The organism is Desulfosporosinus sp. FKB (assembly GCF_002196705.1).
Lineage (GTDB): Bacteria > Bacillota > Desulfitobacteriia > Desulfitobacteriales > Desulfitobacteriaceae > Desulfosporosinus.
Genome location: NZ_NADJ01000029.1, coordinates 1 through 57,671, shown reverse-complemented (window position 1 = coordinate 57,671; position 57,671 = coordinate 1). Strand labels below are relative to the sequence as shown.

The window sequence follows — 57,671 nt, the reverse complement described above, 5'->3', positions numbered from 1 at the left end:
TTCCAGAAAAGCGCTAAGAGATAAGGAATTCTCCTTCTCTGTTGGAGACGCCTTCTCAAATCATTCCTACTTGTTTCATGACTCGATTCAAGCTTTGAGTTGCGCTTTTCTTAAGTTCAGGGACGTCAATTGTCAACAACTGGCGGTCTTTCATGACGATTTGTCCATCCACCATCGTGAGACGAACATCCGAGGGATAAGCCTGATAAACTAACTGAGAGTATACGTCCACATGTTGGTTGGGCCAGGTATGCAGTCCCTGAAGGCTGACAACTGCCAAATCAGCTTTTTTTCCGACCTCCAGACTCCCAAGATCTCCTTCGCGTCCCAGAGCACGTGCTCCCGCAATAGTTGCCAGTTCAAATACTTTTTGAGCCGGCATTGCAGTTGGACCATGTAAGGGCTTTTGCATTAAGGCTGCGTGGCGCATTTCTCGAAATCCATCCAGATTATTGCTGCAGGGGGCTCCATCGGAACTGAGAGAGACTTCAGCACCTCGCTCCAGGAGTTCTGGAATGGCAGCTATCCCCGAGGCCAATTTCAGATTTGATGACGGGCAATGTGAAATTCGCGTTTTGCTGCGAATCAGGATATCTTTTTCAGCCTCATCCAGCCAAATGCAATGGGCAAGAATAAGTTTCGGGCCTGTCAAGCCGACCTTATCCAAATACACAACATTGCGCATTCCCCGAGTACTTTCCACAACTTGAATTTCGCCCCGGTTTTCAGAAGCATGGGTATGCACGAAAGCATTCTTTTCCCGCGCCAACCGTGAAACTTCTTTTAATAAGGTATCGGTACAAGAAACAACAAAGCGAGGCGTAAAGGCAACTTCCAGACGTCCGTTTCCTTGTCCGTTAAATTTCTCAAATAAATCTACACTTTCTTGTAGAGAAGCCTCTGTTGTTTCCTGCAAGGAAAGAGGTACATCCCCGCTAGGGTCATCCATCATGACTTTCCCGGCCAGAGCCCTTAACCCGCTTGAAAGAATGGCTTCAAAAGCATGTTCTGTATGATGCACTGTTTCCATATCGACTATGGTTGTCGTTCCGCCTAAAAAGAGTTCGCCAATTCCCAGCAATGCGGAATCGTAGATCGATTCCGGATCATGTCCGCCTTCCAAGGGCCAAATTCTAAGTTTAAGCCAGTCCAAAAGTTCCAAATCATCAGCCTGCCCCCGAAACAAGGTCTGGCAGAGATGGATATGAGTTTGAATTAAACCGGGAATGAGCAAGTCACCATCCAAATCAATCACTTGATCTGCAGAAGGTTCCTTAACCTCCCCAACCGCTGCAATCCTTGAGCCATCCACTAACAGATCGCCCTTGATAACCTCACGCCGAGCATTCATGGTCACAATGGTCGCGTTTTTAAAAAGTATACGCATACTAAATTCCACCTTTTCCTCTTCCGAAAGAGTATTATTCACGTAAAAACCTAGGAATCAGGAGAGATGTTCTTAACGTTTCATACACATCTCTCCTTAATACCCGTGACTTATTAACCCCCACCAAGGATAAAGTGAATGATAAATAAGATAGTTAAGATATAGGTTACAGCATTGTTTTCTTTGTGTCTTCCGGTAATTAATTTAATAATGGTATAAGACATGAACCCAAATGCCAAGCCTTGGGCAATAGAATAAGTTAAAGGCATCATGACGATGGTGATAAAGGCCGGGAAAGCATCTGTAAAATCTTCAAAATTGATATGAACTACTTCGCCCATCATCAAGACACCTACCAAAATAAGAACAGGTGCTGTTGCTTGACTTGGGATTAAACCAACAAGGGGAGCAAAGATAATGGCGAAAACGAAAAGAACTGCAACGGTTACTGCAGTTAAACCACTTTTGCCGCCCTCAGCTACGCCTGCCGTACTTTCAATATAGGACGTTACCGTTGGAGTTCCCATAATAGAACCAAACATTGTACCTATCGAATCGGACATCAAAGCTCTGCCGACTCTTGGCAGATTGCCGTTTTCATCCAAAAGACCAGCTTTGCGGGAAATCCCCAGTAAGGTCCCTATATTATCAAATAAATCGACAAACGTAAAGGCAAAGAGAATTGAGATTAAACCATAATTAAATACACCTTTAAGATCAAGTTTACCCATAATCGGTGCTACAGCATGGAAAGGATTGGAGAAGGCAACAAAACTCGATATGCCCGTTGGAAACTGCTTAACGCCCATAAACATACTGAAAATTGTAGTCAGGAAAATTCCGTACAATAAACCGCCTTTAATCCGTTTAGCCATAAAAAATCCGGTCACAATTAAGCCGAATACAGTCACAAGGACACTGGGAGACTTCATATTGCCTAATTGAACCAGAGTATCCTTATTGGCTGTGACAAGACCGCCATCTTGCAGCCCAATAAACGCGATAAACAGCCCAATACCGACGCCGATAGAAAGGCGTAAAACCGTAGGAACTCCTTCCATAATCCATTCCCGGACTTTTGTAACGGTTAAGAGAAAGAAAATTAATCCGGAAATAAAGACCGCCCCGAGAGCAGTTTGCCAGGGAAGATGCATGTTGATGACGACTGAATAGGTGAAAAATGCATTAAGCCCCATCCCGGGAGCCATAGCGATTGGATAGTTAGCATACACACCCATGATTAAGGTTGCGACAGCAGCAGCAATCGCCGTAGCAGCAAAGGTTGCATTCATGGGCATTCCCGCGTCTTTTAAAATATTCGGATTAACGAAAAGGATATAGGCCATAGTGACAAAGGTTGTCACTCCGGCTAGAATTTCGGTCCGCACATTGGTTCCCAATTCGGATAGGTGAAAATAGCTATCGAGAAAACCATGATTGGCTGGAGGCGTAGAATTCTTTGACACGCTTGACATGAGCAGCCCTCCCTAAAATCGACATTTAATGCCTCATTCTGACTGACCTTGATGCCAAAACATAAAGCACAGTATTTTTATAGTTTACCCCAATTCCTCCTTTTTTTCTGCTAGTGCCTGCAGGATCTTTTCCGGTGTCGCTGGTAACGCAGTGATCCTTACCCCCACAGCATCATCGATTGCATTGATAACAGCAGCAACCGTCGGAAGCATCGCAGGTTCACCGAGGCCCTTGGCGCCATAAGGGCCGCTCTCTTCAGCTTCTTCGACAAAGTATGCTTCTATTTTAGGCACATCCAGTGCCGTGGGAATCAGATAACTGGAAAATGCCGGATTTTTAATCATTCCCTTTTGTAACTCAAGTTCTTCCAGAAGAGCATAACCGATACCCTGCGTCACTCCGCCTGCAATTTGCCCTTCGACTTGGGTAGGATTTAAGGCCTTTCCCACATCATGAACGGCGATAACTTTAAGAACTTTCACCTTGCCTGTTTCCGTATCTACTTCCACTTCCGCCGCCTGACAGCCAAAGGAATAGGGCCAGTAAGGCGCCCCCTGTCCGCTCGTCAGATCCACGGGAGTCGAACGGGCTGTCGAACTTTCCGCGCTGATAAAGCGCTCCCCATTTAAACGGGCTTTAAAAACCATATACCCCAGAATCATCCGTCGGGACGGATCACCCTTGACTCCGATATATCCTGCCTTAAGCTCTATACCCTCCGGTGTGGGACAGGAAAATTCACGGGCGGCAAAGGTCAGTAAGCGAGACTTCGCCTGACGAACCGCTTTGAGGACCGCATTGCCGGTATTATACGTTTGACGGGTTGCAGCAGTAGTCCCTGAATCGGGAGTTACATCTGTATCTGCCGTATTAACACAAATATCTTCTGCTCTCAGGCCTAGTTCTTCAGCGGCAATTTGCGCAAAAATCGAACTGCTGCCCTGCCCCACATCCACGGCCCCAGTCAGGACCGTAGCCGAACCATCGTCATGAATTTCCACAAAAGCACTTGAAACATCCGGAAAGCCATTGCCGTACCCGGTCCCATACCAGGCGCAGCCCAAACCTATTCCCCGCTTTTTCATAGAGTTTCCACCTCACTTCGAAAATATGGGGCGATCTTGGCTAAACATTGATCCAGAGGAACACTGCTTGTCAGCTCTTGTCCCGTTGCCGTGATGCTTCCCACTTGGAAACAATTGCGCAATCGAATTTCTAAAGGTGATATTCCCAACTTCTTAGCTAAAAGATCCATCTGGCTCTCATAGGCCAGTACCGTTTGAGCCGCACCGAAGCCCCGCATCGCACCGGTAAAGGGATTATTCGTAAATACTGCAAAACTGTCTATCTCAACATTGGGTATTGCATAGGGCCCTGTAGCATGAACAGCAGATTTGCGCAAAACATTGACGCTCCAGGAAGCATACGCCCCTGCATCACCAATAATCTTAGCCTGCAGGGCTACAAGCTTGCCATCCCTGGCAGCTCCTGTCTTGTAATACATGGTCATCGGATGACGTTTGCTGTGGGAATAAAAAGATTCTTCCCGAGTATTCTCCATTTTGACGGCTCTCTGAGTCTTCAAAGCCAGTAAGGCCGCAATAATTTGCAGAGAGATATCTTCCCGTCCGCCGAAAGCACCACCGACAGCCAAAGTCTTTACTTGCACCTGGCTGTAACGAAACCCTAGGGCATGAGCAATTTCTCCGCGATCATAGTGGGCATATTGCGTAGCAGTCTGAACCACCATATGCCCCCGTTCGTCCAAGTAAGCGAGAACCGCCTCCGGTTGGAGAAAAGCATGATCCACATGCGGTGTTTTATAGACTTGTTCGACGACAACATCTGACTTGACCCAGCCTTCCTCCAGCGATCCCCGGCGAATAGGCAGGTGATATAGAACATTAGTAGGCTGAAGCTCCGGGTGGAGAGACGGAACCTCCGGCTTCATGGCCTCCTCAGGGTCAAAGATAGGCGGTAAAATTTCATAGTCAACCCTGATTCGCTCCGCTGCCTCACGGGCGATCTCCATGGTTTCTGCTCCCACAACGGCAACCGGGTCCCCTACCATACGGACATAGTCGGCGATAACCGGCTGATCCCTGAACAATACACCATGAGAATTATGGGGCACATCTTTAGCCGTCAGAACAGCTGCAACACCTGCGAGCTTCATGGCTTCTTCGCTGTTAATACTCAGAATCCGAGCATGAGGATGAGGACTGCGTACAACAACTCCGTATAGTTGGTTGGGAAGGTTGACATCTGCCGGAAACTTCGTCTGACCAAAAACCTTTCCCCAAGAATCTTCGCGCAGGACTCGAGAACCTACTACATCAGTTTTCATTGTTTTCCCTCCTCAGCAGCCAGCTTGACAGCGCGCAGAATCTTATCATAGCCCGTACAGCGGCAGAGGTTTCCAGATAAAGCAACTCCGATTTCCTCGTCGCTGGGATGAGGATTCTTGTCCAGTAAATTTTTCGCAGAAAGAACCATCCCCGGAGTACAAAAACCACATTGTACGGCGCCAACTTCCACAAAAGCCTTTTGAACAGGATGGGGGCTCTGACGATTCCCGACACCCTCAATCGTCGTAATCACGGAGTTATGGACTTGGCCTGCCAGAATGAGACAGGAGTTGACGGTTTTTCCGTCTAAAATCACGGTGCAGGCTCCGCATTCTCCTTCTCCGCATCCTTCCTTTGTCCCCATCAAGCCCAAGCGATTGCGCAGCACATCCAGCAATCGTTCTCTCGGATCGACCTCTAAAACATAGGTTTTATCGTTAACGCTAAATTCAATCGTTATCATTTATCCAAACCTCCTTGCTGCCTCAAAGAAGCAATCGCTTCACGAAAAACACCGGCCACGGCAACCCGTTTATAAGGAGCTGATGCTCTGTCTCCCAAAGCAGCGCGGACAACACCTTGAACTTGACTAATCCCCAGTTCCAGCCATGATTCATTAAACTCCCGCTGGCTTAAAGCTTGAGCCAGCGAGTCACTAAGAAAAGCGCGTCTGCCGACGGCACCTAACGCGACCCGGACCTTTCCTGCCTTTGAACCATCAAGTTCCAGAGCCACAGCAACACTTAAGCGAGCAATGGCTAAGGCTTCACGTCGGCCTAGTTTGGCAAATCCACTCAACTGATAAATTTTAGGTATTTTAAATCCGACAATCAGAGTACCTGGAGAAAGTAACGGCGTCTGCTCTAATAAGTCAGCAAGAGGCATCTGCTTCTCTCCTTCGCCGGAAATTAAAACGGCTTCAGCCCCTAAGGCTAAGAGAGGAGGCAAGCCATCGGCCGCTGGAGAACAGTTTCCGAGATTTCCGCCAATGGTCGCCTGATTGCGAATCTGCGGCGAACCCATCGTCTGGCAAGCTAACCAGAGAGAAGCTGCCTTCTCTGCAATTAATTGATTCTGTCCCATATCAGAGAAGGTTGCCATGCTGCCGATTTCTATATACTCTTTCGTTTCCTTGATATCTCGAAGTTCCGGAATTCTGCCAAGGTCAATCAACGCCTTGGGTTGGATCTTACGTTTCTGCATTTGAAGTACCAGATCCGTTCCTCCGGCCAAAAACATTCCTTGAGATGAATGTGCTATTTCTATGGCTTCATTGACACTTTGCGGTTGATAATACTTCATGGAATGTCCTCCCTTGCTTAGAGCCCGATAAAAATAGTCCACAAAAAAGCAACCGTAATTGTTTCTCCATAAACCATCATGGCTCATAGAGAAGCAATTACGGTTGCCTCGTAGACACCCTTGATCCGATTATCAAGGATATATGAGTTTGAGCAGAACTATTCATTTTTTTCTTACTATACTATCTATTCGTCAGGCTCGGTAAAATTCCTACTTGTAATTTATTAAAAGCCCAAATTATTATTGCTATTCCGCTTTCAGACTAAGAGGATTCAACCGATTACTCTCTATAATTCCAAGCAGGACTGCTGCACCAATAGCACGGGCCTTTTCAGAAATCGTATAACAATACTCGTTCTTCCCTCGAGGATCAATATCGCCTACTTTGACCGCAGCATCTACCGGTGTTCCGTCCAGCAGTAGTCCTCGTAAAACTCCGTCAATAGAGGATGCTATCTCCTGGGAACTAAGTCCGTCATCAATAATCCCCAAACATTCTCCCGCCTGAACCTTCTCGCCGATATTTCGTTTGACCCGAAAGACTCCTGCCTGTTGGGAATAAACGACGCGTTCTTTGGTATATCCGGCAATATTGCCCGGAATTCCCGTATTCGGCTGGGCCGGACCTGTGTAGATTAACCTGCCCAAGTCATGTCCTCGGTTCGTTTCTATGACCAGGTCCACATCATCACCAGCCGTAAAGCCAGGACCTAAGCCTATAGTCAATAGTGCCATATCCCGACGTGTCCCTATGTTCCGTTTCGCCAGAATGGCATCAACTAAGAAAGTCGGCTTCAATCTTGCTAAACACTGAAGCTCGGGATCGATCAAAATTGGAATAGCACCATCTTCCCAAACACTAGCGCACGTCTCTGCTTCAGAAACGAGATTCGCCGCAATTCCTTCAACTTGCCAATTGCCCTTCACAACAGCCGTGCCAAAACATACCGGCCAGCGAACCATTAAGGGCTTGGGGACTTCCGTCATGACGACTCGGAATCCCGCTTTGGCCAAAGACCATCCGACCCCTGTAGCTTGCTCTCCGGCTCCGCGAACTAAGACGACGGGTCCATTCAGCTTAAGTTTCTTATCCATAACGCGATTCTCCTTACCATAGTCTTTAATTAAATGGAGTTTTAATCTTTCTTTTGAATATAGTCCATCCAGGCCTGATACTCTTCAGGTGTATCCACATCCTGCAGGAAGGTTTCTTTTACTCGCTGCCGAGCCCAACGTTCAGGATAACGGTATAAAACCTTCCTTCCCCCTTCTTCCCCTTGCAGCTCACGGAGTTCCGAAACATAGCGGCGGTGGAAAAAGACCGGAGAACCGACTCCTGTCTGAGAGACCGGCACTAAAAAGTCCGGAGCCTCTCTCAGGGCCTGTTCAAAACATCCTGCCAGTCCTTGAGAGGTAATGCCAACCTGATCCCCGGGTAAAAAGCCCACCATCAGAGTAGTTTTCTGTAAATCCCTTAGCCCAATCCGAAGAGTTTCCGAAAGAGGAATTGCTTGGGGGACTTGAAACCACTTCCCCCCCATTTCTTGAAAAGAAAGAAGCGTATCCTTAGTCAGATAGTCTTCCGGAGGCCGTCGCGTAACCACATGAATTTCTATTAATCCTTTAGGCAAATCTTGAGATAATTCGCGGGATAAATCCCGAGATAAGTTCTGTGATAACTTTTGCTGCAGTATAATCCCTTCTAAAATGGTATGGATGACATGCCCGAGGACAGTAGTATTTATGTAAGGTAACGCCAGTTTATCCCGTCCCATGCGAGTTGCTTGCCCAGCCGCCATTACCACAAGTCGAACCATTGCAGCTTCCCCCCTTTAGCATCACCTGCAGCCAGTCTAAAGCTTCTTGGCTTTACCTTCAATCCTTTAGAGTGCACCTCTTCCGTCCCCTTGCGGTAAAGAGCATCGAGCAGAACTTCAGGTTCGGGGGCCCTTAAATCAGAGAAATACGCTCTCTCAGAAGACTCCGCTTGTATAGGATGTCCGTGAACAGGCCGCTGAGGGATATTAAGGAAGATAACCCACGCTAGATGTTGATACTGAGGGTAAAATACCGGGGACTTCTTAAAATATCGCCAGGCGTTTTCCTCAGTGAACTGCTGATGGACCAAATAAGGACAATATTCTGGTCGATGGATATCCTCGTCTTTCAACTCCTGCCCCCACAGTCTGCCATCCAAAACCAAAACTCCGCAATCTGAACCCAGGGGAATTTGAGGTTCATGGGACGCCCAACACTTTAGACGGCGCTCCCGTGCCCCATCACCTTCAACAATCCAGTAACGCCGGCATTCCCCCAAGACCGCTTTATCGACTGTGGACGGAGAATTTCCCAGCCATTTTCCGCTGCCTTGTTCTTCGCCAGCATACCAAAAATAAACACCATGAGACTCAAAGGGCGGAGGATTGGCATGACGCCATGGCCGTACTTGGTTATCCGGATACACTTTCGTCGTGGTTGTGGCAATCACCGGATATCCTGCAGCTTGTATTTCTTGGGTCAGGGCCTGGAGGCAAGTAGTTTTGCCGCCTGCCCCGATCAAGGTAATGACTTGTGCGTACTTCGTCATTTCCCAGAGACTTCCTCTTGTCCATTTTGTTCGAGAATTATTGTTAAATTCCACCATATTCATTACCTGCACCTGTTTGAGATTAACCTTTTTATGAGGCAATATCAAGACCATTTTAATTGTTTCTATCAAAAATTATAAACTTTATCCTTTTTCTAACCAAAGGGCAAACGTAATCTGTCGTTAAACATGGACGCCGGGCGTCTTTGAAGTCAGGAACGGCTTGAATAGACACTCGGCGCCGGCCTCTTTATCTTATTTCTTATAGGGCGTCTCACGCAGTGGAAGCGTGCAGCGCACCTTGCTGTCAAACTTATGATAGGCTGAGGCAACAGCAGGGGCCGTCGGAATAGAAGAAATTTCTCCGATACCTTTAGCTCCATAGGCCAAGGGAGAAGTATTCTTTTCAATAATGATGGTCTCAATTTCCGGGACATCTGTCGATCTCAATAACCCTAAAGTACCGAATTTTGCGGTTGGAACGCCATTTTGCAAGGGGAAATCTTCTTTTAACGCGTAACCCAGCCCCATGACGACACCGCCTTCAATTTGCCCTTCTACAGCCTTAGGATTGATGGCCCGCCCCACATCATGAGCCGCAATAACCTTTTTCACGAGGCCCTGCTCATTGAGAATCACCACTTGAGTAGCATAGCTGTAGGCAACATGGCTGACCGGATTTTGTTTATCGGAATTGATGGGGTCCGTCTTTCCAAAATATTCTCCGTAGAACTCCATGCCCTCCAGCTCTTCCAGAGACGATTTGTATAACTCATGCTGAAGTTTCAAGGATGCCTGGCGAATAGCCTCTCCAGTGAACAAAGTTTGACGCGAGGCTGTGGTAGTTCCCGAATCAGGAGTCAGAAAGGTATCGGGGGCGCCGAAAGTGATCCGTTCCAGAGGCAGGCCGGTAGCCTCGTTCACGATCTGGGTCGCCACAGTGACCAATCCCTGCCCGATACAGGCGGCGCTGGTGAGCACCACTACTTTTCCGTCTCGGACTTGCAGTTTTACCCGACCCGTATCCGGCAAGCCGACACCAATACCCGTATTTTTCATGACAGTAGCAATCCCTGCATAAGGATTGGACTCGTACACCTCACGAACCGCCAGGAGTGTTTCTTTAACAGCCGTTCCCTCATCGGTAATCTGACCTGTCGGATTAATCATTCCGGGCTCCAAGGCATTGCGGTAACGAATTTCCCAAGGAGAAACACCAACTTTTTCAGCCAAAAGATCAAGATTTGTTTCCGAGGCAAACGCCGCCTGCGGAACTCCAAAGCCTCTGAAGGCTCCGGCAGGAGGATTATTGGTATAGACACAAAGTCCGGTAATGTCGACATTGGCAATTTGATATGGGCCGGCCACATGAGTACAGGCTCTCTGCAAAACGGCGGTCCCCAAGGAAGCATAAGCTCCTGTATCAGCTACGATCTTTGCTGTCAAAGCTGTCAGTCTTCCCTCTGCATCACACCCGGTTGTAACCTCTAATTCCATAGCATGTCGTTTTGGATGAACTAAAATGCTCTCCTTACGCGAAAGAGTAAGTTTTACGGGTTTTTGAGTGATGTAAGCCAAAAGAGCCGCATGATGCTGAACGCTTAAATCCTCTTTACCCCCAAAGCCCCCGCCCACAAGCTTACTGATGACCCGAACTTTTTCCGCAGGAAGCCCCAAAATCCCCATTATTCCATGTTGATCGTCATAAACGCTTTGGTCTCCGACATAGACTAAAATTCCTCCATCGTCCTGCGGGATCGCCAAAGCACTTTCCGGTTCCATATAAGCATGTTCCGTAGGCGGCGTCGAATAACGCTGAGTTACCACATAAGCAGATTTTGCCAGCGCTTCCTCAACATTACCCCGCTTAATTTTAGTGGTGCTTAACAGATTTCCTTGAGTATGAATTTTCGGAGCTTCCTCTGCTAAAGCCTCCGTCGGGCTGAGAACGGGTTTAAGCTCTTCATAATCAACCTTGATTAAAGCCAATGCCTCGCGGGCTTGCTTCTTTGTCTGCGCTGCAACCAAAGCAATAGCGTCCCCAACGTAACGGGTTTCTTGCCCGACAGGAATCAGAGTCGGCCAATCATGAAATATATGCCCGTGTTCATTAACCCCAGGAATATCTTCTGCTGTCAAAACTGCCTCGACACCGGGATAAACACGTGCTGCGGAGGTATCGATCCCTTTAACCAAGGCACGGGGATAAGTTGTGCGCAAAACTGCAGCATGAAGCATATCATTAATAAATAAATCATCCACATATTCGCCGGTTCCCAGAACCTTTTCCCGAGCATCCAAACGCTGAATGCTCGTCCCCACTCCAGCTCCGGTGATATTTACCGCATTAGGCTGAAGTTCACCGCGCAGTACCTTAGCTGCTAACATAATTCCTTGTTCAATTTTGACATATCCGGTACAGCGGCAAATATTGCCTCGGATTGCCTCTTTGATCTCTTTGGAGGTCGGATTGGGAGACTTGTCAATTAAAGCTTTGGCACTTATGACCATTCCGGGAATACAGAATCCGCACTGGACAGCACCTGCTTCGGCGAAGGCCCAGGTATAGGCTTCCTTTTCCCGTTCGGACAACCCATCTACTGTTAAGACTTTTTTCCCTGCTGCTTTAGCCAATGTTTGCGTACAAGCGCGCACTTTCTTGTCATCAACAAGTACAGTACAGGCACCGCATGTTCCTTCACCGCAGCCGTTTTTCAAGGATGTGATGTGTAATACGTCCCTTAAATATTCCATAAGGTTCATATCATCCTGGCAAGAATACTCTGTTCCATTGACATTAATCTTAAACATTCTACCCATCCTTTCTCCTCAGAAATGGATTCCGGAACAAATACTTTCCTGCAGGTAATTCTTGGGTTAATTGGCCGTCTTGACTCACCTGCCTGCCTCGCAAAAATATACGAATCGCTTTTCCCTGCTGTTTAAAGCCCTCAAAGGGGGTGTAGTCAACATCCTGGTGCAGTCTTTCGACTGAGATTCCAGAGGAAATACTCGGGTCCCATACCACCAGATCTGCATCACTACCAGGTGCGATTGTCCCTTTGCGGGGGAATAACCCGAATAATTTTGCGGCATTTGTAGAAGTTAAAGCGACAAATTCATTAAGGTTTAATTTGCCCGACTTTACGCCATAAGTGTAAAGTAACCCCATCCTGGTTTCTACACCGGGTGCTCCGTTAGGAATCTTACTAAAATCCTCAAGGCCCAGTTCTTTTTGACCTTTATAATTAAACGCACAATGGTCGGTGGCAACCGTCTCTAAAATTCCCGTTTGCAGAGCCGACCATAAGGCGGCTTGGTTCTGAATAGGACGCAAGGGCGGAGATATCACGTATTTCGCACCATTAAAGCCTTCGGAACAGTAACAACTATCATCGAGCAACAAATACTGAGGGCAAGTTTCCGCATAGACTTCCTCACCCTGTAATTTGGCCTTTGTTACAGCCTCAAGGGCACCACTGCAGGTAAGATGAACAATATAAAGAGGCGCATCGGCCAATTGAGCGAGAGTAATTACCCGCGACGTTGCTTCAGCTTCTACCTCGGGAGGTCGGGTTAATGGATGATAGCGAGGTGCAGTTTTCCCTTCTAGACAAGCCTTTTGCACAAGATCATAAACCACATCTCCGTTTTCGCAATGCACACAAACGAGTGCTCCGCATTTTCCGGCCTGACGCAGGGCCTGCAAGAGTGAACCGTCGTCGACTTGCAAAACATTCTTATAAGCCATATACAATTTAAAAGAAGGTACACCTTCCTGGCGGACCATTGTTGTCATTTCTTGAGCGATGGCATCGTTCCAATCAGTAATAGCCATATGAAAACCATAATCAACAAAACATTTGCCGTCGGCTTTTTTATGCCAATTTTCCAAACCTGTTTTGAGACTTTCCCCTTTAAATTGAGTGGCATAATCCAAGATTGTCGTAGTGCCTCCCAATAAAGCAGCTTTAGTCCCTGAATAAAAATCATCGGAAGTCGTAATATCTCCCGCCGGGAGGTCAAAGTGGGTATGGGGGTCAATACCACCCGGAAATATCAAGCAACCGCCCACATTTATCACCTGATCACCAGGTTGCTTGATCTCGCAGCCAAGGGCTGCAATTCTCTCGCCTTCAATCCGGACGTCTGCTTGATACACGTCGGCAGCCGTTACAACTGTCCCGCCATTTAAAACAATACCCATTCTAAAATCTCCTTAAGGCTTATTTTAGATGTTCGTGGGATTGGCTCCCATCCTTGCGAGTTTACTAATCTTGAACTAACATTTATCGAAAACCTTCAGAGGATTCCAAAAGTTTGAGACAGAGTGCTTTCCAAGGAAAGCACTCTGTTTGACGAACTATTGTTACTCAATCTGATTCAATGTAAAAACTGAATTCTTAAGGAAAGACATGAGTTCCTGTTTTTCCGGCTACGGCATCTTCAAGGGATTCCGGATTAGTAATGATTGCTTCTTTGCCGCCATTCTCCAAGAATTTGATTACCGCCTGAACTTTTGGCAGCATGCTCCCAGGGGCGAAGTGATTTTCAGCCATATATTGTTTGAGTTCAGCCAGAGACACGTTCGTTAAGGCTTTTTCGTCAGATTTCCCATAGTTGAGGTAAACCGTCGGAACTCCGGTTGAAATTATTAGGAGATCGGCTTTAATGTCGGAGGCTAAAAGACTGGAAGCAAAATCTTTGTCAATCACAGCGTCAACGCCCTGGAACGAATTATCTTCTCGTTTCATAACAGGAATTCCGCCGCCTCCAACACTCACAACGCAATAGCCGTCGCGGGCCAGGCGGCTAATGACGTCTTTTTCAACAATTTCTTGGGGCAGTGGTGACGGTACAACTCTGCGGTATCCCCGTCCTGCATCTTCAACCATCACCCAGGAAGGATTAGATCTTTTGATAAGTTCTGCCTGTTCCTGTGAATAAAAGGAGCCAATGGGTTTTGCCGGCTTTTGAAAGGCCGGATCATCCGGGGAAACCACGACCTGAGTCACTATGGTGACGGCAGACTTTTTCACGCCTCGTTTTTTAAACTCATTATCCATGGCCTGCTGAATTTGATAGCCAATAGCACCCTGAGTATCGGCTCCACAGCTCACTAAAGGCACCTGGTGCATTCTGGCAACATCCGTAGCAATTTCAGACCTTCTGAGAATAAACCCAACTTGGGGACCATTACCATGAGTAATGATCACTTCATACCCTTGCTCAATCATTCCCACAATATGCTTAGCTGTTTCACAGACCGCCTGATATTGATCCTCAACGGTTTCATGTCCTTTATCCCGAATCAGAGAATTCCCACCGATAGCAACAACAGCTAACGTACTCACGTTTATTTTCCACCTACCAATAGAGTCATCACTGCTTTTGCAGTATGCAAGCGGTTTTCAGCTGCATCATAAACAATTGAATGAGGTCCGTCAATAACCGAATCTTCAACTTCGTTATTGCGGTCAGCCGGCAGAGCATGCATATACATAACATCTTTGCTGGCTGTAGCCATTTTAGCTTCTGTACATTTCCAGCTCTTATTAGCAATTAGAGCATCATCAATCACTTTGCTGGCACCGGTTTCGGTAGCTCCTGTTTGGTCTGTAACCCAGTTCCCCCAACTCTTCGGAATAACGATATCGGCATCTTTGTAGGCAGCTGCCTCATCATGGGTAATCGTCAGAGTGCCGCCGTGCTTCTCAGCGTTGGCTCTGGCTTGATCAATAACCCAGTCAGGAAGTTCCCAGCCCTTGGGATAAGCCAACCAAACATCCATACCGTATCGAGGGAAGAGCAACACTTGGGTAACCGGTACAGAGATAGGTTTTTTATGGCTTTCAGCATAAGCCCAAATGATGGAGATTTTTTTGCGGCGTAAATCAGGAAGTTTCTCTTTGATGGTCATTAGGTCAGCTAATCCTTGGAAAGGATGGTAGAGGTCGCACTGCAGATTCATAATAGGCACTGAAGACCAGCGAGCCATCTCGTTTAAGTAGGCATTTCCTCTGCCCCAGTTGCAGTAACGGCAGGCAATCATATGCCCAAAGCGTGAAAGGATGATGGCGGTGTCTTTGGCTGTTTCGCCGTGAGCAACCTGCATGGTGCTGGAATCGAGGAAACCTGCATGACCACCTAATTGAGCCATTCCTGCTTCCATAGAGTTTCTGGTTCTGGTCGATTGTTCAAAGAACATTAAAAAACCGGTTTTGTTCGTAAGATAGGGTGTATCTTCACCCATGGCAAACTTCCGCTTAAGTTCCATAGAAACTTCCAGCATTGTGTCAAGTTCTTCTTTGGTAAAATCCTCTAAATTGATGAAATGACGTCCTCTGAATACTGTTTGCATTGTATTGGTTCCTCCTACTAGTTAATTCTTTAAGATCAGTAAATGTGTTAGAATTCCTTGTCCATTTTGTAGTCGTTCTAAGGCAACTTACAGCTTTACTAAATTTTCTGTAGCGCTTGGCATGAGATCGACATACTTTTGGACATATAAACTTGGAATGACTGCATACATAGCGGCACAATCCACGAGTTCCTTTTTCCAGGTACGCTCATTGGGCGCATGAGCCTGATCCTCATGACCAGGTCCAAAACCAATGCAAGGAATTCCATAACGACCCATAATGGAAACACCGTTTGTGGAGAAGGTCCACTTATCAACAACGGGGTCCTTGCCAAACAGTCCTTTGTAGGACTCTTCTAAGGTCGTGCTCACCGGATGTCCGGCCTCAATCAACCAGGTTGGGAAATATGATTCGGTAGGATAAACGAGATTCGTATAAGATGGTCTTTCATAAGTGTACATACTCACTTCGGCATTTGCCGCTTTGACAGAAGGAAGATTTCTTATTTGTTGAAGGGCGAATTCCCAGGATTCTCCGGCTGTTAAACGACGGTCGACCGAAATCCAGCAGCTGTCAGCTACGGCGCAACGTGATGGCGACGTGTGGAAAATCTCTGAAACTGTTAAACTGCCTTTACCTAAGAAAGGATGATCCGTCAAGTTTTCATGTAAACTGCGAAGTTCCGTCAGAATCGGAGCCATTTTATAAATAGCATTATCTCCTCGTTCAGGAGCAGAACCATGGCAGCTAACGCCTTTCGTCATCACTTTAATTTCCATCCGTCCCCGATGCCCGCGATAAATTTTGCCATCAGTGGGTTCGGTTATGACCACAAATTCAGGGACAACTTTGTCTTCATTAATAATATATTGCCAGCATAAGCCATCGCAGTCTTCTTCCTGCACAGACCCAACAACCACTAATGTATATTCATCTTCTAAACCAAGATCTTTAATAATCTTGCCGGCATAAACCATGGAGGCCATACCTCCGGTTTGGTCCGATGCGCCGCGGCCGATAATAATCTCTTCATCTTCGTACCCTTGATAGGGATCATATTTCCAAAGTCCCGGATCACCGACTCCCACGGTATCAATATGGGCATCCATGGCTATAAGGTGTTTGCCATGACCGATATACCCAAGGACATTACCCATAGGGTCAATATCTACTCGATCAAACCCTACTTTAAGCATTTCTTCTTTGATTCGCAGCACGACATCTTTTTCAGCACAACTCTCGCTTGGTATGGCGATGAGATCACGTAAGAAACGGCTCATTTCAGGTTCATACTTTTTGGCCAATTCCAGAACTTTTGCAAAATCGGTATCCAAAATAAATTCCCCTTTCACTACGTTTGGATTATTGATTGTGGATTTTCGATCGTCATAGATATTATGATCGTTCCCTTATAGATTAATGCAAGATTCATGCCACTTCCAGATACCTTGTTTCTTAATATTTTAGGGTTCTAAGCAGATTGAATTGAATCAAATCAACAACATAGTTTTTTAACTACAATCTCAAATTGAGACTGCATTTTTAATGAACTAAACCCAAGAAATTTCTCGACCAGTGCTACAAGCAGGATTGAAGCCTTCAATCTCATTTTGAGACATTCGTCAAGTTTTGATACAGGAAATGCACCGTTATTTTCACCACAAAGCTAAAAAAAGGTTTTATTTTCTCCAATTTGATACTCTTTTATCTTTCGGTAAAGGGTAGCTCTGCTAATCCCAAGCATATTAGCTGCATCTTCTTTATGCCCCTCTGTTTCAGCAATGGTCAGGGCTTTCGTAATTGCCTCTCGCTCAAGCTGTTTTAAGTTCAAAGAGCTGCTTTTAGGCTCCGATTTTAGGCCATCCTTAATGCGTTGGGGGAGATTGTCGATGGAAATAAAGTCTCCTACGACCATGGTTACACAGTATTCGATGACATTGCCTAATTCCCGAACATTGCCTGGCCAAGGATAATGGGTTAATTTTACCATTGCCTCAGGTGTTAGGCCTTTGACTGCTTTTTCTGTAACGGACGAATAATAATCCAAATAGAATTGAACTAAAACTGGAATATCTTCTTGGCGCTCGCGTAAGGGAGGAATCATTAAAGGAATAACATTGAGCCGATAGTAAAGATCTTCGCGAAATTCACCAGTCTTCACCATCTCTTCAAGATCACGGTGGGTTGCGGCAATCACACGAACGTCTAACGGAATCGAACGTGTACTGCCGATACGTTCAACTCGGCGCTCCTGTAAAACTCTTAAAATCTTAACCTGTAAATGCAGAGGCATGTCGCCAATTTCGTCCAGAAAGATTGTCCCATTATGAGCCAGTTCAAATTTTCCCATCTTACCGCCCCGCCGTGCACCGGTGAAGGAGCCCTCTTCATAGCCAAAGAGTTCGCTTTCCAATAAGTTTTCAGGTATTGCCCCGCAGTTAATCGCAATAAAAGCATGCCCTTTACGATTGCTGCTCTGATGAATAGCCCGAGCCAGCAATTCTTTACCTGTTCCGCTTTCCCCTTGAATTAATAACGTAGCCTTACTGGGGGCAACATGCAAAGCCATGGTTTTAAGCTCGCTCATCTTAGCCGAATTGCCGATAATCTGGGAAAAATGGGTTTCAATTTCACTCACAGTGGCCTCTTTAACTAACTTTTTAATCTGCTGAATATCTTTAATTGTAATAACGGCACCTTCGATGACTTCATTGTTCTTAATGGGAACTACATCGCAATAAAGCTGAGTAGCTACACGCTTCCCGCGGATTGGACCGGAAAACTGTTCTCCTCTTTCCACGGCCAGCCACAGCTTTTTATCATCTAATAACTGATAGAGCTCCAATTCCTGGTTCGCTTCAATATCCAGCAGCTTTCTCGCATGGGCGTTAAAATGGGTTAGTTTCTTCTGATCGTTAATTAATAAAATACCATCAGGCAATAAATTGAGAACTGTAAGCAACTGACTTGTCAGAAGCTCACGCTCACGGTTTTGGTGACTTTCCACCACTTTGCCTACAAGTAGCTCAGACATCTTTTCCAGAAAGCTCAAAAGCGATTGCTTATTATCCATCAAGCGCATGGTCTGCTCTTCATCAAAGCTTACCAGGCCTATCACACCAATAATTTGATCATCCACACGAATAGGAATCGCGACTTCGGCAAACTCAAGACAATTCCCTCGACAAGTACACGGCTTACAAAGCTCATTGTAACCGGGATTATCAATAATTACCGGGTCTCCGGTTTTCATAACATGACGATAAACAAAGCCATCGTTCATTGGACTCCCGGAGCGAATCTTATATTTACCCGTGCCGGCAACCCTAATTAAATCGGCGTCGGCAATTTCAACCTCGATTTTTAAAGCCGCAGCAATAGCATCTGCGGTCTGCTGTACTGTTGTTTTTATGTCACTTAGGTGATACATCTTAGCACCTCAATAATAATTCACTACCTGATTACATTATATACAACTCTTAGTCTCATTTCGAGACTCGAAGTCCATTTGCGGCAAAATTTGAAAAACAAAAGGCAGCGAACCCATAAAGAAGGGAGCACTCTTGATCTCAATAGTGCTCCTTATATTCAAAACTTCCGCTCGATTAAGAATTGCTGCTTTAGCGGCCCGTTGACGGCAATTCTCCATCCCAAACAATGCTTAGATATTTATAAGGATCAGTATTCCCTTCTGTGTTAAAGATGAGAATCTGTGATTGATCATTGATATTCAACTGCTCTCTGGCAGCTTTAAAGGCCTTATCCCTTAAAAAGGAGCCTAAGAGCCCCGCCGTCACTGCCCCAGATTCTCCGGATATAATCCTGGGATCTCCAAGCAAGGGATTGGCCAGAACTCTCATTCCTCTGGCCGCAACCCAATCCGGAGAAGAGACAAACATCTGGCTGTAGTCTCTGAGAATATTCCAGCCAATAAGGTTCGGTTCGCCGCAAGCCAATCCGGCCATAATCGTCGACATATCTCCGCCGACGACCCGTGGCCTGCCATCTCCGGCAAGAGCAGACTTATATAAACAATCCGCTTTATTAGCTTCGACTACCACTGTCTTAGGACGATCCTCTTGAAAGAGTGAGGCGAAATACCCTTGCACTGAGCCTGCCAAGGCACCCACACCGGCCTGCACAAAGATATGGGTCGGTTTCTCTATGCCAAGATTATTGAGTTCTTCCAACGCTTCAGCCGACATAGTACCATAGCCCTGCATAATCCACGAGGGAATTTCTTCATAACCTTCCCAGGAAGTATCCTGTACAACCACCCAGCCATTTTTTTCTGCTTCCTCAGCCGTCATGCGAACGGCATCATCGTAATTCAAGTCCGTAATCGAAGCTTCTGCGCCCTCTTCCTTGATTTTATCCAAACGAAACTGAGACGATCCTTTCGGCATATAAACAACTGATTTTTGTCCTAATTGGCGGGCAGTCCAGGCTATACCCCGGCCATGATTACCATCCGTCGTTGTTGCAAAGGTTATATCACCTAATTGTTCTTTAACTTCCGGGGAAGTTAGAACTTGATAAGGAAGCTCACTAATATCTTTATGGAGTCGCTGGGCAAGATATCTCCCGATAGCATAGGAACCCCCTAAGGCCTTAAAGGCATTTAATCCAAAACGAAAGGATTCATCCTTGACATAAATGCCTTTCACCCCATAATTTGAGGCCAATCTATTTAACGCCCGCAGAGGTGTAGGCTGATAATCAGGAAACGTCTCATGAAATCGTCTCGCTTTATCAATTTCATCTTTACTGAAAAGCTTGGTGGAAGAACCTTTTCCATAAGTTTTTAACATGTTATTTTTAATCCATTTAATTTCGTCACTCACGATAATCGCTCCTATTCCAAAATTACTATCGAAAACAATTTCTTGTTGAAACCCTTAGATTTTATCTCCCCCTAAATGAATTGTTCTCATTTAAATCAAGGAATATTTAATGCAATTATCATGCCAACTTTTATCACCTCACATCTTTTCTAACGTGTCAGGGGGACGGTCCTTTTGACACGCTTTTTCTTCTGGCTCGCTTTGAACCATGCTATTACCGTTAAAAATTTTTTCCTGCAATAAATTTTAGATTTCCCCATTGATTAATATTTCCAAGGGAGTGAATCTAGAGATATACCTCTAGTACTAAACTATATTGTTTACCGAATTTAATATCATAAAAAATCCAAATATAGCAAAGAACCTGAACCAATCTTATTTTGTAAATAAAAAGACGATCCGCTTAATTTATCAAACTGATCGTCCTAATCCTACTAACTTTTGAACTCTATTCAACAGGCAAACTCTTTAAGGCCTAACTCTCTCAACCATTCCCCTATTAATTCCGAGCAATTTGGCAATACAAACCACCGATAGATTCGTGTTGGTTCGTAAATTTCTTATTACTGTAGTTCTAAAATTTTTGTCTGTTTTAATCATGTCTAAACTCATTTCTGGCCAATTCTGGTTCAGGTAGTTATGCAAATAAACTTTACCATCCTGAATAGTTCGAATTGTACCATCACCTTCATTGTCGTCCATATAGGGATTAGTATCATTATTATTTCCGCTTGAGAATCTAATAAACTCATTGATCGCATCGTTTTGATCTTCGGCAAAGATTTTTAGGATATATTGAACATCCACAATCGTTGCCTCTTCTCTGTTCGGTTCTAAGTACCATTGGTAACTGCTCCACTGATACTGTTCAGCTCGTTGTACCAAAAAGGCCTTTTTCGGATTCTGGTGAATATAGCGAATAACTGCTAATAGGTAACTGTCATTTTCAATTACCTCACTTCTATAGCGCCCTTGAAATACATGCCCTACACGACCATACTTTTTGTTGAAATGCATCGCATAACTAGTTGCAATTCCTTTCATTAAAATTGAAATGTCATTGTTAGTATCTTTTAGGGCTAAATGAACATGATTGTCCATAAGGCAATAAGCATATAAAATAAGCTTATTGTCAGTTTGCTTTTTATTAACACTATTAATAAATCTTAGACGATCTTCATCATCTAAGAATATATTTTTGCGTTCGTTCCCTCTGAGCATAATATGATAACATCCAGAATTACTATATCTCCGTTGTAATCTGGTCATTTAGATTCTCCCTTTCATCCCCTTTCCGTTCAGCATATCCATTATCTACCATGATGTCAATATGTGCCAGTGTGTCAGGGGTGTGTCAGGGGGACGGTCCTTGCAACACACAACATTCACTGTTTTAACAGAATATCAAACTCAAAAAGGGGTTTTCGAGCTCCTATTCTATCCAACCCCTACTTATCGCTTTATATTTAACTAATACGATGTACTTATAAAGTGAATTACCGTGATACCAAGACGAAATATTTTTGCTATCATCAGAGCGGTTAGCGCTAACCCAACTTTATTCGCGTCCCTTATATTCTGCATCAGGTGCGCATAGTTTGTTATTGTTTATCGTAATTTAGCCCAAGATAAATGTAGTCTGGTTCTCCACGCTTACTTTCAACTTGATATTCCTTTACATTACTAAAATAGTTCTTTAAGCGATTATGAAAATTCTCTGATGCTGAAGAACTCCAAAATGAGACTACTCCATATGGATTAAGAATCTTAGAAAGTGCATAAAGTCCTTTTTCCGTGTATAAACGACAATTAGATTCCATGACCGTCCACTCAGGACCGTTATCAATATCTATGCAAATGATGTCGAATTTGTCTTCAGTAGAATCCAGCCAGGTCAGTAAGTCCTCTTGTATAATCCGAATCCGAGGATCTTTTAAATAATTACCCATTAGCGGAGAAAAGTAAGTATAATTCCATTCAATAATCTTAGTCTCAAGTTCAAGAACTACAATTTCCTTAACTTGAGTTTCGCCAAGCATTTCTTGAAGAGAATAACCAACACCTAAACCTGCGACTAAGACTTTTTGGGGATTGGATGAGAATCTTAAAGCCAGGGTAACCAATTTCCGTTCAGAATCGCCATTATACGTTGACATTAAGAATACTCCATTACTTATTATCTCATAATCCTGATTACGTTTTTGTAACTGTAGTTCTCTTCTTTGGGTTAAGCAGCGTTCTATTACCATAATATTATCTTGCATAAATACAGTCTCCTTAATTTTGATTATTTATCTTAAATATCAAAACACTAAATTCCGCAATAGAAATTCCCGCTATGCTAAATCCCAATCATGGCAAGCCATTAAGCCCAGTCGTAATAGTCACTTAGCCCACTCAATTGGACCCGCGATGAGATATGGAATCATACGCATCGCCAAGGTCACTACCAAACTATTAAACCAATCCCCAATGAACTAACAAACGTTGCATTGAGCAAGCATCGAAATAATATATTGCCTCGGATTAAGCCTACTTTTCCTCACACTATCTTAATCCTCTCTTTTCCATAATTCTGGAGGATTCATTTCATAGATCCCATTATCTCGGTACATGTAGCCCCAGATAATGAACTCACGCCGAATGGTTGCGTAATCCGGGTGAAATGCTTTAATATGCTCGTTAATCTCGTTTTCCAAATACTTTCGCCCTACCGTTAATCCGTCTAACATTCGTTCTAAAACAAATCGCCTTTTCTTACACTGCACAGGAATTTGCTTCAGTTTGCCATCAGGAGTAAAGAAATTCCTGAGAACGCGATCACGTTCTTTTTCACGACTATTTGAAATGCCTTCCTCCCATTCAGTTTTCATGAGCCCATTGTTTACTGATTCTAGAATAAAATTTAAAGTTGCCTGAGCATCCCGTTGTAATGTCATCTCCTCCAACGAAAAAAAAATAGTGTTTTTCTCTCGTCTGCTTTTTATGAGACCCGCATCGCGAAGTCTTGCCATATGGTGAGTAATCGTCGAAGGGGTTATCCCGAGGCGTTCTGCAAGTGCCTGACCATGTTGAGGCTCCTTCGCCAAAAGCTCCAGAATACGAATACGTGTAGGATCAGACAATGCCTTATGAAAATTAATAATTCGATTTAGCTGCAATAGTTAACCACTCCTTTTCTGCAATCTCTAAAAACGCTGTTTTAGGAATCTATAAGAACCAAAAGAGGTTCGATGACTATCTAATTAGATTTACTGTCAAGTTTTAACAGCCAAACAAAATTCCAAGTATAGAAAAAAACTAGCTAACATCTTATGTTCTTAAAACTAAAAAAACCTGTTGCAAAATGCATAAACGCTCACAACCATTAGTTGAAATTCCCAGGCTTCCAGTTTATGTGGTATAATAAAATACATAAACTGGAAGTGATGGGCCATATAGTGACTGTTGAAGAAATTTTAAGTTTAATACAAGGTCTTTCACCGACTGAGCAAAGCCGGTTAATGACAGTTTTAACAGATGATTCATCAAAAGCGAGCAAATTGGAGCAACTACTCACTGAAAGCCGTTTTTCGAGAGGCCTTATATGCCATCTCTGTGGGTGTATCGATCATATATCTAGGAATGGTCACAGAAAAGATGGTAAACAGAGGTATATCTGCAAAGATTGCGGAAGAACATTCGTTGCAAATACCAACTCTATTACGTTGAAGCTGACGAAACATTCTTCCCTATATCATACATATCATACAAGGGGGAACCATAAAAAAGGCCCCTTTATGCTGCCACGAGCAGCCCATAAGCGCGGTAAATCGATACATACCAGGGGGTTATCAAAAAAACAAGTTTGTGTACCCTGCGCCATAGATCGATCTAGTCATGCTGTGAGTAAGATCGCTACATTAGGGAGAGTTAAAACTAAAGATTTGCACCTTCTATACGACGGTAAAATTAGCGAAGAGGCTACGCTTTGCACCGATAAAATGAACTCATACGTTAGATTCGAATCTAAATCTCGTGCAGTTAAAATCAGGCAAATCAAAGAAGGGTATCTATAACATACAGCATATAAACGCATTCCATAGTAGCCTAAAGCGCTTTATTCGGGCTTTTAACGGCGTTACATCGAAGTATCTAAATAACTACCTATTGTGGAATAGTTGGCTCACTGTAAAAAAAGGCTCTACACAACACAAAATAGACTCGATTTTAAGGGCTGCGATTACCGCGAATGCGTCTGTTAAGTGCCGAAGTTTATCAAGTAGGCCAATCATTCCTTTGCTTAGCTGATTGGCTTAAGTCGCATTAGTTAGATAATGTGAATTTGTTTTAATTTTGTGAGGGGGTAATTAAATGAAGAGACATTTACTGCCAATTCTCTTGTTCAGCTTACTCAGTCTGGTGGCACTTTCTGGTTGTAGCAATAGTAAAACCAACGTATCGTTTACTTCTATCGCTGATGGATTAGCAAAAAACGTTAACCAGCTCTATAAGCAGCCTGAAATTACACATGTTGGCTTCTCAAGTGACCCTGAAAAAAAACTATTTAAAATCGGACTTGCCATAGACCATCAGAAAATAGCCAATGGAGATTTGCAACAAGCTATTCAGTCTTACCTTAAAGACTCTGCTTCATTTACTTCTGAACCTGACCCGAATAAACTGCTCAAACCATATCAGTTACAGATCGAAGAGATTGTAAAGGATAGTAATACTACTAAGTTAATAGCTATAAAGCCCTCTGGTTCAACTGATATTTCTTGGAAGTAAGGTCAACGCATTGACACTAAACAGTCTTGGCCTTGCTTCATAAATTAGCTTAGCAGCGCGATTAAAATGCTCTGCTAAAAAAACGCTAGATTTCAACTATCTGTTGTGACAGAGTCTAAATAAAATCCTGCATAAATAGTGGTTTAATCCTCCACCTATGCAGGATTTCATTTATAAAAACAGATAGATGTTATTATGCAACGTTCCCCTAATTAGCTGTCTTTTGAACTCAATTCAGGGATTTGAAAGCAATTCTTCACAAGAAAATGTTCTCAATTAGTACAATGAAGTTCTTTGATATTATCCATTAACTCTTCTTTACTCCCAGTACATGCTACAGAAAAATACTGTCCTTGATATACCCAAGTAATCATGTTCATAACCGAGCCAAAATCAAACTCGCGAAATACTCCTTTAACTTCACTTCCTTCAAACATAAAATACATAACCTCACCAGATTCTTGAGAAGGATTGTTCGTTTGAGGAGTTTTTCCTTGTGTAAGTGTTAAATAGGCTATTGGTTCTCCTTTCTTCTTGTAAAGGCTCACCAACACTTCTTGCTTATCAGAAAAATGAACCCATTGGTGTTTGACGCTAAGATTTTTGGTTTGAAAATAATACATCGGGCATGACAAACGCCGGCTTGCTTCTTCAAGAGAAATCTCTCTGAATGGATGAATCTCTTCGCTCTCTTCTTCCTCAATCTTAACCCCTTCAGGGATCTCTAATTCAAAAAAAGAGTCGGGAATACCCTGATTTAGTTTCAATTCTCTGGCAAGGGTTCTGAGTATAAGCTTTCCTTCTGAATTATAACGTTCTGTTACTAAGAGCATCCAGGAAACCTTATCCAGCCATACATGAGTATTCATGTCCTTCATATTATCTGCTTTTTCCATAAATTGAATGTGCAAGGCAGGACGGCCTTCGACATAATCCGTTCCTAATACTTTGCAGTTTTTATCAGCGGCCAATTTCTTCAGAGCATCAAGATAATTTGGGCCCATCTGCTTACTTATCTCTTGATTAAACTTTAACCTTCTAGCTTTTTGACTCGATTTTGTCCAACATAACATTTCCTGCCCGCGAACGGTCGTGATCGTTTTATCAACCTTTGGATTAGAAGACTCGATTCGAAGTTGTCCAGGTCGCTTAAACCAAACATGATTAGAAATCGTGCTAGGTCCTGTTTCTTTAAAATAAGTGTGTTCTTGCACCATTTCATAATCTTGGATCTGATCATTTAGTTTCCGAGCTTTCTCCGCAATCTCTTGGGATGAAAGAGTAAGTCGTCCTGTTAGGGAATGAAGCAACGTTAAAAAGTTTTTATGCCTGGATAACTCCATTGACCACTCAGAATTATTTGACCATTGTTTTTCAAAATCCGCCCTTTCTTCTGAGGGCATTGTACCTTCCAAATAGTCGTAAAATTGATCCCTTGTGGGCCAATTATTTTGTTCTTTACTCACCACAATCCAACTCCCCTCGTCATCATTATCAGCCAACCTGCAGCGGTTCTTGACCGTTTCTGCTCCTAACCAATCCTGCAACTCCCTGCGCAAACGTTCTCTTGCCCGAAATAGACGGGATTTAACCGTTCCCAATGGCAATCCATATTCTTTTGCCGTATCATTAAGAGATTTGCCCCACACATCTACCTCGATGAAAACTTGTTGTTGTTCAAAAGGTAACATCTGAAGAACACGAAAAATTTCAACTTTCAACGTTACGCGTTCATCAGGGGCAGCGCATTGATCAACTAGAAGCTCGGCATTTAAGCCTTCCGTTTCTTTCTGCCTGATTCTGAGAATTAAATACACCTCATTCATCAGAACTCTGCGGAACCATGCCTTGAAAGCTTCCGGTGTCTCTAACGTCGGGAGAAATTTAAAAACTTTAATCAGAGCATTTTGCAAAGCGTCTTCCGCAAGATCCTGATCACGAAGCAGCATCTTTGCTTGACTTAGAGCTGACGGATAAACATTTCGCAAAAGAGACTCCCACGCTTCTTTATTGCCGTTTTGTACATCCCTAACAAATTCCGAGACCTGATCCAAAACCTTATTTCTCTCCCTTCGTCCTGAGTTCACTCTAAAGATGCTTTTATCGTTTAAAAAGTTCCATTCTTTTTTAAAAAAAATTGGTGATAAATATCTTCTCGATAATATCACCAAAACTATAATATGAAAATTTACGTCTCCCAAAAAACATATGAAAAACCGTTTTGCAAACGTGTTAAAAAAGCGTGTTAGAAGGACCGTCCCCCGACACGCTCGCTCGACACGCTTTTGAATTATTCTGCCAGGCCGGTTCTGGCATTAAACTGTTCAATAAGTTTGTCTAATTCTGGTCCCATCTGATGGAGTCGGCCCCAGTAATTGTCATAATCGTACCATTGGGCATTTAGTTCGTCTAAATCATACATTTGTTGTTCAATCCAGGTGTAATACTTCAGATTGTGAATGCGTTTTTTGCTTTGGTAGGTTAATTCCTCCATGCTGTCTGTTCTGACACCTAAGACATTGCGGTTATGATCGATGGCAGCATGAATCAGGCTATATTCTTGACCTCTTTCGTCTTCCATCTCTTTTAAGCGGGATTGATACATTTCAGCCGAATCGGTAAGGACGGTCATGACAATATCGTCCTCTGTCAGTTCATAGTACTTTGCGAATTTAATTGCCGATAAAATATTAGCCGCTCCGGAAATTCCGACCCATGGAAGTTTTGCTATAACATCATCGGCGACACCTTGCTCTTTCAAATAGGTTTGCCCTGCAGGTTCGCTAAGGAGCCGGAACATTCCCAAACTATCATTATCATCAATGGCAATCACCATATCTGTGTTCTTAACATTATGGATCCAAGGAATATGTTTGTCACCGATCCCTTCAATTCTATGATCACCAAAACCATTATTTAACAAGGTGGGACATTGCAAAGCTTCCCCGACGGCTAATTTGGCTTTGGGATATTGGTCTTTCAAGTAATCACCGCAACCCAAAGTACCTGCTGACCCAGAGGTTAAACATACTCCGGCAAGTCTTCCCTTAGGACCGGCCTCGGCTTTGATGATCTCCTGCATGGCATTGCCGGTTACTTCATAGTGCCAGAGATGATTGCCTAGTTCCCCAAACTGATTGAAAATCACGACGTTATCACGGGTTCTTTTCAACTCCCAAGTTTTATCATAAATTTCCTTAACATTGCTTTCACAACCGGGAGTGGCAATAATTTCACCGGCCACTGTTTTCAGCCATTCAAAACGCTCTTTACTCATGTTCTCAGGCAAAATGGCAATTGATTTACAGCCCAGCAAGGCCGAATTGTAAGCGCCGCCGCGGCAATAATTGCCTGTTGAGGGCCAGACAGCCTCATGATATTTGGGATCAAATTGACCGGTTACCAAGCGCGGAACTAAACAGGCAAAGCTTGCCCCAACCTTATGGGCACCTGTTGGAAAATACTTGCCTGCCATGGCAATAATCCTTGCTTTAACGCCGGAAATGGCAGAGGGGATTTCAAGATAGTTCGGCAAAGAATTATAAAGCCCGCCTTCTTTAACCGGCTCATTTTTCCAGGAAATTCGAAACAGGTTAATGGGATCAACATCCCATAAACCGGTCTTTTTCAATTTTTCTTTCACTTTCACAGGAACTTTATTGGGATCTTTCATTTGAGCCAGCGTTGGAATCAAAATATTTCGTTCTTTAACACTCTGGGCCGTTTTTGCGAGCTGCTCTTCATTAATCGTTAAATCAATTAAGTTTTTCATAGTCTTTCCTCCTTTATGGTAACGAGTGAACTCGTTCGGCTAAAGCTGAACATCGGGGCTTCAGATACAATAATATCCAGTGGACATTATTGCCGAGCCGCCTTTCCCAATAGAAATACTTAGCGGCGAAGGAGGACTCTACCCCACCTGAAGTCAACGAAGGACCCACCCCCACTTATAGAAGTGGGGGCCTACAATTTCCCCATCAATTCGTCCAGGGAAGGCTCTACTTTTATAGGTTCACCCACTGCAGCAATGGCATTTTTGACATCTTTAAGACCATTACCTGTCACTATAGCCACAACCTTTTCATCGGCCCCTATGACCCCTTTTTTAACTAAAGCCTTAAGTCCTGCCATTCCAGTTACCCCTGCCGGTTCGCCGAAAATCCCGCTGGTTCTTCCCAGCTCTCGCATGGCTTCCAGTATTTCCTCATCGGGCACCGCGATCATCGTTCCCCCGGATTCGCGCACAGCACGCAAAGCCTTGTCCGGATTACGGGGCACACCTACAGCGATACTGTCTGCTAACGTGTTTTCCTCCGCCGGATGCCAAGGGCGATTTTCTAAGAAGGCATCGACGAGAGGGCAGCATCCCGTGGATTGAACCCCGACAATCTTAGGCAAACGCTCAATCCAGCCGGCTTGATAGAGATCTTTAAAGCCCTTCCAAACTCCGGCAATCGTACATCCGTCACCGACAGAAAGCACAACCCAATCAGGTACCTCCCAGTGAAACTGCTCGGCGATTTCCAGAGCCACTGTTTTTTTGCCTTCAACAAGATAGGGATTTATGGCAGCATTGCGGTTATACCAGCCAAAACGTTCAATAGCTTCTGCAGATAATCTGAAGGTGTCCTCATAAGAACCCTGAACACTGATAACCTTAGCACCAAAAATTAACAATTGCGCTACTTTTCCCTGAGGAGCGCGGCTGGGCACAAAAATAACACTTTTCAGTCCCATGGCAGCAGCACTTCCGGCCAAAGATGAGGCGGCATTTCCCGTCGAAGAGCAGGAAACCGTTGGGGCCTTTTCCTCCACGGCTTTAACAACGGCAATAATTGAAGCACGGTCCTTTAAAGACGCTGTAGGGTTTTGCCCGTCATCTTTAATATACAAATTACTCATACCTAACTGCTTGCCAAGTCCCGGTGGTTTATACAATGGACTCCAGCCTACTCTCAGATGAGGCCGGGGAGTTTCCGGACGGATTGGAAGAAACGGCAGATAGCGAAAGATTGAGTAATCCTTCGATTGCGATAATTTTTCCCGCGACATCATCCGGTTGATCGCTGAATAGTCATAGATAACATCCATAATTCCAGCTTTCGAACCACAGGTCGGGCAAGTATATACTCCCGGTTCCGGTGCTAATTCTTTACCGCATTGAATACAGCGCAATCCCAAAACATTTTCCATCTCAGTCACCTCAAATCCTATTCCAAATTGCTTGGGCCAGTTCGCGAGAACGAGCACAGATCGCTTCTTCATCAATAGCAACAAGTACCCTGTCCAACATACGCACTCTTCCGTTAATCACCGTTGTTTCCACGTGATGACCGGAAACACCGAAAAGAAGATGTCCGCTCCAATTCGTCTCGTTCAAAGGCGTTGCGGGGATATAATCAACAACAATCACATCTGCCCAGGCTCCTGGGGTCAGTTCGCCAAACGTTCCGCCAAATAAATTGGTAGCGATTAGGGAATTATTGCCATATAACATTTGAGGAACTTCTGCCCAGGCCACACTGGGATCTGCGGCAGCATGCTTTTGCAGAACATTTTCTACTTTTGCGCTTTCAAACATATCACAGGTATACCCATCTGTTCCCAAGCCGACTCTAACTCCTTTATCCAACATTTTAAGAACCGGAGTTACGCCAACTGCATTTCCCATGTTGGACTCAGGATTATGAACTACTTGAGTTTTTGAAGCTTTTAGAAGTTCTATTTCCCGATCATTGACATGGACACAATGTGCCGCTATAGATTTAGGCCCAAGGATTCCGAATTTCTCAAAGCGCTCAACAACCCTCATCCCGTGATTCGTCAAACAATCGTTTACGTCTTCGATACCCTCGGCCACATGAACATGAAATCCAGCCCCAAGTCGTTTCGCTTCATCACTGCACTGCTGCAGCGTTTTGTCAGATAAGGTCAAAGAAGCGTGAAGCCCAAACAATCCGGCAGTCATGGCATCGGGAGTTCCTTGACAGGCTTTAATAAAATCAGCATTCTCCTTAATACCTTCTTGGGCGATAGACTCGCCGTCACGGTCCGAAACCTCATAGCAAAAAGCGGCACGTACTCCTATCTCTTTAGCAGCCTTAGCTAAAGTTGACAGGCTGCCTGTTACTGCATTTGGGCTGGCATGGTGATCAACAATCGTCGTTGTGCCCGTTTTAATACACTCAATAAGCGGAGTCAGAGCGCTGTAGTAAACATCCTCTATGGTCAGCAATTTATCCAGTTTCCACCAAAGTCCTTCCAGGATATCGCGGAAATTGCGCGGTGGTTTGCTTTTAGCATCCATCCCCCGAGCAAATGTACTATAGAGATGCATATGAGTATTAATCAATCCCGGCATAATTAACTTTCCATGAGCGTCAATAAACCGAGCTTCAGGAAAACGTGTCTGCAGCTCTTGAGAGGACCCAACTTCGATAATCTTGCTGTCCTGAATTAACACTCCGCCTTGAGGAATAACCTGGTTGCTCTTACCTAAGGTTAATACCATCCCATTCCCGATTATAAGCATTACTTAACTCATCCTCCCTTTAATAGTTCACTTTAGATATGATTAATTAGATTTATCTATCCTATCTGGGGAGACGAACGCTCTCCTATTAACCTGGTCAGCGAAATCGCCTGACTCGAGCACATTGCTTGACATAGCCCGCAGCCAATACATCGCCTTATGTCAACCTCCGGCAACCCCTCTGTCCAAAAAACAGCATCATGCCCCCCGGTTCGGCAGACGTAATAACAATCACCACACCGATTGCAACGGTCCGCATTAATATGAGAAACTACTTGTATCCCTCTCGGAAGATGAGAGTGTCCCACAAGATACGGCAGAGAACGCCCAATAACATCTGTTAGACTCTGAAAGGACTTTTCCTCCATCCACCCTTGCAATCCTATAATTAATTCATGAATAATTCCGACGCCAAAGCGTAAAACCGCCGTACAGAGCTGTAAAGAACTTGCTCCCAGCAGAAGAAATTCTGTACCATCCTGCCAGGTGGTAATTCCACCGCTCGCTGCAATGTCGAGATTTAACTTCTGCGCAATTTCCGCAGTACATCTTAAGGCAATGGGCTTTAGGGCCGGTCCGGAAAGTCCTCCGTATGTAGAAAGCCCAGCGATATTTGGGGTGGGAATCAGGGTATCTAAATCCACTCCAGTAATGCTTTTCAGGGTATTTAAGGCACAAACACCCTCTGCTCCGCTGCGTTCGACAGCTGCTGCAGTAGCAATAATATCTGAATCTTGCGCCGATAACTTGACAACAACAGGGACCTTCCCCGCCGCTTCCTTAACCCAACCTGCGATTTCTTCCGTACTGGCTGGCTCTTGAATTTTCGAACCTAGTCCCCAATCGGCGCCATGGGGAAAGGAAATACTGCATTCCAATAAGTCCGCTCCCGCCGCCGCCATACGGTGAGCCAGCATTTGCCAGTCGCCCTTATTGTTGGCAATAATGCTTGGAATTACAGCCTTAAACGGAAAGCGTTTTTTTAAATAACGAATAGTTTGTTCAATCTGTTCAACGGAATGTTCTGATATTAAGTCAATATTCTGGAGGCCCATAAAACCTTTAAGATGTTCCACCTTCATGACTAAGGGAAAGACACGCCTAACTACACTGGAGTCAATACTGATAGTCTTTAAAACAGCGCCTGCCCAACCTGCTTCAAAAGCCTTAATTAACTGATCGACTTGATCTGTGCTTGGAGAAGGAGCCAAAACAAAGGGGTTTTCAAGTTGAAATCCGCAATAATCCACTGATAAATCAACTGACATTTTTTAATTCCCCTTCTAACACCCATTATTCGAGATCATTTTAACGTGGGAAAGAAGCAGCTTCTTTCCCACTAAATGTCCTAAGCGTTCATTCCTGCATTATCGGCCAGTTCCTTTTGAGCCTCTTCTCCGCCTTTGCTGCCGTTAAACAGGGCATTGAGGATAACAGCCGCCACGGAACCCAGAGTAATACCACTGTGCAAAATAGTTTGACTCCAATCAGGGAATAGTTTAAAGAAATTCGCGTCAACAACTGGAATAACACCCAAACCTATGCTAATGGCAACAATAAAAATGTTGTTGGGTTTTTTTTCGTAGTCGACTTTGGATAATGTTTTAATTCCATTGGCAGCAACAATACCAAACATAGCAATCCCAGCACCACCGAGTACAGCATTTGGCAGGGAAGCAATAATCGTTGCTAATTTAGGGAAGAAACCCATAACTACTAAAATTGCGCCTGAAGTGGCTACTACGAAACGACTTTTAACTCCAGTCAGACCGACAAGACCAACATTCTGGGCAAAAGCAGTGTAAGGGAAGGCATTTAAAATCCCGCCGAGAGCCGTAGCCAGACCGTCTGCCCGTAACCCAGCCGTTAATTCCTTCTCGCCTATCGGTTTATCAACCATCACACCAATTGCTAAGAAATCTCCCGTAGACTCCACCATAACCACTAACATAACAATAATCATAGCAATGATAGAGCCGAGATCAAACTTCGGCATCCCAAATGCAAACGGATAATCGATGCCTAGCCAAGCGGCAGAGGAAACTCCCGAGAAGTTCACAAGCCCCACGGGCATGGCGATGATAAGACCAATAATTAACCCTAGAAGCACAGAAATATGAGCAACGAACCCCCGGAAAAACTTATTGATTAAAAGAATAGCGACAAGGACTATGGCTGCAACCCCAATATAAGTCATGCTTCCATAATGAGGATCTCCGGTACCGCCGGCTGCCCAGGCAATACCTACAGGCAACAAGGAAATACCAATAACCGTGATAACGCTTCCTGTAACAATAGGTGGAAAAAACCGAATCAACTTGCTAAAGAAAGGGGCTAAGAGAAAAGTACATATACCAGCTATAATAATTGATCCGTAGATCGTCTCCATGCCTCCTGTTTTGGCCATAATAATCATCGGAGTCACAGCAGCAAAAGTCACACCTTGGATAACAGGAATTTTAATGCCGATTTTCCAAATCCCCAACGTCTGCAGCAAGGTAGCGATCCCACAAGTAAACAGATCTGCGTTAATTAGAAAAGCAGTTTGAGCTTTAGTTAATCCAGCGGCTCCGGCAATAATCAAAGGCACCGCTACCGCCCCGGCGTACATCGCCAGTACGTGCTGCAAGCCAAACACAAAAAGTTTAGCTGCTGGCATCATTTCGTCAACAGGTGCAACAGAATGTTGTGTGTTAGCCATTTTTTTCCTCCTTGTTATTTACTGCAGGATAACTACTTTTAAGCACACACCTCCGTCCTCAAAACCTTGAATAATTCCTGCTTTCAAATTCAGGGTTTCTCTCCTTGGATAGATTGTTCCTAGATGAAAAGTTAGCAATATTCGTGCCAATCTGATAATACCTTATTTTATCCGACATTTGCCTTACTTATCAGAGATTAGAAAACATATCTTTATCAAAGTGATAAGGTTTTATGGTCATCTCTTTCTCTATGCCTAGTAAAGAAACCATGTCAAATCGATAAGACAATTATCATATTGATAAGACTACCCAGCTCTTTTATCGAGGCTTAATCTTGAGGTATTTACATAAAGAGGTCCAACAAATTGTTCGACCCCTTTATATATGTCCCTAAAATTAAACTTTATACAGATAAGGATATTGTTGAATAACTGTCCACATAAAGGCCGCAAGGGAACCATCGATAGGAGCATCTGTACGCCCGGTTTGATCAAAAGCCACTTCCATGACTTCTCCCTTTAGTCGAAGTTTAACGACAGATTCATTCCCTCCCTTAAGGATTACAAAGCCAGTATTCAAGGAATCTGCAAATTCCTTTTCACTCCAATATAACGTCAGCTTCACTTTATACGGCGCATCATCATAAGGACAGAAGGTCTCACAATTGCCGCACTCATTACACATGCCATCAACATGGAGAATTTGATTGCGATTCGTTAGTCCTTCACCTTCCACCGGAATCATTAAATTAGCACGGTTCGGGCATACCTCGGAACAAATATTGCAGATATAATTGCATTCCAGGCAGCGTTCAGTTTCTTCTTCTCCGTCAAAGACCGGCTGCAGAACTGCTTTTTTTGTCCGAACTTCAAGCAATTGTTTATCCTTATCGAAGGAAATCCTGGAAGCAAATTCCTGACTGAACTCCAGATGTTCTTTGGTAAGGATCGCCTTAGCAATTTTTGTACCATGAGAAATAGCGCCAACCACAGTCCAAGGACCGGCCAGGGCGTCCCCGCCGATAAAGACATTCTCGACGTTCGTTTCTAATGTCTCTTCATTAACCTTGATTTTCCCCTTTTCTCCAACTTCAATCCCATTCGTCTTCAAGAGATCAAAATCAATCAGCTCGCCGATTGCCGACAAGACAGTGTCAACCGGAAGCTCTTCATAAATCCCTTCCCGCGGAACCGGGCTCCGTCGTCCGGAAGCATCGGCCGGCCCTAACTCCATAACTTGGCACTTAAGAACCCCGCCGCTTAAAGATACCGGAGCCAGAAGCTCCTTAAAGATCACGCCATCCTTTTGAGCATAGGCCAATTCCTCCTCGTCAGCAGGCATGTAATCTTTCGTCCGACGATAGACGATGGAGACTTCTTCGACTCCCTGAACCCTAAGGGCTGCTCGTGCAGCGTCCATAGCTGAATTTCCGCCTCCGACTACTGCCACCCTCTTGCCAAGATTCAACCCTTGGCGATCCGTATTAAAGGCTTCCAAGAAAGGAATAGCTCCGCGGATACGCTCCATATCGCCTTGGATCGCTAAAGCATTTGTTCTTCCTGCCCCTATGGCTAAAACGACATAATTAAACCCTTGTGCCTTATAATCAGCCACCGAAACATTCGGGTTGACTCCAAATTTAAACTTAACCCCCATAGACTCAATAAGTTCTATATCCTTCTTAATCGCCTCACGGGATATCCGAAAATCCGGAATAACAAATTCAACTGTTCCTCCAGCCTTTTCACGCTTATCAAAGACTGTGACATTCATACCTGCCTTGGCTAAGAAGTAAGCTGCCGAAAGTCCTGCCGGTCCCGCACCGATCACAGCGACACTAGCCTTTGACTGGGGTTGGCCTTTGGAAACTTTTTGCATATAACCAGCATATCCTTTTTCAGCCGCCACAAGTTTCTGGCCTCGGATATGCACCGATTCATCGTAGTCCAGGCGAGTGCACTTCGTCATACAGGTGTGTGTACAAATCGTTCCCGTAGTAAAAGGCAGCGGATTTTTAGAGACAATAACGTCAAAGGCTTCCTCATAACGTTTTTCGCCGACCAGGCGCAAGTACTCGGGAACGTCTTGTTCGATAGGGCATCCCTTTTCACAGGGTGCAATAAAGCAATCTAGAAGCGGCAATTTGAGAGAAGTTTTCCTGCTGAGCATATCCCGAGACTCCTTGATATGATTGGCATCATCAAAAGCGCTTTCCGCTAAGGCTTTAAGCTTCTTCATATCTAAGCGGCTTGATTCTTGATTATCCAAAAGCGGTTCCAGAAGTTCAGCTAATTGTTTGAACCGTTGGTAACCACCTGGTTTGAGCAGTGTTGTAGCTACTGTTATAGGGCGAATCCCTGCAGCAAAGATACGCTCAATATTAAAAGCGTCCGCACCGCCGGAATAGGAAATTTTAAGCTCCCCATCAAATTCAGTCGCAAGTTTATAAGCCAAATTAATTGTTAAGGGATAGAGAGCTCGACCGGACATATACATTTCTTCTCCCGGCAGCTCATCCCGAGTTATCCTCACTGGCAAAGTATTTGATAGTTTAACGCCAAAGTCTTTCTTATTGTCCGCAGCAAAAAGTTTCAGCCGCTTTAACATTTCTACACCATCGCCAAATTGCAAATCATGAGTAAATGATGCTTCTTTTAATTGAATATAGTCATACCCCATCTTGTCAAAGGTATTACGCACATACTTATAGCCTAATAACGTGGGATTCATTTTTACAAAGGTATGGAGCTTCTTCTCGCTAATTAGATACCGAATAATCGCCTCAATTTCAGTTGGCGGGCATCCGTGCATCGTCGATAGGGTGATGGAGTTGCATATCTGCGGAGAGATCTGATCCACAAAGGTGCGGTCCACATGTTGGAAAAGTCCTAATTCTTCCCGCAAGACGTCTTGACATTCCTGGAAAATCTTCGTTTTTGCTGCATCTTTCAAACCTTCGATAAACTCATCAACTTTAGGCGACTGAATACCCTTCAAGTCATAGCCAACACTCATATTAAACATAAAGCGCCGCTCAGATTGTTTAAAGAACTCTTTTTGTATAACGTGCAAGATGAACCAAGCTTTCACATATTCCGCAAAAGCACCCATAATCGGAAGTTCTGTTGACCATTCTGTATTATAGCACTCGTCTTCGGCGGAAATACAAGGCTTGGCAATTTCTAACTCATCCATAATCTGAACAGATTTAAGCTCGAAGAAACGACTTCCGCTCATATAAGAAGCAATAATGTTTTGAGCCAATTGAGAGTGCGGTCCAGCTGCCGGTCCGACAGGAGTAGCGATGGCTTCCCCAAACAACTCCATATAATGATCGTTAGTTTTTTTGATGAATTTCTCTTCCGGAATACCAAATACCATCCCGCTGTGCTTATATTCCTCCATAACCCAAAGAAGCAATTGTCGAAAAGGAATCAAAGCCATTTTATCGCTCATAATTATTGTCTCCCCTTAAGTTGTTCTTGTTGCTGCTTATAATGAGGGCTGTCCACACATGTACAAATATGTCCTTCCAAAGACTTTTCCGCTGCCTTAAGAATATTTTGATACCCTGTACAGCGGCATAAATGCCCCGAAAGTTCCCGCTTAACTTCCTCACGAGTGTAGTCTTTACCGCTTTCTGTCATAGCTGTAGTGGTTAAGATAAGTCCAGGCGTGCAAAAACCGCACTGGACAGCACCTTCCTCAATAAAGGCTTTCTGAACCTTAGAAAGTTCCCCATTCTTAGCGGCTACCCCTTCGATAGTTGTGATAGCTTTACCATCCGCCCAAACAGCTAAATAAATGCAAGAGTCATAAGGAGTCCCATCAATCAAAACACTGCAGGCCCCGCATTCGCCGACGCTGCACCCTTGTTTAGCGCCGGTATACCCCAGCTGATTTCGCAAAAGTTCCAGCAGAGACATACGGACATCAACTTCCAAGGTATACGATTTCCCATTAACCGTAAATGAAATCCTTTTAAACAAGATCTACACCTCCCGCCCTCACAATAGCCGTCTGCAAAGCCCTTTGAGTCAATTCCTCCACCAAATGTTCACGATACTCTTTGGAAGCTCTCCAGGAAGTTCGGGCCTTGGCTGATTTGACAGCTAATTTGCTTATTTCCTCAATTGTTTCCGGAGAAATTTTCTTCCCGCGAGCAAAATCTTCCGCTTCCACACAGCGCAAAGGTGTCGGCCCAGCGACGCCCAGCCCGATACGAATCTCACTGAAGTTACCGGAATCCAACTTACAGAGAACAGCAACTCCAAGTGTGGCGATATCCATAGCCTCCCGCATAGCAAATTTAATATACTGTCCTCCAAACCCCTGATAATCTTCCGGATAGATAAGGATATCTGTAAGAACTTCCCCAGGCTTTAAGTCGACCTTGCCGGGTCCGAGATAGAATTCCTGAATGGGAATCACCCGTTCCCCTTGGAGGTTCTGCAATTTTAAGTGAGCATTAAGGGCAAACAAGGATGAGGCACTGTCGGCTGAGGTTGCCCCATTGCAGACATTTCCGCCGATAGTAGCAATATTCCTGATCTGCGGCCCCCCCATAGAGATCGCCGCTTCTGTAAGAATAGGAACATGCTTCTTCATGATTTGATCATTAAATACGTTAGTAAACGCTGCCATCGGACCAATAGCAATCGTCCCATTCTCCAATTTGCGAATATCCCTCAACTCTTGTATCTTGCGAATGCTTAACAACTCGGCGTCTTCCAGCTGCCCGCCATGCATCTTTACAAGCACATCCGTTCCGCCGGCAATAATTTTAAGCTTTGGATTCGCCCCAAGAAGTTCCGTTGCTTCGCGAACTGTTTCCGCCTCGTAATATCCTCTAATGTCGTACATCATTTCACCGCCTTTATAATAATCCAGCCTTTTTAAAACTCTCAAAGACTCGTTGGGGATTCATCGGTATGCGATTGAAGGCAACGCCTGTAGCGTCTAAAACCGCATTGCGAATAGCCGGAGCCGGGGAAATAACCGGAGGTTCTCCCAAAGCTTTTACCCCAAAGGGCCCGGTCGGATCTTCGATCTCCACAAAGGCAGCGCCAATCTCCGGCGTATCCATGATGGTGGGAAGTTTGTAGTCCAGCAAATTATTATTCAAAGGTTTCCCTGTTGTTTCATCAAAAAGCAATTGCTCGGACAAAGCATATCCTATGGCCATGCTCACACCGCCATGGACCTGTCCCGCCGCCAGCTGGGGATTAACAATTTTACCTGAATCATGAACGTTGTAGATTTCCAAAACTTTTATCTTTCCTGTTTTAAGATCCACTTCTACCTCAGCAAAGGTTACACCAAAGGGTACGGCATTAATTCGGGCATTATTGGAAACATCGCTCGTTATCGGCTGGGCATTGACCCGATCATAAAAGGACTGCATGGCAACTTCCCAGAGAGGCAGGACCGATTCCCCCGAATGTTTATAGACGATCATCTGGTCTTTAAGATTCAAAATATGCGCAGGTAGATCGGTAATTTTTTGCGCGAAAGCTAAGATTTTGCTCTTGACTTCTAAAGCAGCTTTTTCAACCGCCATCCCACTGACATAGGTTTGACGCGAAGCGTAGGAACCCGTATCAAAGGGAGAAATATCCGTATCTTGTTGAGAAATTACATGTACCATAGACACCGGGAGTCCCAAAATTTCCGCTGTCATTTGAGCAAATACCGTATCACTACCTTGGCCTATTTCCGTAGCACCAAGCTGAAGCTGAACTGAGCCGTCCTGATTAAGGACAATGCGGGCAGCTGCAAGTTCCAAAGCGACAGGATAAGTTCCCGAAGCATAGCTGAAACAGGCCATTCCTACCCCACGGCGTATATCTCCCGTCTGATTTTTGTAACGTTCCTTCTTTTCATCCCAACGGATAAGCTCCTTACCTTTGTCAATACATTCGCGAATTCCGCAGCTGAGAACTTTATTTTTGCTGAATGGTTCAACATAACCAACATCCACTAAGTTTTTTCGGCGCACTTCGATAGGATCCAGGTTAAGCCTTTTGGCAATATCTTCAATATGAGACTCGAAGGCAAAAAAGATCTGCGGAGTTCCATAGCCGCGCATAGCACCTGCCACAGGCAAATTTGTATAGACCGTGACCGGCGAGTATTTCATGGCTTTCACAGGATAAAGATAACGGAACTTGCTTCCTCCGCTCCCGGCAATTGAACTTCCGTGGGAGGCATAAGCTCCAGTATTGGAAATTGCAGAAATTTGAATAGCATTAATTGTTCCATCTTCATTGACACCAGTTTTAATCTTAAATTTGAAGGCATGACGTGTTCGAGTATCAACCATTCCTTCCTCCCGGGAAAGTTCCAATTTAACAGGCCGACCACCGACGGCGAGAGTCAGGGCCGCATTCAAAGGTTCATAACAAACATCTTGCTTATTGCCAAAACCGCCGCCGATATAAGGCTTGATAACTCTAACTTTTCCCCAGGGCAAACCCAGAGATTGTGCTACAATACGCCGTACAATCTGGGGAATTTGAGTCGAGGTAACAATCACGATTCGGCCATCCGCATCCACATAAGCATGGGACGTCTGAAGTTCAAGATGACAATGTTGAACGATACTTGTCTCGTACTCTCCCTCAAAAACATAATCCGACTCTTGCAATGCAGCCTCCATATCACCCCGTTCAAAGCCGCCTCCCGTAGAGAGAACGTTTCCCTCACTCTCCTCATGAATTCGAGGGGCGCCTTCACGCATAGCCGCTTCAGGGGTTATCAATGCCTCAAGGACTTCATATTCAACCTGAATTAATTTTAAAGCTTTAGCAGCAACAACTGCATCCACAGCAACAACTGCTGCAATAGCATCTCCGACATAACGAGCCTTCTTAGCTAAAATAAATCGGTCCTCTTTATCCCGATGCCCCGGGTCTAAAGAATAAGGATGTCCAGCGGTGGCAAACAAAGGCAAATCCACCTCTTGTTCATCATCTAAAACATCGTTCATAACCCCAGGTAAAGCGGTGGAAAACTTGATGTGTGGTAAATCTTTATATGTTATTACCGCTTCAACACCCGGCAAAGATTTAGCCTCACTTACATCGATCGATTTGACAACGGCATGAGCATGAGGACTATGCAAGATTTTGGCAACTAACATATCCCGTTCCGAAAAATCATCCGTATATCTGGCCTTGCCGGTTACCTTAGCGACAGCGTCAACTCTACTGACACTTTTTCCTACAACATCGTAAGCCAATTTTACCCCTCCATCCCAAAACATTTATTTTAAATCACAATCTTACAAGTGAAGACAAGACATAGTATATTCTTTACCGACAAGTAAAATTAGCCATCCCCTCTCTTATCTATCAGTGCAATATTCATGCCAGATAACAAAAATCTCTGAAAAATAGCATTTTTACGGAGTTTTTACGAAAAGACAAAAAAATATAATGAATACTAATTCTCAAAATGATAAAAAGAAAGCAACACACCTTTAAATGACGGCATTTAAAGACTTATCAAAAATATAATTTATTATCATTTTGAGAAATTACACCTACAAAAAAGTATTCCTCTTGTCAGTATTCCCTGAAAGCATCATTTTACTTAAGTTATTCAATATTGTAACGCGCTAACTTGCGATATAACGTTGCCAGGCCAATCCCTAAAGCTTTAGCTGCCTTTTCTTTCCCTCTAGCCCCTCCCTCAGTCATCCGGTAACAGCGAAGAATAGTTTCCCGTTCAATCCTCTCTAAATTAAACCGATCTTGATTTTCTTCCCGTAATTCTGCTTGTTTCATTCTTACAGGCAAATGGTCTTCCGTTAATCTTGAATCCTCCGCTAGATTCATAGCATACTCGATAATGTTTTGTAACTCGCGAACATTACCAGGAAAAGCATAGCCCTGGAGTCTCTGGCGAAAACCCTCCGATAGGTCATGAACATTTTTATTCAATTGCTGATTATATACTTGGATAAAGTGCTTAATCAAAATCGGCAGGTCTTCTTTCCTCTCCCGCAAAGGCTTGATATGCATAGGAATGACATTGATCCGATAATATAAATCCTCCCGGAATTCCCCTTTAGCCATCATTTCTTCCAAATTACGATGGGTGGCCGCTATGATCCTTACATCAACAGGACTTGCCGTGATACCGCCGATGCGTTCGATCTTTCGTTCTTGGAGAACTCGTAGAATCTTAGCCTGTAAATAAAGAGGCATATCCCCGATTTCATCCAGAAATACGGTTCCTTTATTGGCTAATTCAATTTTACCAATCTTCCCGCCTTTGCGGGCTCCGGTAAAGGCACCATCTTCATAACCAAAAAGTTCACTTTCCAGTAAATTTTCAGGAATGGCTGTACAATTGATAGCCATAAACATGCCTTGGTGTCTCGGACTAAGATTGTGAATCGACCGAGCCAGCATCTCCTTCCCAGTTCCACTCTCTCCCCGAATTATAACTGTCGACTTACTCTCTGCGACGACTCTGGCCTGTTCTCGAATTTGACACATGCACGCGCTCTCTCCCAGGATATCTTGGATTGAATAACCGATCTCCCGGGAACTCAAGCGATGAACAATGCGACTGATTTCGTCGAAGGGCCGAAGAATCACAGCAAGACTTTTAACCCCGTCTTCGCCTTCCATAGGCAACGCCCGCAAAAGCATGTGCTGCCGATTTTTCTTAGACTCAATATATACTTCTCGCTCAACAACATCTTCCGCACTTTTTCCAACCGTTAGAATCTCCGCAACGATCTGTGGAGGAAAGAGGGAGTCTAAACGACTGCTGGGATGAAGCAGATTTGCACTGAAAAGGCCTTGGGCTGCCTGGTTAAAATGAAGTATCGTTCCGTCAAGATCTGTTGTAAGCAGCCCCTCATCCAAACAATCGATAATTGAATTCAAATAATGGTTTGCCGAAACGAGTCCCGCCAAAAATTCCTGTTCTTTAAGTTTTAAGGCAATCGTCTCTGCCATTTTTGTTAGAAAAATGAGATATGAATGTTGATTCTCGGCTATTAGTTTGGCCTGTACTTCCGTAAAACAGATCATTCCAATAGCACCCACTGCCTTACCATCAACATTAATTGGCGATACCACCTCATACTTCTCCGAACAATTGCCACGAGCCATACAAGGACCACATAGAGGATGGATACCCGGGGTTTCAATGACAAACTGATGACCTGTGCGAAGAACTTCACGATACACATACCCTTGTCGGTCCATAGATTGCCCGACTCCTTTATGATAGCGACCCGTTCCGGCAATACGAATTAACTTTTTATCGGCTATTTCGATATCTATTTTCACAACAGTCGCGATTGCTTCAGCAATCTGCTGAGCATAATCTTTCACATCGATCAGTTCAACCATGTGATTAACCCCCATTAGCTTTTTCGATTTTCTATCCCCAATCGAAACAGTGAATCGATCAATCATTTAGACTTAGGCAATAATATGCTTGTAAATCAGGAAACCCAGAACAGCTGTATTTAAAATCACAAATACAGGCGCAGCAACGAGAAATTTGGGATGAGAGGTTTTGTGGTGAAAATACTTCATGCCAACAAACAGTCCCACTCCGCCAAATGCCCCCATCCAGAGCAAGGTTGCTTCCGGAATCCTCCAGCATCCCAATTTTGCCTTTTTCTTATCTCTTCCCATGGTAATAAAAACATAACAATTCCAAAGAAAATAAATCAAAATGACATATTTAATAGGAAGCAATTTTTGGTCTCCCCTTTCACCGATATCTTGATGTCTAACAGCTTTCTAGACGCCGTTCCAACGTTCAAATAAAGTATGATCTACTCCAAACTGATCCAACACTCGGCCAACCACATGGTTCACTAAATCCTGAATCTCCTGAGGATGATGATAAAAGCCCGGTGAAGCAGGCATAATTGTCGCTCCAGCTCTTGCCAGCCGCAGCATATTTTCTAAGTGAATAATGTTGTAGGGCATTTCACGCGGCACAACCACAAAAGGTCGACGTTCTTTCAACGTTACCTGGGCCGCACGTGCTAAGAGATGATCTCCTGTGCCGGTTGCCATTAAACCTAAAGTATTCATCGAACAGGGAATAACAACCATCCCATGAGTTCGATAAGAACCGCTTGCCAGAGAGGAAAACAAATTCGTATTTTCATGGATATGAACATTCTCAGGTAAGCTCTGGCGATCAGACCCCGTCTCAAAGGTCAATACTTTTTCGCCCGTCGACGTCATAACCAACTCAACCTGCCATTCCATTAACGCCAGAACCTTAATCAGGGTCAGTGCATAGATTGAGCCACTTGCTCCGGTTATTCCCACAATGATCCGTTTAGTCATGATGCCCTCCTATAGTCTAATCCTCAATCTCTAATCCTCTATCATCAAAATCTTATCTTTGCGTATAAGACGAATTCCCCCGAAAATAATGACTGCTCCCACAACCTGCAAAAGATGAATCCTTTCTTTAAGAATCAGAGCAGCCGTGATGACGGCAACAGCGGGAACAGCATACATATAAGCCATCACTCGATTCACTCCAATCCTGTTTATGGCATAATACCAAACCACCAGGCCATAAGCTGTGACGAGGAGCGTTGAAAACAGCACCGAACCCCATGCTGAAAAGGGGATTGTTGACCAGGATAACTCGGTAACACCTTTTAGACCAACAATCAAAAGAAAAATGGTTCCAAAGAGAGAGGAGAAAGTAATCGTTTTCAAGGCAGAATACTTACTTAGCATGCGTTTGGCAAGCACAGGATATAACCCCCAGATACAGGAAGACAACAAGGCAATAAGATCTCCTCGCAATACTTCCCAACCGAGGGCTAATTTATTTGTTCCAAATAATAGAACAAAAACCACTCCCACTATTGACAAGGCACTCCCTCTTCGCCCTCTTGAACTCAAACGTTCTTGTCCCGCCAGCCAAGCAAATATAGCCGTAAAAACCGGAGAAACCGCTAACATCAAGGAAGCATTTGTCGCAGTCGCATATTTTACGGCAGCCATAAACAACGTCTGATAGATCGTAACTCCTACTAAACCTATTAGAGCTAAACTCCAACAATCCTTTAATTCAACTCGTATATTTTTTTCCAGAGCATATAAAAGCAGAAGAAGGATAGGAGATGCTCCTACAAAGCGAAGCACAGTAAACGACAGAGGATCAAATCCAGCCATTCCCCATTTCCCAACAACATAGTTTGCTCCCCATACTAAAACAACTCCCCAGATCACCCACTCCGGAAAATCTCCCGTTGACCGATTCCTCATAAGAAACTCTCTCTTCCCTCTCTATACTAAAGACCCCTGGCATAATTGTTTATGATGCCGGGGTCTACTCTTTTTCCTAGAAGACTAGGTACAACGTTTCCTAGTTGTAACTTTTCATAATAAGATCTTACAAAGTTAATTCATGATTATATTGAAACCTTCGATAACTTATTCTTTAAGCCATAATTGTACCATAGAAAATCAGAACGCGAAATATTTAAGTTTCATTATACTGAATACAGAAGCGTTGGGTGTGAACAATGGTGAACGCTACTAAAAAATATTTACAAAATAGGTTGACAAGATGAATGTCATCTCCTATAATAATCAATGTTACGCGGTCGTGGCGGAACTGGCAGACGCGCTAGATTCAGGTTCTAGTGCTCGCAAGGGCATGGAGGTTCAAGTCCTCTCGACCGCACCAAATAAGGGTTTAAGGGCAAATTGAGAAATCAATTTGTCTTTTTTGTTTTTTCAGGGTATGCACTAGATTCGGCACATTGAACCGCACTAGATTTCTAGGAAAATGCCCATATTTAATGAAAAGTCTAGCAGGAAACAACAAAGGAAAGGTTGTTCATTATGGCTAGAAAATCAGCAATTGTTACCCCTGCCAAACGGAAATCAAGAAAGATTATTGTACCTACCGACTACTCAATTCAATTTGATGATTATCTCAATCATTGTGAAGAACGAAATCTGACTCAAGGTACTGTTGAAGGTTATCGCTTTTATTTGGGATATCTCAAAAGATATTTAGAAGAAAATCAACACTCATTATTAGTAAACGAAATCGTAGAAAGAGATATTAGGGGATTTCTAACTTACATGCGTAAAGCCAAAGATAATAATCAAGCCACACTCAATTCTGCAATTGCATCAATAAGACCCTTTTTCAATTACCTTATTGAGCAAGACGTTATTAAAGATCATCCTATGGCAAGAATTAAAAAGGGTAAAGTTGACCAGAAACCAATTATACCTTTTTCAAGCGAAGATATCCAAAACCTTCTTAAACAGCCTGATAAGTCCCGACATGCAGGATACAGGGATTATTGCATGATGCTTATGCTTTTATCGACTGGAATGAGAATCAGTGAATGTCTTAATCTAACCATTTCTGATGTTGACTTTAAAAATAATAGAATACTCATTCGAGAAAGTAAAAACAGGACTCCGAGAATTGTAGGAATGGCTAAAAAGATCAAACCCGAGTTACAACGTTTCATTCGCTTATGTCTTTCCAATGCAAAACCCTTTGATTTTCTTTTTCAGAATCATGATAGTAAAAAACTTGCAGACAATACTATTCAGGCTAATTTCAGGGAATATGGTAAGCAAGCTAATATTGACCCTAGAATCAGGGTTAGTCCACATACTTTTAGACATACCTATGCAATCAATTACCTTAAAAATGGAGGGTCTACGGCCTCGCTCAGAGAACAATTAGGACATAGAACGATTGAGACGGTTGAGAAATATTTATATTGGTCATCAGATGATAAACTAGAAGAATTTCAAAAATACAGTCCATTAGATAATATGGAATTTTGAGATTAATGAGAGTGCTAGTACACTCTTTTTAATATCCAATATATTTATTCATACCATTCGTCTTTTATTTCACTTAAATTAATAATTCTCCATTCTTCTTTCCACAAATCCCAATATGGAATATCACTAGATGATGGTGGCAGTTCACATTCGTCAATTTGGACAACTGATGGTAGTATAACTGCCTCACCGATCAGTAGTGCTTCGCCCGCTCTAAGTGATGGCAGTTTATCAATAAGATTCCCCAATGTGTCAGGTAATAACTTTTTAACATATCCTTGATCATTAGGATTCGTTAATCTCATAGCAATAAAATTACTACATTGGGAGAAAATTGTTTCTGAGATTTCCGATGGTCTTTGGCTTGCCAAAAGCAAAGTCACACCATATTTTCTTCCTTCTTTAGCGATTCTTTCAATTGCTTTTTGAGATGCTCGATATTTTGTCAATTCACTCCTAGGGACATATTTATGGGCTTCTTCATAAACCAAAAGAATTGGAACATCATTATTAATTTTTTCTTTTGGATTTTTTTTGCATCTCAAACGTTTATAGTAATAACCATATTCAAATATCATTCTTGATATTAACGAGACTGTGATACTCAAAACTTCAAATGGTATACCACTTAAATCAATTACTGTAACGTTCCGGAAATCACCCGTACAAAAGCCCATAAGTTTTTGTAAAGTCTCTTCAAATGAACGAATTTTGGATTTCTTTCCAAACAAAAAGTCTAGTCTTTTATCAGATACCTTGGATTGTAGCCTTATAGAAAATTTATCCAAAGTGCCATCGGCATAATCACCTTTTGTTATACTTTGAGCTTTAGTAGGAAAAAAAGTATATTCTTCTTCAAAATATTTACTAATACGTTGTTCATTTGTTAATTTAATTCCTAAACTTTCATTGGTTTTTCCATCTGGCAATAAATTATATGTTCCATCGTTTATCATAAAACGTCCCGAACATTTAGCATTTTCAGTTTCATTCTTGTAATTATTTATTGCATAAACGATTTCATTAATATCAAAAAAAACTGGCGTATCATAAAATATTTTCTCGTTAGTGGGATTATGCTTCTTCTTATTTTCAGTGACCAGTGTTCGGAATATTGAAGATTGATTATAATTATCACGTTCACCTGTATCAAGCAATATTTCTTCAAGTTCTTCATTATTCAAAAGCCAATAAGGCAAAATCAAGTTATCAATGTTAATCACATTAGCATCAGGAAATGATGCTTTATATTCTGAATGTATATCAAATATTATTATATGGGAATTGTTTAAAGAAAACTGTCCATCTTTGGCATTAACAGCTTTCTGAATAATCGTTGCAACTGTATGTGATTTTCCAGAGCCAGTAGAACCAATTACCGAAATATGTTTATTGAAGAATTTATTCCCGTCGACTGGAATTTTAATATCTTTATTTGATGATAATGTTGAGAAAACAAACTGTTCTGGTATATCGATCGACTCATTATATATTTTTTCAATATCTGCTTTAGTTGCAGGTTCGACTTTTTTGGGAGGAATCGCTATCGTATCTCCCCCCCTAATAAATTTGCCGTCTCTTATTAATCCCAGAGGTGTTGCTTCTATAATATAATCTCTTTTCCCCTCATTTGTAACTTCAATCGAAAAATTTTCGATAATAGCAATGAGCACAGAATTATCATTATCTGCCACTCTTAGATACGACCCGACTTCAAGGCCTCATCTTCTAACTTAAATTCTTCCAGATTATCAACAACAATTCTAATTTTGTTAGGAAAGACAGATATAACTTCTGCATTCATTTTAATTAATTCTTCCATTTATATAATCTCCTTTAGGTTTTTTATATGGAAATTTTGAATTTTTACATGCTTAATCTTGGGATTATTTAATTCAAAATATGGCTTATCTTTATAAAATTGATAAACTTCTTTTGTTTTATTTATTTCGTCTAATATCAAATTTATATAATCTAATTTGTCAATCATTTTTATTTTTATTTGGTTATGATAATCTGCAGACTTAAGGATCACTTTAGAATCAAAGGGTGCCCCATTAAAAGGAAAACCATCAATAAAATTAAACCCTTCTTGGTGTAAATCTGTTTTCAAATTTACTAATTCATCACGCTCTAAATCATGAATATATATATATGGGCAAAAAGGATTTGGGGTTCGTTTTGATAACTTTGACCATTTATCTGAAATTAAGCGAAGTATATCTTTCAGCTCGACTCTAGAATAATTTGATTTATCCACCTCAATCAGAAAAAATCTTTCAAATGGCAATACATTAAAATCAGAAAAATATTCCTTCCTTAATTTTTTAAAGACCTCTTTTTGACCTCTAAAGAAATAAAACCATTTATTAAACAAAATTTCCCTCTTGTCGATCAAATCAATGAATTCCTTTTTAAATATTCTTCGATCCCTAATATCTTGCCGAATGGCAAATTCTTTAATTATCTTCAACGCATTATTATAATAATAATGTTCAGCCTCGAATTTTGAGCACTTAAATCGTACTTGAAGTATTTGAAGAATATTTTCAATTTGTTGAGAGAATTCTTCAGCATTTATTTCTATTTGTAAGTGTTTTAAGAAGTCTTCAAGTTCAACATCAGCTATCTTCAAATCTTGATAATAGAGTATTTTAGCTTTGTTATGAGTAAACGTTAAAAAATGTTTTTTTAAGAAATCTACCGTTATTGAATTTGGCAATTTTTCTTGCCCTTTTTGATAATAGCCATACAATTTATAATTAATGGCGGCAGTTCCAATATCCTTACGTCCTTTAAAATCTTTTAACATAAATCTAATAGACAGTGCTATTTCAGAGTGATTGTATTCAGTGTTTGCATAATATTTACACTGAATTGCTGTATTACCCTCCAACTCAGATATATCTACATCTTCAATTCCTTCAACAGTTATTGAATCTGCATCATTACGTAATTCAAGTATTTTTAGGATCGAATAATCAAATTGATAAAAATAACCTTTAATTGTATTAATAGCTGCTCTATCTTTCACTAAATACCCACCCATCGTACCCAACTTATTATAATGAATTGACTCTCTAATCATTAATGCAATTTCCTAATAGCCCCGTATATAAGTGACCTAACCTATGGTTAAGGGATTTATGTATGCAAATATTACTCTAACCTATAATTCAACAAGTTTCCTAAATATCCCTGCCTTAATGCAAATATTTGAAATCATTCCAGAAGGCATTAATGACCTTCTAGTAGTCTATACAGCTTTTAAACTCCTAGATTTCAGAGATCACAACAACATTCTCTCCGTTACATCGTAATATTCTTTAAAATTTTGAATACAGTTAAATAAGTTGTTGCTAACATAGAATCACCTCAATTTCTATATATATTAGTTAAATGAATGAAGCCAAAGTGTTATATTTTAACGCCTTGGCTTTTTGCTTGATAATCTTATTCGATTTTGAATTTAAAATAGAAATAAACTCTGTGTCCTAAAGAAATTTATTTAATTTTGCACAGCAGTCAAAATTCCATTATCAAAATATAAATATCCATTACCGTCAGCATAAACCCATTGCTCAGTAGTTCCATATGCTGTTATCGTTTTGTTTGTTTTTTGAGGTTTTCCCCAAGAAGAATCCAATACTTCTTGTTCAGTCATTCCTATTCGCACCCCTTGTGTCTTTTCTAGAGCTTTTGCATCTGTTTCTTCTTTTGCTTGATCTTTAGCCCTCGCTTCAGCTTCAGTATTTGATTTTAGATCTGCATCTGATTGATATTGCTTTTCTAATTGTTCTATTTCTAATTTATCGTTAGTAAATAAGTTAGCATATAAATCAGAAGACGATTTTGTTAATTGAGAAATTGCATCAGTATAGTCACCCTGATTTGCTATATTGTTAATACTTTCAAAAAATTTCCGTTTACTATCTTGTAATCTTGATTGTGCATCGGAATATCTTTTTGTATCTTTTGGCGAAACAGAACTAAACAATAAAGAAGCATTTAAAAAATCATTATCTTTGTAATGGATTATACCTTGATTATAGCAGTTTAATGAATTTGCTAATGCTTCAGCTAAATCATGTTTTTCTAAAATGGAATTATCAGAGTGATATTTTAAAGCTAATTCAAACGAGGATTCGGCATTTAAATATTGTTCACTTGACATATAGGTATTACCTTTTACGACATTCAAATTAAAATTAGCCAAATTTAATTTTTCTAAAATTAAATTATCAGAATGATATTTTAAAGCCAATACAAAGGATGCTTTTGCTTCTGAATATTGGCTATTTGACATATATGTATTACCTTTTGTTACATATGAATTAAATAGTCTAATGTTATTGTAATAAATAATAATTGGTATGGATACCAAAACAGATATAAATATTGCAAAAAATATTTTATATTTTTTCGATAAACTTCTAATCTTTATAATAAACTCTTTGAATTTCTCCTTATTTTTTTGTCGTTCTATTCCTTCGACTTTCTCAAAATTATTAGATAAGTCCAAAACGACCATTCCTCTCGTTGAAAAGTATTTTCCTTTTCGATATTGAAGTAGTTTCCCTTTACTTGGATTTTGTAATTTCATAAATTTTTAAATTCCAATATGTTAGTAATTTTCTCAAATCTGACTACCTCTTTTTTCTTGCCTATGAGTTATACACTTGAATAATTGATCTGTGATATTACCTCCCTGTTGCCAAATCACGACTCTTCAATATCCCCAGTATCAATTTCGTATAATAAAGCACAAATCCATCTCTCTACAAAATTCTGCTTTTTACACAAAAGTCCTTCCAATTTTTATATAAAAACAAAAAAGACGTACTGTACGCCTCTCTTGAGCATAGATTTCGATATTTATTATCTAAGGCTTTATATTTTTAACCCTTTGGTCTTACTGACAATCCTCTCGCACATTTTATTTAGTATTTATTTAGTAATTTAAACTTTACGTTCCGATACAATCGCAAGTCATCAAATAAATTGCCGATTGATACAGAACAACTATGTCTTTATTGCTCTGGAAGATAATTCCGATATATGTAAAGTACCCCCGTCCGTACTAAACCAATTTCATTCAATAAGGGTTTCTGTGATAAGTGCAAGAATATAATAGCCAATAGTTTCAAGCAAGGAGGCATATCATGAATGCGAAGGATACTAAAGAAGTACTTTTAGATTTTGTTAAATACATCGATGAAAAGGTGCAGAAAAGCTTTGAAAGTACATCAATGACACTTTTGAAGTGGTTAAAATCGACTAGGATAAGGAACAAGCAATTAGGGCAAAACAGGAACTTGCTGAAGGTAATTTCGATTCATTTAGAGATTTTCATTTTTAAATTATCTCTTTGTTTCAAGCTAAAAACTGACTCTAATCAAAAAAGTGCCAAAGGGAGTCCGTTTTTTGGAAGTCACATGGGTCAACTTTTCGGGGGCTTTCCAGAGTTAGCCCAAATTATATCCAACTTTTTGGTTTTTAGCACTTCTTTATTCTCAAGAGCATATTCAAATAGCATTTTAAAATAACACTTGAATAAATCCAAGACTTCAGGTGGGAAAATTCTGATTAGATCATTATGGACAGCAAAGTATGAGTTATTCATTACTACAACAGAAAATATGTCTGCAAATACCTCTGCAGACACAACTGTATTGTTTTCCAGATAAACATCAAGTTCTTTATTCATTTCAATAAAGGAGTCTGGTGTCATCATACCTTGATGGGTTAATGCGACTTGTAATGCATGTCCAATCTCATGAATCAACACTTGATATGGGTCATGTTCTTCAGATCGAGAGGCAAAGGTAAATATAAACCTTTTGTGATAAGTTTCTGGCTCCTTTTCATCGTAAAATACTTCACAGAACGAATTGAATTGTTTGTGTGAGTTATTAAAAAGAAATATTTCTAGGTCTGTTTTGCATGTTATAATGTCAAAAATTCTATACTCGGATTGAAGAAAATGTAAAACGTTATTAACCTGATCTTTCTTTAAGCCCACTGTCTTAGGTTCATTAAATTCATTGTCAAACATATCTATTAATTTATGTAGTGTAACTTTATAGTCTCGAATTTTATTGCTTGAAATGAGCCTATGAGACACATAAATTACTGGTGCTACTTTGTAATCATGCACATAAACATTTTGTAAAATATGTGTATTACTACTCAATAGTGTATCAAGCCTATGGACTCCTCCAATATTTGTCAATCTCTCATTAAGAACACTAATGAATTCTCTTTTATTAGCATTTTTTGACTCTAATACACAAAGGCATTCTTTAAGTAATTCACTTAAATCTTTGGCAATTTCCGCACGTACTACTTGTTCTATAATATTCCGTAAGCTCTCATCCAAAACTATTGATGCACCTTTCCTATAATCTAATTACCCAAATTCTAACTTAGAGTTACATAAAATTCATTCCTGAGTCAATATCTATGATTTTTGCCAACTCAAATTTTAATCTTCTTGTCGTATCAATAATTCGATTAGCATTACTATGTGCTTCATCTGGTATGAAATAACCACAACCAGATGATGATTCTCTAAAACCCTTGCGTAAAAAACTAAAATCTTTTAGAACATCTAAAAATTCTTTATACTGCTTTACAGATAGGTATTTAATTAGCATTTCGGTACTAATATCTACGTCTATATCTAGATTTACAATACCAAGACAATTTGCTTGGTTTGTGAAAGTACGCAGAGAATCCTCAATTTCAATTAATTTTAACTGAAGTACTATACTAACTTTTTTTCTAATTTGATCATCCATTTCACTAGCATTATTAAACAAGGACTCAGAAATTTCTTTTTGCTGTTTTGATATTTCAACACTTTTTTGAGTTAGATGATACGTAACCCCTATAATCATTATTGCAGCAATCGCTTGAACTACAGCTGCAATGGCTTGTATCCATTGTACTTGATCTGAACTCATCCTGTCACATCCTCTATTCTATAAAAGATATTCAAACTGCAATAAGTAAAACGGCTAAATCAATTTCATTTGAGTTACTATTACTATATGTTTCTATTTTTCCTTCATTTTTACGTTAAAAGATCCAAAAGAATGCTGTAAAAATATTGTAATAATCCCTATCATCAAAGAAGTGGGGGGTGTGTTTTATTAATTTTTGTTTTTCGTTCAATAAACTACACTCCACCAAATACAATTAAAGAAAAATGATTAGCCTCGCCTTTGAGAAGAAAATCACTACCTTTAGTATGATGAGAAATAAGAAATAAGTAGCTACCGAACCTGACGATAATCATTGGGTGATCAACTTTTCGATTTTCTAAGATATGTAGTTTAGAATAACTTAAAATTTGAATATTTCCTTTTCCTGTGAGTAGATACACTCCTTCTTTTTTTTATTTAAGGCTATGAAAAGTAGTGTTTTATCGCCCCATCCATATCGTCAACAGAAATTCTAGAAAAAATGAAGGATCAATCCACCACAGACTTATATATTTCGATATATTTATAGAGCGTTGCTCTGCCAATACCTAACATCTTGGCGAATCCTGAAGCTGTCATTTTACCGTATTCTCCATTTGAAAACTTCTTATATTCCTTTACAAAATTATCTGGTAACGTAACCCTTGGTCTGCCTAGCTTTTTCCCTCTCTCTTTGGCAACTGCTAAACCTTGATTAATCCTAGAAACTATCTTTTCTCTCTCTTGCTGAGCCATATGTGCTTTAATCGTTATGACAATATCTATGACCATATCAAACATTGAATTATCATTAACCCTGTTCCACTCATTCAGATATGGCATATCTAAAGCAACAACTTTAATGTTATTGGCTTTTAGTTCCTTAAGCTCTCGAATTACATCATCGGCATTTCTGCCAAGTCTATCTAGGTCAGTGAGAACCAGTATGTCTCCACTCCGCATATTCTCTTTAATCTTAGCGTATTCAAACCTATTATTTGCTTTGATTGTACCACTTACTTTATCACTAACCAACTTATCAAATGTAAATCCATTTCTTTTGGCATAATCTTTAAGAGTTAACTCCTGTCTATCTGTTGTTTGTCTATCCTTAGTTGAAACTCTCATATAGCCTATAATATTTGTCACGAAGTACCAACTCCTTCTAAACAAATATTATCACAATTTTTATCGCATGTCTATGTAATCATATTTATATTTCGTAGACATATCATTGTATCTGGATTACCTTTTAACATGCCTAATACTAGGGGGATTTCACTTTATAAAAACGCCCCCTTTATTGTATGCGAAATCAATTGATTTATAGACAAAGTTAAATAATGTTCTAAATAAGCTAAAGTCATTTTCAGTGATTCGATGAATTTTGACAAATTATTATTATATCTGGTGATATAGTGAATGATATATAAATATCTGAAAGGATGCGTTAGAAAATGTCACTTAAGAGGCTCCTAAGCAATAGTAATTTCTCTAAAAGAAAGCTCCAGTTAGGGGCAATTATATTTTCATGTATTTGTATTGCACTTATTTTATGGGCGAGTAATTATAGGGATTTTAACTCAAATATAACGGAAGGTGACAAAAGTTTTAAGGCTGAGAATTATTCAGATGCAATAGAACACTATAAAGCCGCACTTTCCTATAAAACAGATGATTCTGTACAAGAAAAACTTAAATTAGCCAATAGTTTAAAACTTTCCTCAGACAAATATCAAGAGGGGATGAATCAACTAAACAATAAAAATTATTTAGAGGCTTATGATGCATTTAAAGAGGTAATTCCTCAAGATTCAAAAAGGTTCAGTTCTGCTAAAGACAAAATTGCAGAGTGCAGTAAACTTTATATTAATGGAAAATTTGCAGATGCTAAAGCAGCCTCAAGTAATCAAGATTATGACACGGCAATTAACGAGATAAATTTAGTTTTAAAATTTGACTCTTCTAACGAAACTGCAAAAGCACTCTTACAGCAGTATCAAGCTGATTTAGATGCTGAAGCCAAAGCTCAAGCGGCAGCAGATGCTAAAGCTCAGGCAGAAACAGATGCTAAAGCTAAAGCCTTAGCAAAAACACGAGGCGTAAAGATCGGAATGACAGCACAAGAAATATTGGATTCCGCTTGGGGAAAACCAAATAAAATAAATAGAACTGTAACTACCTTTGGCACTCATGAGCAATGGGTTTATGATAATGGTGGCTATTTGTATCTTGACAACGGAATATTAACCGCAGTTCAGAACTAATTCCTTAGGAGAACAAATAGGGTGTAACCGTTTTGGCTACACCTTATTTGTATTAATCTTTTCTAGAAAGGCCATATGCATATTTCGGAGCCATCCGGACACTAATTCCGGTAGTATCCGGATGGCTCTAGAATCACTGTCCGGATACGCCGGAATACGCAGGCCATGCTTCCATAAAGATAAAATTATCCTTTCATATGATTAGAATGATTATCTAAACGATCATGTGGAAAGGGATAATTATTTCACGCACCTTGTTTCAGCTATATTGACCCAAGACTTACAACCTGAATAATTTTTTGTACTTATTAAATCAAAAACTTTCATATAAAAAGGCAAGGGGCATCTTATCAAACTCAGAAAGGGGTTTCAAACCTATAGAGCGGAATATATAGGGTAGACATTCTTGAATTTTGGGGGTAGGGGTCAATGCGTACTGAAGTCATGTTTGATTACAAATATAAAATCTTTTCTTCGGGTCAGCTAAAACAATTTGCCCTGAAACTGGCTAGGTTCTGCGACATGCCCACTTCAGACAGTCGTATTTTTTTGCATCGCAGAGAAGCTGGATTTGAAACAAGTACTCAATCCACAATAGATAAATTAGACACTAACTTAAGAATTGGCACTATTCCTGAATCTTTGGGGTTTCACTATAAGGGGCATATCATTATATTAAGTTTAAAAAACGAAAATGAGAATATCCATGTTACGTATATTCTAGATTGTGACATAGAATATTCCAAAAAATTGATCTTCTTCATAGAGAACACTCTATCCCTCACAAGGCTAAGTGAACAAGAGGCTAGCATGGCAATCTTTGATGACTGCCAATCCATTGGGCAGACTCAAATGGACTCAGATCACGGCAAAGTATTACAGAAAAACGAGTCTACTGATCTCCTTATAGATGTATGGCAAAAAGCATCCAAACAATTACAGTCACTTTATTCAGCCGCAGCATACGAGAATTGGATTGCCCCTTTAGTTCCAAGCGTAGATGGCAATAATTTAGTATTAACCTGTCCTAACGAATTTTATCAAGCTTGGTTAGAAAGTCGGTATAAAAAGGCCATCATAGAAATGGTACTATCCATCGACTCTACAGTGGAGGGAATTATAGTTAAATTCAGTGACAAGGAGACTAACCTCAGTAACGAGACAACTAATAATCATTTTCTCCCTATATTAATTTAATTTTTCGTTGTTTTCCTCTTGTTTTCATAGAATTGCTAACTTACCAAAAGAACTTATCACGGATAGAACTTGCATAAAATACTCAATTCAGAGAAATTAAGTATGGCA

At 41.7% G+C, this 57,671-nt stretch carries 44 protein-coding genes, 1 tRNA gene, 1 pseudogene and 1 riboswitch; of the genes and pseudogenes, 6 read left to right on the top strand and 40 right to left on the bottom strand.

Annotation, left to right across the window (positions count from 1 at the left end; translation table 11 throughout):
• Positions 1-55: 55 nt before the first annotated feature.
• The 19 genes from B5Y67_RS09210 to B5Y67_RS09120 form a co-directional block, all read right to left on the bottom strand.
• Positions 56-1,387, bottom strand: a complete 1,332-nt coding sequence (locus B5Y67_RS09210; RefSeq protein WP_088226157.1) for a 5'-deoxyadenosine deaminase — start codon at positions 1,385-1,387, stop codon at positions 56-58.
• 113 nt (positions 1,388-1,500) lie between these two features.
• Positions 1,501-2,862 (bottom strand): NCS2 family permease, encoded by a 1,362-nt coding sequence (locus B5Y67_RS09205; protein ID WP_088226156.1) that lies wholly within the window; start codon positions 2,860-2,862, stop codon positions 1,501-1,503.
• A gap of 84 nt (positions 2,863-2,946) precedes the next feature.
• The gene (locus B5Y67_RS26190; protein WP_088226155.1) at positions 2,947-3,948 is read right to left on the bottom strand and encodes a molybdopterin cofactor-binding domain-containing protein; all 1,002 of its coding nucleotides are present in this window, start codon (positions 3,946-3,948) and stop codon (positions 2,947-2,949) included.
• Positions 3,945-5,210, bottom strand: coding sequence for a molybdopterin cofactor-binding domain-containing protein (locus tag B5Y67_RS26185; RefSeq protein ID WP_088226154.1), 1,266 nt, complete (start codon positions 5,208-5,210; stop codon positions 3,945-3,947). The genes B5Y67_RS26190 and B5Y67_RS26185 overlap by 4 nt, the downstream gene beginning before the upstream one ends.
• Positions 5,207-5,674: a (2Fe-2S)-binding protein gene (locus tag B5Y67_RS09190; protein ID WP_088226153.1), complete on the bottom strand. Its 468-nt coding sequence runs from the start codon at positions 5,672-5,674 to the stop codon at positions 5,207-5,209. The genes B5Y67_RS26185 and B5Y67_RS09190 overlap by 4 nt, the downstream gene beginning before the upstream one ends.
• A complete protein-coding gene (locus B5Y67_RS09185) occupies positions 5,671-6,513 on the bottom strand; it encodes an FAD binding domain-containing protein (RefSeq protein ID WP_088226152.1) in 843 nt (280 codons plus the stop codon). Before B5Y67_RS09185 ends, B5Y67_RS09190 begins: the two co-directional genes overlap by 4 nt.
• 66 nt (positions 6,514-6,579) lie before the next feature.
• Positions 6,580-6,679, bottom strand: a riboswitch (purine riboswitch).
• A gap of 80 nt (positions 6,680-6,759) precedes the next feature.
• Positions 6,760-7,608, bottom strand: a complete 849-nt coding sequence (gene yqeB, locus B5Y67_RS09180) for a selenium-dependent molybdenum cofactor biosynthesis protein YqeB (protein ID WP_088226151.1) — start codon at positions 7,606-7,608, stop codon at positions 6,760-6,762.
• 41 nt (positions 7,609-7,649) lie between these two features.
• Positions 7,650-8,330 carry an NTP transferase domain-containing protein gene (locus tag B5Y67_RS09175; RefSeq protein WP_088226150.1) on the bottom strand — a complete coding sequence of 227 codons (681 nt, stop codon included), beginning with the start codon at positions 8,328-8,330 and terminating at the stop codon, positions 7,650-7,652.
• Entirely contained in the window at positions 8,312-9,100 is a 789-nt protein-coding gene (gene yqeC / locus B5Y67_RS09170) for a selenium cofactor biosynthesis protein YqeC (RefSeq protein ID WP_242975914.1), read from the bottom strand. The genes B5Y67_RS09175 and yqeC overlap by 19 nt, the downstream gene beginning before the upstream one ends.
• 255 nt (positions 9,101-9,355) lie before the next feature.
• Positions 9,356-11,911 carry a selenium-dependent xanthine dehydrogenase gene (xdh, locus tag B5Y67_RS09165; protein WP_088226149.1) on the bottom strand — a complete coding sequence of 852 codons (2,556 nt, stop codon included), beginning with the start codon at positions 11,909-11,911 and terminating at the stop codon, positions 9,356-9,358.
• Position 11,912: 1 nt separating this feature from the next.
• Positions 11,913-13,307: a dihydropyrimidinase gene (gene hydA, locus B5Y67_RS09160; protein ID WP_088226148.1), complete on the bottom strand. Its 1,395-nt coding sequence runs from the start codon at positions 13,305-13,307 to the stop codon at positions 11,913-11,915.
• 196 nt (positions 13,308-13,503) lie between these two features.
• On the bottom strand, positions 13,504-14,454 hold the full coding sequence (gene arcC / locus B5Y67_RS09155) for a carbamate kinase (protein ID WP_088226147.1): 951 nt from the start codon (positions 14,452-14,454) through the stop codon (positions 13,504-13,506).
• A 2-nt stretch (positions 14,455-14,456) separates the two neighbouring features.
• Positions 14,457-15,461 carry an ornithine carbamoyltransferase gene (locus B5Y67_RS09150; protein WP_088226146.1) on the bottom strand — a complete coding sequence of 335 codons (1,005 nt, stop codon included), beginning with the start codon at positions 15,459-15,461 and terminating at the stop codon, positions 14,457-14,459.
• 87 nt (positions 15,462-15,548) lie between these two features.
• The gene (locus B5Y67_RS09145; protein WP_088226145.1) at positions 15,549-16,796 is read right to left on the bottom strand and encodes a YgeY family selenium metabolism-linked hydrolase; all 1,248 of its coding nucleotides are present in this window, start codon (positions 16,794-16,796) and stop codon (positions 15,549-15,551) included.
• A 332-nt stretch (positions 16,797-17,128) separates the two neighbouring features.
• Entirely contained in the window at positions 17,129-18,892 is a 1,764-nt protein-coding gene (locus tag B5Y67_RS09140) for a sigma 54-interacting transcriptional regulator (RefSeq protein ID WP_088226144.1), read from the bottom strand.
• Positions 18,893-19,082: 190 nt separating this feature from the next.
• On the bottom strand, positions 19,083-20,306 hold the full coding sequence (gene dpaL, locus B5Y67_RS09135; RefSeq protein ID WP_088226143.1) for a diaminopropionate ammonia-lyase: 1,224 nt from the start codon (positions 20,304-20,306) through the stop codon (positions 19,083-19,085).
• A gap of 468 nt (positions 20,307-20,774) precedes the next feature.
• Positions 20,775-21,575 (bottom strand): transposase, encoded by an 801-nt coding sequence (locus B5Y67_RS09130; RefSeq protein WP_088226142.1) that lies wholly within the window; start codon positions 21,573-21,575, stop codon positions 20,775-20,777.
• A gap of 332 nt (positions 21,576-21,907) precedes the next feature.
• Positions 21,908-22,570: a spermine/spermidine synthase gene (locus B5Y67_RS09125; RefSeq protein ID WP_088226141.1), complete on the bottom strand. Its 663-nt coding sequence runs from the start codon at positions 22,568-22,570 to the stop codon at positions 21,908-21,910.
• 288 nt (positions 22,571-22,858) lie between these two features.
• Positions 22,859-23,467, bottom strand: a complete 609-nt coding sequence (locus tag B5Y67_RS09120; protein WP_088226140.1) for a metalloregulator ArsR/SmtB family transcription factor — start codon at positions 23,465-23,467, stop codon at positions 22,859-22,861.
• A gap of 276 nt (positions 23,468-23,743) precedes the next feature.
• Here B5Y67_RS09120 and B5Y67_RS09115 point away from each other — a divergent pair.
• Together B5Y67_RS09115 and B5Y67_RS09110 are read left to right on the top strand one after the other, a co-directional pair.
• Positions 23,744-24,596: pseudogene (locus tag B5Y67_RS09115) on the top strand (IS1595 family transposase).
• Positions 24,597-24,659: 63 nt separating this feature from the next.
• Positions 24,660-25,076, top strand: a complete 417-nt coding sequence (locus B5Y67_RS09110; RefSeq protein ID WP_088226139.1) for a hypothetical protein — start codon at positions 24,660-24,662, stop codon at positions 25,074-25,076.
• A gap of 272 nt (positions 25,077-25,348) precedes the next feature.
• On the opposite strand, the gene B5Y67_RS09105 is transcribed toward B5Y67_RS09110, so the two are convergent.
• From B5Y67_RS09105 to B5Y67_RS09040, 14 genes are all read right to left on the bottom strand, one after another.
• The gene (locus B5Y67_RS09105; protein WP_170932643.1) at positions 25,349-27,130 is read right to left on the bottom strand and encodes a sigma-70 family RNA polymerase sigma factor; all 1,782 of its coding nucleotides are present in this window, start codon (positions 27,128-27,130) and stop codon (positions 25,349-25,351) included.
• A 236-nt stretch (positions 27,131-27,366) separates the two neighbouring features.
• Positions 27,367-28,848, bottom strand: a complete 1,482-nt coding sequence (locus B5Y67_RS09100; RefSeq protein ID WP_088226137.1) for a pyridoxal-phosphate dependent enzyme — start codon at positions 28,846-28,848, stop codon at positions 27,367-27,369.
• 191 nt (positions 28,849-29,039) lie between these two features.
• Entirely contained in the window at positions 29,040-30,269 is a 1,230-nt protein-coding gene (gene thrC, locus B5Y67_RS09095) for a threonine synthase (protein ID WP_088226136.1), read from the bottom strand.
• A 10-nt stretch (positions 30,270-30,279) separates the two neighbouring features.
• Positions 30,280-31,608 (bottom strand): putative aminohydrolase SsnA, encoded by a 1,329-nt coding sequence (gene ssnA / locus B5Y67_RS09090; protein ID WP_088226135.1) that lies wholly within the window; start codon positions 31,606-31,608, stop codon positions 30,280-30,282.
• A gap of 56 nt (positions 31,609-31,664) precedes the next feature.
• Complete coding sequence (gene preA / locus B5Y67_RS09085) at positions 31,665-32,876, bottom strand: NAD-dependent dihydropyrimidine dehydrogenase subunit PreA (RefSeq protein WP_088226134.1); 1,212 nt, start codon at positions 32,874-32,876, stop codon at positions 31,665-31,667.
• 80 nt (positions 32,877-32,956) lie between these two features.
• The gene (locus B5Y67_RS09080; RefSeq protein WP_088226133.1) at positions 32,957-34,309 is read right to left on the bottom strand and encodes a nucleobase:cation symporter-2 family protein; all 1,353 of its coding nucleotides are present in this window, start codon (positions 34,307-34,309) and stop codon (positions 32,957-32,959) included.
• 397 nt (positions 34,310-34,706) lie between these two features.
• Positions 34,707-37,766 carry a putative selenate reductase subunit YgfK gene (ygfK, locus tag B5Y67_RS09075; RefSeq protein ID WP_088226132.1) on the bottom strand — a complete coding sequence of 1,020 codons (3,060 nt, stop codon included), beginning with the start codon at positions 37,764-37,766 and terminating at the stop codon, positions 34,707-34,709.
• A 2-nt stretch (positions 37,767-37,768) separates the two neighbouring features.
• Entirely contained in the window at positions 37,769-38,299 is a 531-nt protein-coding gene (xdhC, locus tag B5Y67_RS09070) for a xanthine dehydrogenase subunit XdhC (RefSeq protein WP_088226131.1), read from the bottom strand.
• Positions 38,292-39,173, bottom strand: a complete 882-nt coding sequence (xdhB, locus tag B5Y67_RS09065; RefSeq protein ID WP_088226130.1) for a xanthine dehydrogenase FAD-binding subunit XdhB — start codon at positions 39,171-39,173, stop codon at positions 38,292-38,294. Before xdhB ends, xdhC begins: the two co-directional genes overlap by 8 nt.
• A gap of 13 nt (positions 39,174-39,186) precedes the next feature.
• Complete coding sequence (gene xdhA, locus B5Y67_RS09060; protein WP_088226129.1) at positions 39,187-41,550, bottom strand: xanthine dehydrogenase molybdenum-binding subunit XdhA; 2,364 nt, start codon at positions 41,548-41,550, stop codon at positions 39,187-39,189.
• Between the two features lie 358 nt (positions 41,551-41,908).
• The gene (locus B5Y67_RS09055; protein ID WP_088226128.1) at positions 41,909-43,681 is read right to left on the bottom strand and encodes a sigma 54-interacting transcriptional regulator; all 1,773 of its coding nucleotides are present in this window, start codon (positions 43,679-43,681) and stop codon (positions 41,909-41,911) included.
• Positions 43,682-43,753: 72 nt separating this feature from the next.
• Positions 43,754-44,035 (bottom strand): DUF1294 domain-containing protein, encoded by a 282-nt coding sequence (locus B5Y67_RS09050; RefSeq protein WP_088226127.1) that lies wholly within the window; start codon positions 44,033-44,035, stop codon positions 43,754-43,756.
• A gap of 45 nt (positions 44,036-44,080) precedes the next feature.
• The gene (locus B5Y67_RS09045; RefSeq protein ID WP_088226126.1) at positions 44,081-44,641 is read right to left on the bottom strand and encodes a UbiX family flavin prenyltransferase; all 561 of its coding nucleotides are present in this window, start codon (positions 44,639-44,641) and stop codon (positions 44,081-44,083) included.
• A gap of 30 nt (positions 44,642-44,671) precedes the next feature.
• The gene (locus B5Y67_RS09040) at positions 44,672-45,580 is read right to left on the bottom strand and encodes a DMT family transporter (RefSeq protein WP_088226125.1); all 909 of its coding nucleotides are present in this window, start codon (positions 45,578-45,580) and stop codon (positions 44,672-44,674) included.
• Between the two features lie 337 nt (positions 45,581-45,917).
• Between B5Y67_RS09040 and B5Y67_RS09035 the strand changes: the two genes are divergently transcribed.
• Positions 45,918-46,004, top strand: a tRNA-Leu gene (locus B5Y67_RS09035).
• A gap of 158 nt (positions 46,005-46,162) precedes the next feature.
• Positions 46,163-47,134, top strand: coding sequence for a tyrosine-type recombinase/integrase (locus tag B5Y67_RS09030; RefSeq protein ID WP_088226124.1), 972 nt, complete (start codon positions 46,163-46,165; stop codon positions 47,132-47,134).
• A gap of 44 nt (positions 47,135-47,178) precedes the next feature.
• Here B5Y67_RS09030 and herA read toward each other — a convergent pair whose 3' ends face one another.
• The 7 genes from herA to B5Y67_RS08990 all read right to left on the bottom strand — a co-directional run bounded on the left by herA (position 47,179) and on the right by B5Y67_RS08990 (position 55,227).
• Complete coding sequence (gene herA, locus B5Y67_RS09025; RefSeq protein ID WP_207652412.1) at positions 47,179-48,828, bottom strand: anti-phage-associated helicase HerA; 1,650 nt, start codon at positions 48,826-48,828, stop codon at positions 47,179-47,181.
• 2 nt (positions 48,829-48,830) lie between these two features.
• Positions 48,831-48,956 carry a hypothetical protein gene (locus tag B5Y67_RS26180; RefSeq protein WP_282432769.1) on the bottom strand — a complete coding sequence of 42 codons (126 nt, stop codon included), beginning with the start codon at positions 48,954-48,956 and terminating at the stop codon, positions 48,831-48,833.
• Entirely contained in the window at positions 48,957-50,168 is a 1,212-nt protein-coding gene (locus tag B5Y67_RS09020) for a DUF4297 family anti-phage-associated protein (protein ID WP_088226188.1), read from the bottom strand.
• Positions 50,169-50,642: 474 nt separating this feature from the next.
• Positions 50,643-51,737, bottom strand: a complete 1,095-nt coding sequence (locus B5Y67_RS09010) for a hypothetical protein (protein ID WP_088226122.1) — start codon at positions 51,735-51,737, stop codon at positions 50,643-50,645.
• Between the two features lie 837 nt (positions 51,738-52,574).
• Positions 52,575-53,513: a hypothetical protein gene (locus B5Y67_RS09005; protein ID WP_088226121.1), complete on the bottom strand. Its 939-nt coding sequence runs from the start codon at positions 53,511-53,513 to the stop codon at positions 52,575-52,577.
• 52 nt (positions 53,514-53,565) lie between these two features.
• Positions 53,566-54,099: a hypothetical protein gene (locus B5Y67_RS09000; protein WP_088226120.1), complete on the bottom strand. Its 534-nt coding sequence runs from the start codon at positions 54,097-54,099 to the stop codon at positions 53,566-53,568.
• A gap of 510 nt (positions 54,100-54,609) precedes the next feature.
• The gene (locus B5Y67_RS08990) at positions 54,610-55,227 is read right to left on the bottom strand and encodes a recombinase family protein (RefSeq protein ID WP_088226186.1); all 618 of its coding nucleotides are present in this window, start codon (positions 55,225-55,227) and stop codon (positions 54,610-54,612) included.
• A gap of 329 nt (positions 55,228-55,556) precedes the next feature.
• Between B5Y67_RS08990 and B5Y67_RS08985 the strand changes: the two genes are divergently transcribed.
• Entirely contained in the window at positions 55,557-56,366 is an 810-nt protein-coding gene (locus B5Y67_RS08985) for a hypothetical protein (RefSeq protein ID WP_088226118.1), read from the top strand.
• 429 nt (positions 56,367-56,795) lie between these two features.
• A complete protein-coding gene (locus tag B5Y67_RS08980; RefSeq protein ID WP_088226117.1) occupies positions 56,796-57,563 on the top strand; it encodes a DnaA N-terminal domain-containing protein in 768 nt (255 codons plus the stop codon).
• Positions 57,564-57,671 lie beyond the last annotated feature (108 nt).

Coding starts and splice junctions, on each gene's coding strand:
- B5Y67_RS09210 (WP_088226157.1), bottom strand. CDS start 1,387: ATGCGTATACTTTTTAAAAACGCGACCATTGTGACCATGAATGCTCGG.
- B5Y67_RS09205 (WP_088226156.1), bottom strand. CDS start 2,862: ATGTCAAGCGTGTCAAAGAATTCTACGCCTCCAGCCAATCATGGTTTT.
- B5Y67_RS26190 (WP_088226155.1), bottom strand. CDS start 3,948: ATGAAAAAGCGGGGAATAGGTTTGGGCTGCGCCTGGTATGGGACCGGG.
- B5Y67_RS26185 (WP_088226154.1), bottom strand. CDS start 5,210: ATGAAAACTGATGTAGTAGGTTCTCGAGTCCTGCGCGAAGATTCTTGG.
- B5Y67_RS09190 (WP_088226153.1), bottom strand. CDS start 5,674: ATGATAACGATTGAATTTAGCGTTAACGATAAAACCTATGTTTTAGAG.
- B5Y67_RS09185 (WP_088226152.1), bottom strand. CDS start 6,513: ATGAAGTATTATCAACCGCAAAGTGTCAATGAAGCCATAGAAATAGCA.
- yqeB (WP_088226151.1), bottom strand. CDS start 7,608: ATGGATAAGAAACTTAAGCTGAATGGACCCGTCGTCTTAGTTCGCGGA.
- B5Y67_RS09175 (WP_088226150.1), bottom strand. CDS start 8,330: ATGGTTCGACTTGTGGTAATGGCGGCTGGGCAAGCAACTCGCATGGGA.
- yqeC (WP_242975914.1), bottom strand. CDS start 9,100: ATGACGAAGTACGCACAAGTCATTACCTTGATCGGGGCAGGCGGCAAA.
- xdh (WP_088226149.1), bottom strand. CDS start 11,911: ATGTTTAAGATTAATGTCAATGGAACAGAGTATTCTTGCCAGGATGAT.
- hydA (WP_088226148.1), bottom strand. CDS start 13,307: ATGGGTATTGTTTTAAATGGCGGGACAGTTGTAACGGCTGCCGACGTG.
- B5Y67_RS09150 (WP_088226146.1), bottom strand. CDS start 15,461: ATGCAAACAGTATTCAGAGGACGTCATTTCATCAATTTAGAGGATTTT.
- B5Y67_RS09140 (WP_088226144.1), bottom strand. CDS start 18,892: ATGTATCACCTAAGTGACATAAAAACAACAGTACAGCAGACCGCAGAT.
- B5Y67_RS09130 (WP_088226142.1), bottom strand. CDS start 21,575: ATGACCAGATTACAACGGAGATATAGTAATTCTGGATGTTATCATATT.
- B5Y67_RS09125 (WP_088226141.1), bottom strand. CDS start 22,570: ATGCAAGATAATATTATGGTAATAGAACGCTGCTTAACCCAAAGAAGA.
- B5Y67_RS09110 (WP_088226139.1), top strand. CDS start 24,660: ATGAAGAGACATTTACTGCCAATTCTCTTGTTCAGCTTACTCAGTCTG.
- B5Y67_RS09100 (WP_088226137.1), bottom strand. CDS start 28,848: ATGAAAAACTTAATTGATTTAACGATTAATGAAGAGCAGCTCGCAAAA.
- thrC (WP_088226136.1), bottom strand. CDS start 30,269: ATGGAAAATGTTTTGGGATTGCGCTGTATTCAATGCGGTAAAGAATTA.
- ssnA (WP_088226135.1), bottom strand. CDS start 31,608: ATGCTTATAATCGGGAATGGGATGGTATTAACCTTAGGTAAGAGCAAC.
- preA (WP_088226134.1), bottom strand. CDS start 32,876: ATGTCAGTTGATTTATCAGTGGATTATTGCGGATTTCAACTTGAAAAC.
- B5Y67_RS09080 (WP_088226133.1), bottom strand. CDS start 34,309: ATGGCTAACACACAACATTCTGTTGCACCTGTTGACGAAATGATGCCA.
- ygfK (WP_088226132.1), bottom strand. CDS start 37,766: ATGAGCGATAAAATGGCTTTGATTCCTTTTCGACAATTGCTTCTTTGG.
- xdhB (WP_088226130.1), bottom strand. CDS start 39,173: ATGTACGACATTAGAGGATATTACGAGGCGGAAACAGTTCGCGAAGCA.
- B5Y67_RS09055 (WP_088226128.1), bottom strand. CDS start 43,681: ATGGTTGAACTGATCGATGTGAAAGATTATGCTCAGCAGATTGCTGAA.
- B5Y67_RS09045 (WP_088226126.1), bottom strand. CDS start 44,641: ATGACTAAACGGATCATTGTGGGAATAACCGGAGCAAGTGGCTCAATC.
- B5Y67_RS09040 (WP_088226125.1), bottom strand. CDS start 45,580: ATGAGGAATCGGTCAACGGGAGATTTTCCGGAGTGGGTGATCTGGGGA.
- B5Y67_RS09030 (WP_088226124.1), top strand. CDS start 46,163: ATGGCTAGAAAATCAGCAATTGTTACCCCTGCCAAACGGAAATCAAGA.
- B5Y67_RS26180 (WP_282432769.1), bottom strand. CDS start 48,956: ATGGAAGAATTAATTAAAATGAATGCAGAAGTTATATCTGTCTTTCCT.
- B5Y67_RS09010 (WP_088226122.1), bottom strand. CDS start 51,737: ATGAAATTACAAAATCCAAGTAAAGGGAAACTACTTCAATATCGAAAA.
- B5Y67_RS09000 (WP_088226120.1), bottom strand. CDS start 54,099: ATGAGTTCAGATCAAGTACAATGGATACAAGCCATTGCAGCTGTAGTT.
- B5Y67_RS08990 (WP_088226186.1), bottom strand. CDS start 55,227: ATGAGAGTTTCAACTAAGGATAGACAAACAACAGATAGACAGGAGTTA.
- B5Y67_RS08985 (WP_088226118.1), top strand. CDS start 55,557: ATGTCACTTAAGAGGCTCCTAAGCAATAGTAATTTCTCTAAAAGAAAG.
- B5Y67_RS08980 (WP_088226117.1), top strand. CDS start 56,796: ATGCGTACTGAAGTCATGTTTGATTACAAATATAAAATCTTTTCTTCG.